Origin of the sequence: Allobaculum fili, from assembly GCF_020969955.1 — a bacterium.
GTDB classification, from domain to species: domain Bacteria; phylum Bacillota_I; class Bacilli_A; order Erysipelotrichales; family Erysipelotrichaceae; genus Allobaculum; species Allobaculum fili.
The window spans coordinates 1-57,671 of record NZ_JAHDSX010000009.1; the positions used below are offsets into that span (position 1 = coordinate 1).

At 52.2% G+C, this 57,671-nt stretch carries 48 protein-coding genes and 2 riboswitches (1 of these 50 running past the window's edge); of the genes, 28 read left to right on the forward strand and 20 right to left on the reverse strand.

What is annotated here, in order from left to right:
• Window positions 1–241 precede the first annotated feature (241 nt).
• From thiE to Afil_RS03455, 10 genes are all read right to left on the reverse strand, one after another.
• Window positions 242–898 carry a thiamine phosphate synthase gene (gene thiE / locus Afil_RS03410; RefSeq protein WP_230267117.1) on the reverse strand — a complete coding sequence of 219 codons (657 nt, stop codon included), beginning with the start codon at window positions 896–898 and terminating at the stop codon, window positions 242–244.
• A gap of 150 nt (window positions 899–1,048) precedes the next feature.
• The gene (gene thiM / locus Afil_RS03415) at window positions 1,049–1,861 is read right to left on the reverse strand and encodes a hydroxyethylthiazole kinase (protein WP_230267118.1); all 813 of its coding nucleotides are present in this window, start codon (window positions 1,859–1,861) and stop codon (window positions 1,049–1,051) included.
• Window positions 1,862–1,939: 78 nt separating this feature from the next.
• Window positions 1,940–2,043: riboswitch (TPP riboswitch) on the reverse strand.
• A 106-nt stretch (window positions 2,044–2,149) separates the two neighbouring features.
• Window positions 2,150–2,665, reverse strand: coding sequence for an energy coupling factor transporter S component ThiW (gene thiW, locus Afil_RS03420; protein ID WP_230267119.1), 516 nt, complete (start codon window positions 2,663–2,665; stop codon window positions 2,150–2,152).
• A 208-nt stretch (window positions 2,666–2,873) separates the two neighbouring features.
• A riboswitch (TPP riboswitch) is annotated at window positions 2,874–2,975 on the reverse strand.
• Between the two features lie 193 nt (window positions 2,976–3,168).
• Window positions 3,169–3,882 (reverse strand): zinc metallopeptidase, encoded by a 714-nt coding sequence (locus tag Afil_RS03425; protein ID WP_230267120.1) that lies wholly within the window; start codon window positions 3,880–3,882, stop codon window positions 3,169–3,171.
• Between the two features lie 196 nt (window positions 3,883–4,078).
• Entirely contained in the window at window positions 4,079–6,103 is a 2,025-nt protein-coding gene (gene feoB / locus Afil_RS03430) for a ferrous iron transport protein B (RefSeq protein ID WP_230267121.1), read from the reverse strand.
• Window positions 6,093–6,320, reverse strand: a complete 228-nt coding sequence (locus Afil_RS03435; RefSeq protein WP_230267122.1) for a FeoA family protein — start codon at window positions 6,318–6,320, stop codon at window positions 6,093–6,095. Before Afil_RS03435 ends, feoB begins: the two co-directional genes overlap by 11 nt.
• 184 nt (window positions 6,321–6,504) lie before the next feature.
• Window positions 6,505–7,941, reverse strand: a complete 1,437-nt coding sequence (locus tag Afil_RS03440) for a hypothetical protein (protein WP_230267123.1) — start codon at window positions 7,939–7,941, stop codon at window positions 6,505–6,507.
• 1,007 nt (window positions 7,942–8,948) lie between these two features.
• Complete coding sequence (gene nrdD, locus Afil_RS03445; RefSeq protein WP_230267124.1) at window positions 8,949–10,730, reverse strand: anaerobic ribonucleoside-triphosphate reductase; 1,782 nt, start codon at window positions 10,728–10,730, stop codon at window positions 8,949–8,951.
• Window positions 10,731–11,621: 891 nt separating this feature from the next.
• Complete coding sequence (locus tag Afil_RS03450) at window positions 11,622–11,996, reverse strand: ATP cone domain-containing protein (RefSeq protein ID WP_230267125.1); 375 nt, start codon at window positions 11,994–11,996, stop codon at window positions 11,622–11,624.
• Between the two features lie 540 nt (window positions 11,997–12,536).
• A complete protein-coding gene (locus Afil_RS03455) occupies window positions 12,537–13,139 on the reverse strand; it encodes a LexA family protein (protein ID WP_230267126.1) in 603 nt (200 codons plus the stop codon).
• A 132-nt stretch (window positions 13,140–13,271) separates the two neighbouring features.
• On the opposite strand from Afil_RS03455, the gene dinB reads away from it, so the two are divergent.
• Both dinB and Afil_RS03465 read left to right on the forward strand, forming a co-directional pair.
• Window positions 13,272–14,534: a DNA polymerase IV gene (gene dinB / locus Afil_RS03460; RefSeq protein ID WP_230267127.1), complete on the forward strand. Its 1,263-nt coding sequence runs from the start codon at window positions 13,272–13,274 to the stop codon at window positions 14,532–14,534.
• Window positions 14,531–14,842 (forward strand): hypothetical protein, encoded by a 312-nt coding sequence (locus Afil_RS03465; RefSeq protein WP_230267128.1) that lies wholly within the window; start codon window positions 14,531–14,533, stop codon window positions 14,840–14,842. Before dinB ends, Afil_RS03465 begins: the two co-directional genes overlap by 4 nt.
• A 248-nt stretch (window positions 14,843–15,090) precedes the next feature.
• On the opposite strand, the gene Afil_RS03470 is transcribed toward Afil_RS03465, so the two are convergent.
• Window positions 15,091–15,954: a hypothetical protein gene (locus Afil_RS03470; RefSeq protein WP_230267129.1), complete on the reverse strand. Its 864-nt coding sequence runs from the start codon at window positions 15,952–15,954 to the stop codon at window positions 15,091–15,093.
• A 491-nt stretch (window positions 15,955–16,445) separates the two neighbouring features.
• Between Afil_RS03470 and uraA the strand changes: the two genes are divergently transcribed.
• Both uraA and Afil_RS03480 read left to right on the forward strand, forming a co-directional pair.
• Window positions 16,446–17,777 (forward strand): uracil permease, encoded by a 1,332-nt coding sequence (gene uraA, locus Afil_RS03475; protein WP_230267130.1) that lies wholly within the window; start codon window positions 16,446–16,448, stop codon window positions 17,775–17,777.
• Window positions 17,778–17,903: 126 nt separating this feature from the next.
• Window positions 17,904–19,217 (forward strand): hypothetical protein, encoded by a 1,314-nt coding sequence (locus Afil_RS03480; RefSeq protein WP_230267131.1) that lies wholly within the window; start codon window positions 17,904–17,906, stop codon window positions 19,215–19,217.
• 61 nt (window positions 19,218–19,278) lie between these two features.
• Here the strand turns inward: Afil_RS03480 and pdxR are convergent, their stop codons facing one another.
• Entirely contained in the window at window positions 19,279–20,358 is a 1,080-nt protein-coding gene (gene pdxR / locus Afil_RS03485) for a MocR-like pyridoxine biosynthesis transcription factor PdxR (RefSeq protein WP_230267132.1), read from the reverse strand.
• A 282-nt stretch (window positions 20,359–20,640) separates the two neighbouring features.
• Between pdxR and Afil_RS03490 the strand changes: the two genes are divergently transcribed.
• A complete protein-coding gene (locus Afil_RS03490) occupies window positions 20,641–21,201 on the forward strand; it encodes an ECF transporter S component (protein ID WP_230267133.1) in 561 nt (186 codons plus the stop codon).
• A gap of 289 nt (window positions 21,202–21,490) precedes the next feature.
• Here the strand turns inward: Afil_RS03490 and Afil_RS03495 are convergent, their stop codons facing one another.
• Window positions 21,491–22,339 (reverse strand): hypothetical protein, encoded by an 849-nt coding sequence (locus Afil_RS03495; RefSeq protein ID WP_230267134.1) that lies wholly within the window; start codon window positions 22,337–22,339, stop codon window positions 21,491–21,493.
• A 12-nt stretch (window positions 22,340–22,351) separates the two neighbouring features.
• Complete coding sequence (locus Afil_RS03500; protein ID WP_230267135.1) at window positions 22,352–23,602, reverse strand: trypsin-like serine protease; 1,251 nt, start codon at window positions 23,600–23,602, stop codon at window positions 22,352–22,354.
• Window positions 23,603–24,202: 600 nt separating this feature from the next.
• Between Afil_RS03500 and ispD the strand changes: the two genes are divergently transcribed.
• Window positions 24,203–24,886: a 2-C-methyl-D-erythritol 4-phosphate cytidylyltransferase gene (ispD, locus tag Afil_RS03505; protein WP_230267136.1), complete on the forward strand. Its 684-nt coding sequence runs from the start codon at window positions 24,203–24,205 to the stop codon at window positions 24,884–24,886.
• Window positions 24,887–25,106: 220 nt separating this feature from the next.
• On the opposite strand, the gene Afil_RS03510 is transcribed toward ispD, so the two are convergent.
• The 3 genes from Afil_RS03510 to Afil_RS03520 are packed head-to-tail and all read right to left on the reverse strand — an operon-like array spanning window position 25,107 to window position 26,960.
• Window positions 25,107–25,727, reverse strand: coding sequence for an ABC-2 transporter permease (locus Afil_RS03510; protein ID WP_230267137.1), 621 nt, complete (start codon window positions 25,725–25,727; stop codon window positions 25,107–25,109).
• Window positions 25,728–25,731: 4 nt separating this feature from the next.
• Entirely contained in the window at window positions 25,732–26,583 is an 852-nt protein-coding gene (locus Afil_RS03515) for an ATP-binding cassette domain-containing protein (RefSeq protein ID WP_230267138.1), read from the reverse strand.
• Window positions 26,580–26,960 (reverse strand): GntR family transcriptional regulator, encoded by a 381-nt coding sequence (locus Afil_RS03520; protein WP_230267139.1) that lies wholly within the window; start codon window positions 26,958–26,960, stop codon window positions 26,580–26,582. The genes Afil_RS03515 and Afil_RS03520 overlap by 4 nt, the downstream gene beginning before the upstream one ends.
• A gap of 342 nt (window positions 26,961–27,302) precedes the next feature.
• On the opposite strand from Afil_RS03520, the gene Afil_RS03525 reads away from it, so the two are divergent.
• Together Afil_RS03525 and Afil_RS03530 are read left to right on the forward strand one after the other, a co-directional pair.
• A complete protein-coding gene (locus Afil_RS03525) occupies window positions 27,303–29,702 on the forward strand; it encodes an HAD-IC family P-type ATPase (RefSeq protein ID WP_230267140.1) in 2,400 nt (799 codons plus the stop codon).
• A gap of 302 nt (window positions 29,703–30,004) precedes the next feature.
• On the forward strand, window positions 30,005–30,532 hold the full coding sequence (locus Afil_RS03530) for an IS1634 family transposase (protein WP_230267141.1): 528 nt from the start codon (window positions 30,005–30,007) through the stop codon (window positions 30,530–30,532).
• A gap of 156 nt (window positions 30,533–30,688) precedes the next feature.
• On the opposite strand, the gene Afil_RS03535 is transcribed toward Afil_RS03530, so the two are convergent.
• Complete coding sequence (locus tag Afil_RS03535; RefSeq protein ID WP_230267142.1) at window positions 30,689–31,174, reverse strand: peptidylprolyl isomerase; 486 nt, start codon at window positions 31,172–31,174, stop codon at window positions 30,689–30,691.
• Between the two features lie 243 nt (window positions 31,175–31,417).
• Between Afil_RS03535 and Afil_RS03540 the strand changes: the two genes are divergently transcribed.
• The 3 genes from Afil_RS03540 to Afil_RS03550 all read left to right on the forward strand — a co-directional run bounded on the left by Afil_RS03540 (window position 31,418) and on the right by Afil_RS03550 (window position 35,797).
• Window positions 31,418–32,791 carry an LD-carboxypeptidase gene (locus Afil_RS03540; protein WP_230267143.1) on the forward strand — a complete coding sequence of 458 codons (1,374 nt, stop codon included), beginning with the start codon at window positions 31,418–31,420 and terminating at the stop codon, window positions 32,789–32,791.
• A gap of 166 nt (window positions 32,792–32,957) precedes the next feature.
• On the forward strand, window positions 32,958–33,815 hold the full coding sequence (locus Afil_RS03545; protein ID WP_230267144.1) for a hypothetical protein: 858 nt from the start codon (window positions 32,958–32,960) through the stop codon (window positions 33,813–33,815).
• Complete coding sequence (locus Afil_RS03550) at window positions 33,812–35,797, forward strand: ATP-dependent DNA helicase RecG (RefSeq protein WP_230267145.1); 1,986 nt, start codon at window positions 33,812–33,814, stop codon at window positions 35,795–35,797. Before Afil_RS03545 ends, Afil_RS03550 begins: the two co-directional genes overlap by 4 nt.
• Before the next feature lie 172 nt (window positions 35,798–35,969).
• On the opposite strand, the gene Afil_RS03555 is transcribed toward Afil_RS03550, so the two are convergent.
• Entirely contained in the window at window positions 35,970–36,377 is a 408-nt protein-coding gene (locus Afil_RS03555; protein WP_230267146.1) for an HIT family protein, read from the reverse strand.
• A 491-nt stretch (window positions 36,378–36,868) separates the two neighbouring features.
• Between Afil_RS03555 and murF the strand changes: the two genes are divergently transcribed.
• The 11 genes from murF to Afil_RS03615 all read left to right on the forward strand — a co-directional run bounded on the left by murF (window position 36,869) and on the right by Afil_RS03615 (window position 48,665).
• On the forward strand, window positions 36,869–39,274 hold the full coding sequence (murF, locus tag Afil_RS11340) for a UDP-N-acetylmuramoyl-tripeptide--D-alanyl-D-alanine ligase (RefSeq protein ID WP_369413419.1): 2,406 nt from the start codon (window positions 36,869–36,871) through the stop codon (window positions 39,272–39,274).
• Window positions 39,275–39,279: 5 nt separating this feature from the next.
• Window positions 39,280–40,590: an alanine racemase gene (gene alr / locus Afil_RS03570; protein ID WP_230267147.1), complete on the forward strand. Its 1,311-nt coding sequence runs from the start codon at window positions 39,280–39,282 to the stop codon at window positions 40,588–40,590.
• A 351-nt stretch (window positions 40,591–40,941) separates the two neighbouring features.
• Window positions 40,942–41,967 (forward strand): acyltransferase family protein, encoded by a 1,026-nt coding sequence (locus tag Afil_RS03575; protein WP_230267148.1) that lies wholly within the window; start codon window positions 40,942–40,944, stop codon window positions 41,965–41,967.
• 3 nt (window positions 41,968–41,970) lie between these two features.
• Window positions 41,971–43,668, forward strand: coding sequence for an NAD(P)/FAD-dependent oxidoreductase (locus Afil_RS03580; protein WP_230267149.1), 1,698 nt, complete (start codon window positions 41,971–41,973; stop codon window positions 43,666–43,668).
• 8 nt (window positions 43,669–43,676) lie between these two features.
• On the forward strand, window positions 43,677–44,210 hold the full coding sequence (locus tag Afil_RS03585; RefSeq protein ID WP_230267150.1) for a YqeG family HAD IIIA-type phosphatase: 534 nt from the start codon (window positions 43,677–43,679) through the stop codon (window positions 44,208–44,210).
• The gene (locus Afil_RS03590; RefSeq protein ID WP_230267151.1) at window positions 44,194–45,276 is read left to right on the forward strand and encodes a GTPase; all 1,083 of its coding nucleotides are present in this window, start codon (window positions 44,194–44,196) and stop codon (window positions 45,274–45,276) included. Before Afil_RS03585 ends, Afil_RS03590 begins: the two co-directional genes overlap by 17 nt.
• Entirely contained in the window at window positions 45,277–45,564 is a 288-nt protein-coding gene (locus Afil_RS03595; RefSeq protein WP_230267152.1) for a YhbY family RNA-binding protein, read from the forward strand.
• Window positions 45,564–46,613: a nicotinate (nicotinamide) nucleotide adenylyltransferase gene (nadD, locus tag Afil_RS03600; RefSeq protein ID WP_230267153.1), complete on the forward strand. Its 1,050-nt coding sequence runs from the start codon at window positions 45,564–45,566 to the stop codon at window positions 46,611–46,613. Before Afil_RS03595 ends, nadD begins: the two co-directional genes overlap by 1 nt.
• Window positions 46,600–46,935: a ribosome silencing factor gene (gene rsfS, locus Afil_RS03605; RefSeq protein WP_230267154.1), complete on the forward strand. Its 336-nt coding sequence runs from the start codon at window positions 46,600–46,602 to the stop codon at window positions 46,933–46,935. Before nadD ends, rsfS begins: the two co-directional genes overlap by 14 nt.
• A 221-nt stretch (window positions 46,936–47,156) precedes the next feature.
• Window positions 47,157–47,867 (forward strand): class I SAM-dependent DNA methyltransferase, encoded by a 711-nt coding sequence (locus Afil_RS03610; RefSeq protein ID WP_230267155.1) that lies wholly within the window; start codon window positions 47,157–47,159, stop codon window positions 47,865–47,867.
• 123 nt (window positions 47,868–47,990) lie between these two features.
• Entirely contained in the window at window positions 47,991–48,665 is a 675-nt protein-coding gene (locus Afil_RS03615) for a 5'-methylthioadenosine/adenosylhomocysteine nucleosidase (RefSeq protein WP_230267156.1), read from the forward strand.
• A 137-nt stretch (window positions 48,666–48,802) separates the two neighbouring features.
• Here the strand turns inward: Afil_RS03615 and Afil_RS03620 are convergent, their stop codons facing one another.
• A complete protein-coding gene (locus Afil_RS03620; RefSeq protein ID WP_230267157.1) occupies window positions 48,803–50,452 on the reverse strand; it encodes a helicase HerA-like domain-containing protein in 1,650 nt (549 codons plus the stop codon).
• Between the two features lie 208 nt (window positions 50,453–50,660).
• Here Afil_RS03620 and Afil_RS03625 point away from each other — a divergent pair, with 208 nt between their 5' ends.
• The 6 genes from Afil_RS03625 to Afil_RS03650 form a co-directional block, all read left to right on the forward strand.
• Complete coding sequence (locus Afil_RS03625; RefSeq protein WP_230267158.1) at window positions 50,661–51,209, forward strand: hypothetical protein; 549 nt, start codon at window positions 50,661–50,663, stop codon at window positions 51,207–51,209.
• Complete coding sequence (locus Afil_RS03630; protein ID WP_230267159.1) at window positions 51,178–51,738, forward strand: DnaD domain-containing protein; 561 nt, start codon at window positions 51,178–51,180, stop codon at window positions 51,736–51,738. The genes Afil_RS03625 and Afil_RS03630 overlap by 32 nt, the downstream gene beginning before the upstream one ends.
• Window positions 51,735–52,430, forward strand: coding sequence for an endonuclease III (nth, locus tag Afil_RS03635; RefSeq protein WP_230267160.1), 696 nt, complete (start codon window positions 51,735–51,737; stop codon window positions 52,428–52,430). Before Afil_RS03630 ends, nth begins: the two co-directional genes overlap by 4 nt.
• A gap of 301 nt (window positions 52,431–52,731) precedes the next feature.
• Window positions 52,732–55,386, forward strand: a complete 2,655-nt coding sequence (locus Afil_RS03640) for a SpaA isopeptide-forming pilin-related protein (RefSeq protein WP_230267161.1) — start codon at window positions 52,732–52,734, stop codon at window positions 55,384–55,386.
• Entirely contained in the window at window positions 55,383–57,221 is a 1,839-nt protein-coding gene (locus Afil_RS03645) for a SpaA isopeptide-forming pilin-related protein (protein ID WP_230267162.1), read from the forward strand. The genes Afil_RS03640 and Afil_RS03645 overlap by 4 nt, the downstream gene beginning before the upstream one ends.
• On the forward strand, window positions 57,218–57,671 hold the 5' portion of the coding sequence (locus Afil_RS03650) for a class C sortase (RefSeq protein WP_230267163.1). The gene runs 407 nt beyond the window's last position; 454 of the gene's 861 nt are visible here — the first part of the coding sequence; its start codon is at window positions 57,218–57,220; its stop codon lies beyond the right edge, outside the window. The genes Afil_RS03645 and Afil_RS03650 overlap by 4 nt, the downstream gene beginning before the upstream one ends.

A 57,671-nucleotide genomic window follows, 5' to 3' on the forward strand; every position in this document is an offset into this window, starting at 1 on the left:
CAGGATGATTTTTTCAACAGGTAGAAAATCATCCTTTTCGTCATGCCTGAGACGCAAAATATAAGAAATGACAACGCTCATGAACAGGGTATACGATTTTTATCCCTCCTTAACTTAATGACATTGGCTGCTTCGTACAGCTTTTCCTGCGAATCTTTGTTTTTTACTGTGAATCTTTGTTTTGTCTGGCCGGACTTTGCCTGGCCTTATTTGGCTTTGCTCGCTTTGTTCAGACGCTTGCTTAGGCGTTCACGCAGATCTCCTGGGCTTTCTTTAAAAACGAGGGGACCGATGTGTGATCGTCCAGATGCGCGAAGACGCCAGAAGAAGACGCAAAGCCGGCAATGCCGGTATCCTTCAGGACGTCCACGTTGTTTTTGGCAAGCCCCCCAATGGCTACTGCAGGAATCGAAATGGCTTTGGTAATTTCACGCAGCGCCTGCGGTGTTAAAGGCTTCGTATCCGTTTTGGTCTGGGTCGGATAAATCGCCCCGGCTCCGATGTAATCGGCTCCATCGCGTTCTGCCTGTCGGGCCAGTACAACCGAAGGCGCGGTCACACCGATGATGAAATCCTCTCCAGCAATGGAGCGGGCCGCTTTGCAGGACCCGTCTTTCTGGCCGAGATGCACGCCGTCGGCATGAATTTTTAAAGCCAGCTCCAGATCATCGTTGATGATCAGCGGAATGCCGGATTCCTGGCATACGGCCAGGACCTGACGCGCTTCTTCTTCAAGCGCTGCACCGTTCAGCCGTTTTTCGCGCAGCTGAATCATCGTTGCGCCCTGAGCAATGGCTTCGCGTACGAGATCTGCCATCGTTTTGGACGGATTGTCCTGTACAAAGCGAAGATCGGTCAGGGCATACAGCTTCAGCTGCTTCCATAGGTCTTTTTCCAATACTTTTCCTCTCTTTCTATGTTCTTTTCCGGGAATGTGACTTCCCATCTTTCAGGCAAGTTTCGCAGATTGAGATGGCTTCCAAAGCGAATCCGATGAGCGGATCGGACTTGGATCGGATGGGATGGGGATCGGTCTGCGGTCATCGTTTTACGAGAGACTCATCGCATCCAGAAAACGGATCAGAAAATGCCCGCTGCCTTCCGCAGTCTGCAGGTTTTGTTCGGCAATCTGGGCCCAGGCTTTAAACCAGCCTAAAGCACACGCCGCAGCCTGTTCGGGCTGGTCGGACCATACGCCAAGAGCGGCTGCTAAAAAGGCGGTTAACATGCACCCGGTTCCGGATCGAGCGGCCATCCACGCTGAACCGCCCCGGGCGGCATACATACGGCGATCGGGTGTGAAGAGCCGGTCTTCCTTACCGGTACAGATCAGCAGACACGAATGGGCACTGGCGCAGTCGAGCAGCGCTTCGAGAAAGCGTCTGGAATCCCCGATGGCCTGCACCTCTTTGCTCTGTACATCGATGCTTCCGCTGCCGCCCATATGGCAGAGGCTGGCCAGTTCGGAAAGATTGCCTTTGATCAGCCAGGGATGGATTTCTGTAAGAAGCTCGAGTGCTTTTGCCTGACGGAAGGGCGATACGCCGATGCCGGTCAGATCGAGAACGATTGGAATGTTTGCATCCTTTGCGGCTTTTCCGCTTTTTCGAAGGACGTTCCATTTGTTTTCGGAAGGCATTCCAATCGATAAGGAGAGCGCCTGGCTGCTTCTGGTAATCTCCGCACATTCCTGCAGATCTTCGCTTAAAATCGGCGAAGCGCCGACAGCACTCAGTCCATCGGCTACTTTGGCTGCGCTCACAGCAGGGGTGATGCAGTGAACCCGGGGATGCCGTTTTCGCAAAGCTTCCAGCAGACGGGGATCCGCTGTGCAGAAACGCGTTTCGTTTTGGAAATCCATAAAGTTTTCCCCTTTCTCTCTGCGGCCTTGTACCCGTTCACAAAAAAACAGGAAAATCCAAAGCGGATTTTCCTGCAAAAAGTCGATAGATCAGCTTCCTACGGCGGCATAATCCGCATCAGGTTCCAGGGTCGAAGCCAAACTTCCTCTCAGCTTTTTTCAAAGCTCCCCTGCTGTTTGATGGAACGGGTATTAATTCCTTTCTAAAACCTGTTTTCTAAGCCGTCAAGAAACGGTGACCGGTCGTTTTAATTTCCGTTCGAAAGCACGGAAGTACGCCGATTTTCGTCAGGCGTTTTCCTGCTTCAAAAGGGAAGGCATGACGGTTCTGGACATGGCTTCCAGAACAAACGCGGAAATGAGCGAGCCCGCGACCGTAGAAATGAGGAAGGGAATAATGTAGGCGTAAAAAGCCACTTCCCCGGCGGATACGCCCAGAAAGGCAATAGCCAGCGGATAGGCGCACAGACCGCCCAGAATGCCGGTACCAAAGACTTCCGCCAGAACGGTCAGCCACAGATTATGGCTGTACTTCCAGGCCAGTCCGCAAAACAGAGCGCCGATCATGCTTCCGGGAAACGCCATAATGCTTCCCAGACCGAGCATGTTGCGCAGAAGGCTGGCCACAAACGCGACGCCGGTTCCGTACCACGGTCCAAGAAGAACCGCGCAGATGATGTTGACCATATGCTGGACAGGCGCACAGCGGCTTCCGAAAATCGGGAAGGAAAACAGGCTTCCCACAACCGCAACTGCACATAGGAGCGCCGCAAAAGTAAGTTTTCGAATCGAATTGTTTTTCATTTCAAATCCTCTCTTTCTGAATACAAAACAGACGGTCGGAATCTTCGGATTCCCTCTCAGACCAGAATGATGGCCTCCCTCGCAGCAGTTCATGTCAGGCGCTCCCCTGTCCATGCCGGTTTCCCGGAGCAGATCACAACCTTTCTCATTTCCACCCATTTCAACAAAAAACAGGAAAACCCAGAACGGATTTTCCTGCAAAAAGTCAACGGTCGACTGGTCAGCTTCCTACGGCGGCATAATCCGCATCAGGTTCCAGGGTCGAAGCCGGACTTCCTCTCAGCTCTTTTGAGCTCCCCTGCTGTTTTGTTGAAATGGTACAAGCTTTTTCTAAAACACACAGCCGAGTCTGTCAATTCCTGAGGCAGACCAGAAGGCAATTCCTTCCGGCTTCGTCAGGAAAGCGTACAAAGAAGCCAGAAGAAAAACGATCCCCGAAGGAATCGCGAAAATCGAAATGGAGAACAAGAAATCCATTTCTGAAAGCAGAAACTGGAAAGCAATCAGCGATCGTCTCTGCGTCTGGCCATGCCGATATAGCGCATAACCTGAGCGAGAGAAACGAAAACGCTGGCGACATATGTGCTGGCTGCCGCAACCAGAACTTTTTTGGCTCCCTCATAATCGCTCTTTGTGAAAGCCGGATCGGTCTTGAGCGTGTTCAGCGCTCTCGAACTGGCGTTAAATTCGACCGGCAGGGTGACCAGACCAAAAAGCAGGGAAAGGGAGAACAGGATAATGCCCGCCCACATCAGACCGGTCACATCAAGAAGCAGACCGAGAATGAACAGAGGAATCGCCGCAGAAGAGCCGATGTTGACGATCGGAACGAGTGCGGAACGAATCCGGTTGGGCAGATAATGTCGGGCATCCTGAATGGCGTGTCCCGCTTCATGGCAGGCGACGCCGACCGCTGCAGCCGAATAATTGTCATACGTCGAATCCGAAAGGGAAAGGACTTTGGTGACCGGATTGTAGTTGTCGGTCAGATTGCCCGCAATGCGGACAATGCGGACATTGCTTAAACCGTTATGGTCGAGAACATAACGGGCCGCCTGAGCGCCGGACATGGTGGAGGGAACCCGGGAATATTTTCTGAATGTGGACTGCACCCATAATGAAGCCAGCAGCGCCAGCAGCATGGCGGCCAGAACCCACAGATAGCCCGGATCAATGCCGTACCATCCGCGGTAGCCGTAAGAATAAGGATAGAACATAGATGACTTCCTTTCCGGCTCCGGGCAAAGCCAGAGCCTTTATGACAACTCTACAACATCTAGGAATAAACAAGAACGGACGGACCTGAAAGAATGTCCGCCCGTTTAAGGCATTCAAAAGAAAACGGAAGCAAATGCCGGAAAAGCCAAAACCTCAGAGCCGGCAGAAACGATCTGCCGCTTTCCGCCGTATGGCCTAGTGAATGAACAGAGAGCCGATCTGATAGACCAGTGTGGTAACGACCCAGGCGACCGCGAACTGGAAGCCGGCGCTTTTGAGCATGAAAAGCGTGGACCTGGATTCCTTGCGGATCGTCGAAAGGGCAGCGACGCACGGAATATAGAGCAGGCAGAACAGCATCATGCAATAGGCGTTGAGCGGGCCAAAGCCGATGGAGAGCAGTTCCTGATGAAGCACCTGCATGCCGCCAAAACTGGTGACGTTGGCAATGCCAAACAGAACCGCAATGGAGCTGACGACAACTTCCTTGGCGGAAAGACCGGCGATCAGAGCGACCGCGATCTGCCAGAAGCCAAGGCCGCACGGAATCAGAATCCAGGACAGGCCGTGGCCGAGGATGGCCGCAAAAGAAGTCGCGATGTCATCGGTATAGCCGCTCATGGAGAAATGCATCAGCAGCCACAAAGCGATCGAAGCGATGAAGATCGTCGTGCCGGCTTTCGTCAGGAAGTCTTTGACTTTTTCCCAGACATAAATGAATACTGTATGGAAACTCGGCATTTTATATGCAGGCAGTTCGATCAGCAGCGGATACTCGTTTTGTTCGCCGTCCATCTTGTGAAGAATCCAGGCCAGAAGCAGGGCCATGCCGATGCCGATCAGATACAGCGAGTAGGCCGCCCACATGGCGTGATCCGGAAAGAACATGCCGGAAAACAAAATGTAAATCGGAAGCTTGGCGGAACAGCTCATGAACGGCGTCAGCAGCATGACCCGTTTACGATCCCGTTCACTTTCGAGCGCACGGCTGGCCATGATAGCCGGAACCGTACAGCCAAACCCAAGAACCATCGGGATAAAGGCACGGCCGGAAAGACCGATCTTTTCCATGATCTCGTTCATGACATAGGCGACGCGTGCCATATAGCCGGAGTCTTCCAGAAAGGCCATAGCCAGAAAAAGAATCGTGATATTGGGCAGGAAGGTCAGAATGCCGCCGACACCCGAAATGATGCCGTCGCAGATCAGATTGATAAGCCAGTCGGAGGCGTGAACGCCCGTTAACAGGCTTCCGATCCACTGGGTAAACAAATCAATGCCTTCCTGAAGATAACCGGAAAGATAATCGCCCAGTGTGAAGGTGAGCGCAAAGACAAGGGCCATCATCAGCAGGAACAGGACGACGCCCCAGAATGGACGCGTTACAAAATCGTCCACTTTCGAAGAAAACTGATCCGAGCGATCTTTGCCCAGAAGCACCTCGTTTTTGATTTCCGCGATGCGATCGTATTTTTGATTGACGATCGAATTGGCTTCCTGACCATCCACAATGGAGGAAAGATCCAGCGGATATTCCGCCTTGATCTGCGGATCATCCATCAGCAGGGAAATGGCGGTCCACCGTTTTCTGGGCGTATCTGCGGGAAGCAGGCTTTCGATCCTGGCGATCTTGCTTTCAATGTCATCCGAATAAATCATGACGTGATCCCGCTGGCGTTCGCAGTCGATTTCCAGCGGCATATGGTTTGGCGCATGATTGTCTTCGTTCTGGTGCAGTGCGGCATGCAGCAGCGTCTTTAAGCCGCGCTTTTTTCTGGCGATGACCGGAATCACCGGGATGCCCAACAGCTCCTGCAGGCGGTGCAGGTCCAGATCAATGCCGCGCTTTTCGACAATATCCATCATGTTTAAAGCGAGAACGAGCGGCTTATCCATTTCGAGCAGCTGCAAAGTCAGATACAGGGAACGCTCCAGTGAACTGGCATCCGCTACATCGACTACGACGCTGACTTCATCCGACAGAATGAACTGTCTCGATACCTGTTCTTCCATCGTGAAAGAATTCAGAGAATAGGTTCCGGGCAGATCGACCAGACGGATCTGCTTGCCATGAGATGAAATTGCGCCTTCCATGCGCTCAACCGTAACACCCGGCCAGTTGGCTACTTTCAGATTGGCGCCGGTATAGGCGTTGAACAAAGTCGTTTTTCCACAGTTAGGATTTCCAATGAATCCAATCGTTAAATCGTTATTGATCATAGCTCACCTGAATGTTCTCGGTGATCGTCGGACCCAGTGCAAAGCGGGTACCACGCAGGTCAATGATCATCGTTCCTTTTCCTTTACGCTGTAAAACCGTGATTCGGGTACCTGGAATCATTCCCAGCGCCTGAAGACGCAAAGCGGTTTTGGAGTCGAGATGAAATTCTTCAACGGTAACCGACTGGTCTGCATGAACGGAATTTAAAGTCTTCATAATTCACTTCCTTTTTTGACGTTCTCATTATAGCGTGAAAAAGTAAGTCGGGGATAACTGTGCCCCTTTCCAGAAAAAAGAAATGAATTCAAAGATACGGCAAAAAGAAAGAGAGCGCTTTGAATAAGCGCTCTCTTAGACTCTTTCGTTTAACGAGAAATTTTAAGAATCGAGATATTCAGGACTATTTTTTTTCAGGAGCTGGTGCCTTAGCGTAGATCAGGTCGCCTTCGTTATGTTCCCAGTTCCATCCGTTGTTAGCCAGGAAGTCTTTTTCCTTGTCAGCCAGAGTGTAGTGGTGACGGCCGGCACGTGTTTCGTTCGGGTTGTACAGACGATGGATTACGTGTTCGTTTTCAGCAGCAGTAGCCCACTTTTCGCCTTCGTTCTTCCAACCGCTCTTTTCGAGGAATTCGATTTCTTTCGGGTTCTTAGTGTAGTGGTGTTCGCCGGAGTTCTCGTCGTACATACGTGTCATCTTGGTTGCGCCAGGGAGATCGCCCTTCGGAGCAATCCAGGCTTCGCCTTCAGCGTTCCATCCGTTTGCAGACAGGAAGTCGTATTCTTTCTTGTTGGCTGTGAACAGGTGTTCACCGTTGTTCGGGTTGTAAGCACGGTACATAACCTGATCGAGGTCAGCATAAGCGTCTTTCAGATCCTTAACGGCTTTGTCTACTTCATCCTGAGTAGCGTCTTCTTTGTCGAGGACAGCCTTAGCTGCTTTGTAAGCTTCGGTGAATGCGCCATAAGTTTCAGGGTTCAGCGAATCGTCGCCTTCTGGTGTAGTTTCAGCGAGATCTTTGTTGGCTTTCACTGCGTTTTCAAGTTCAGTCTTATCAACTTCGTCGCCTTCGTCATCTTTAACCAGAGCAGCTTTTGCGTTGTTGATTGCAGCGGTAGCAGCATCAACTTCTGCCTGTGTAGCATCTGCTTTGTCAACAATAGCCTGACCAGCAGTTACTGCATCCGTGTAAGCTTTCCAGCTGTCTGCGGTGTAGTCAGTTGCTTCGCCTTCTGGTTTAGCGGCAATGGCAGCTTTCAGAGCGTCTTTGTTAACGGTAACTGGAGTTTCGTCTTTCTTTTCCAGACCAGCTACTGCAGTTTCGAGAGCTGTTTTAGCTGCATCGATTTCATCCTGCAGAGCATCTTCATCAGCATTTACATCTTCAGCGTTTTTCAGAGCATCAGCGTATGCAGCCCAGCCAGCTTTATAGTCTTCTTCTTTGGTAACTTCGGCTTTTGCATCAGTGATGGCTTTGTCCAGAGCCGTGCGATCACCTACGAAGTCGAGATAATGAACAGCATCAACCAGATCGGACCATGCAGCGTTGATTTCAGTAGTAGTCGCATCAGCTTTACCAGCTACTTCTTCAGCTTTAGCAAGTTTCGTATCAAGGTTGTCTTTTACTGTTTTTACAACATTGGCATAAGAAGCAGCTTCTTTAGCTGCCTTAGCATATTTGATAGCATCATTCAGCAGAGCTTTGGTATCCACTCTTGTTTCGCCGCTTGTCTGAGCACCAGAATCGGTTTCACCAGCTGCAAGAGCAGTGATTGGAGTCATGGCCATAGAAATGGAGGCAGCAACAACAAGGAATTTGCCTAAACTTCTGTGTTTCATTTCTTATTTTCTCCTTTGCATAGTGCAGAACCATCGGGAAGTCAGCCTTTTGGATCCTGCAGAGTTTCGCCGTCTGACTCACGCCAGACAGAGAATTGCGCATACAATTTAACACCACGAGAAAATCATTCCAGATAGTCGGTCTTCCAGACAGAGAGTGATGCATCCAGAAGCGCGGGCAAGCGCCAGAGGAACCTGAAGAACAGAAAGCGGAAGAATGAGTCTGAAGAATTCTTTCGGGCAGAGAAGACATCAGCCAGATCCACGCCAGTCATCGCATCAGGCAGTTCCTGAAATCTGCATTCGGGCAGAACAGATCAGAGGAAGAGAACACCAGTTCCTGAATAAAAGAGAGGACTAAAAAGAATGCGGTGTTGAACCGACGTTAAAACTGTAAATCCTGCAGTTCTTTTTTTCTTTGCATTAAATGAGCGTCATCTTGAAATAACTGGCCTTTGTGGAAAGCGCTTAACCGGCGCCTCAAAATAAAAGGCCATTCGAACGCATCATGAAACCACGATATTCAACATGGCAGCTATGTAAAGAAAGCAGGCATACATCGGAAATGCCTGCTCCCATTCTATACGGGTTTTGAAGCAAGTGAAATACATTCTTAAAAAGAAATGAATGTTTTTGCGGTTTTTTTCTCTTTACAAAGGAGGAAAATGTATGTCTTTACATAATGTTTTCCCTTTAGGGACAGTTCAAGTGTGATTTTTGACTCTCAGGAAAGAATGCGGGAAAAGAAAATGAAAATTTCTTTTTCGAGGAAGCGAAACTTTCGCGTAAAGCGGAAGTCCGAAGTGTCGGCCATCGAAAATCGCGTACTGAAGAAAACGGTAAATTCGAACGAATCTCGCAAGGAAAAACCAAAGAAAAATGCCTGCAGGATACGGCCCTGCAGGCATGAAATTCAGAAGATTTTTAAGGTTTCCCTTCCATCCCGTATCTTTTCAACTGGAGCTGATCTGCTCTGATCGATCGGATTGGGATTTCCGGTATGGCGATTAAAGATGGGTTACGCGTTCCTTGATTTCCTGGGTACGGCCCTGGTTCCAGAACTGGGTGCCGATGTATCCGCAGGTACGACGGGCAACGTTCATCTTGGACTGATCGGTATTGCCGCAGTTCGGGCACTTCCAGATCAGCTTGTGGCTTTCGTCCTCAACGATTTCGATTTCGCCGGAATAGCCGCATTCCTGGCAGTAGTCGGATTTGGTGTTGAGCTCGGCATACATGATGTTGTCATAAATATGCTGGATGAGCGCCATAACCGCCTGCAGGTTGTTCTGCATGTTCGGTACTTCGACGTAGGAGATGGCTCCGCCTGGAGACAGTTTCTGGAACTGCGCCTCGAAGGTCAGCTTGTCGAAGGCATCGATCGGTTCGGTAACGTGAACGTGATAGGAGTTGGTGATGTAGCTCTTGTCGGTTACGTGCGGGATGATGCCGAAACGGTCCTGCAGCTTCTTGGCGAAGCGGTAGGTCGTCGATTCCATCGGGGTGCCGTACAGAGAGAAGTCGATGTTGGTTTCAGCTCTCCATTTCGCGCAGGCAGCATTGAGGTATTCCATGATGCGCTTGCCGAATTTTGTGCCGACTGGATCGGTGTGGGAAACGCCGGTCATGTACCATACGGCTTCGGAAAGTCCGGCATAGCCAAGGGAGATCGTGGAGTAGCCGCCGAAGAGCAGCTTATTGATGGTCTCGCCTTTTTTCAGACGGGCCAGCGCGCCGTTCTGCCAGAGGATCGGAGCCACGTCGCTTGGCGTATCGAGCAGACGGTTGTGACGGATCATCAGGGCGCGGAAGCAGAGATCGAGACGTTCGTCAAAGATGCGCCAGAATTCTTCGTAGTCGCCTTTGGAAGAGCAGGCAACGTCAACGAGGTTGATGGTGACAACGCCCTGGTTGAAACGGCCGTAGTACTGCGGTTTGCCTTCTTCGTTTACATACGGTGTAAGGAAGGAACGGCATCCCATAGCCGGGTAGCAGTGGCCTTCGCCGTTTACGTCGATTTTGAGCTTGAGCATCATCTTTTCGGAGATGTAGTCCGGTACCATGCGTTTCGCGGTGCATTTAGCGGCGAGCTGCGTCAGGTAGTAGTACTTGCTGTCCGGATGGATGTTGTCTTCTTCGAGAACGTAGATCAGTTTCGGGAAAGCCGGAGTGATGTAGTGGCCGGTTTCGTTTTTAACACCGAGAATTCTCTGCTTGAGAACCGCTTCGATGATGGAAGCCAGGTCCGCTTTGGTCTGCGGATCTTCCACTTCATTGAGGTACATGAAGACGGTGATGAACGGAGCCTGACCATTTGTAGTCATCAGGGTGATGACCTGATACTGGATGGTCTGTACGCCCTTTTCGATTTCCTTCTGGACGCGCATTTCTGCGATTTCGTTTACGGTTTCGTCATCCGAAGGCAGGTTCATGGCGTTCAGTTCGTCGCGTACTTCCGCACGGGCTTTCGCACGGGAAACGGCTACGAACGGAGCCAGGTGAGAGAGGGTGATCGACTGACCGCCGTACTGGGAGCTGGCCACCTGCGCGATGATCTGTGTTGCAATGTTGCACGCGGTGGAGAAGCTGTGCGGTTTTTCGATCATGGTTTCGGAAATAACGGTTCCGTTCTGAAGCATGTCCTCCAGGTTGACCAGGCAGCAGTTGTGCATGTGCTGGGCAAAGTAGTCGGAATCATGGAAATGAATCAGTCCATTGTCGTGGGCTTCCATGATGTCGTGGGGGAGCAGGAAGCGGCGAGTGATATCCTTGGATACTTCACCGGCCATATAGTCACGCTGAACAGAGTTTACTAATGGGTTTTATAGCGATAGGTAAGGCTTTGATGCGATCTCTGCCTTTTCCCCCGCTTCACACCGTGCATGCGGCTTTCACCGCACACGGCGCTCCATCGATGCGTTCCGTTTTCCTTCGGTTTCGGCTTTTCTCTCTGGAAAAACCGCCGCCCGGAAAGCGAGTCTGAATAAAATGTTTTGAAATCCGGCTTGAAAAGTCGGAAGAAGGTGCATCGACTTGAGGTCATCGCTCGCTCTTCCATTACAGAAGAGGTCATCGCTGCGGCCTCGGCTTTTGGGCAGCAGTTTGGCGGCTTATTGTTCTTCGCCCGCCTCCCGGAGGCTGCTGCTTTTCTGTGTTCCCCGTTTTCTATCCGTGCATACAGACTTAGGTTTTTGCTATGGACCTGCCGGCTCGATCAGACCCGCCGCCTCCATTGAGGCTTCGTCTGATACGGACGTTCATACAAACAATTCTTACTTGTCCGCACCGGCGCGCGTATCGCGCCTGCGCATTTCTGCGCCGGAAAACTGTAGATCCGTACATTCGCAAATTCGTCAGCACCGTCTGGTGCATTCTGACCATATCTGTTTTATGGACTTCCGGCCTATGGGCTGCGCTCCGCGAGGCGGAGGTTTCGCTCTGCAAAAAGCAGGCTGCGGCAGCTGTCGGCCGACTTTACCGGGCTTCATACCCCGGATTTCAAACCTGGCGGCGCAGGATCTGTTCACTTCCTGGCCTTTTGAAATCCGGCGCATGCCGGAGACTTAAAGAGAATTTCTGCGGGCTGTTGGGGCCGGCAGAAATTCTTCAAAAACGGAGTTCATCACAATGTTCGAAATGTATCTGTTCGAACGTCTTTTTGTGATGTCTGATCTTTTCAATCAGAAACGCATCGCACTGTTTGAATTTTCCTGTTTTACTTCTTCGTTATTTCTCTCCAGCAGAGACATGATCTGCTGGTCGGTCGAGTTGGTTTTGCGTACGAGAGCACGCTCGTAGCGGTAAGTGATGTAGTTCTTGGCAACGGCGTAGAAACCATGGCTCATCAGAGCGGCTTCAACCATGTCCTGGATTTCCTCCACGCCGGCAGCGCGGTGGAGATTCTCACACTTTTCAGCAACCAGAGCGCTGACCTCAAGAATTTCTTCTTCGGTCATCTGTCCGTGAGTCGTTGCTTTGTTGGCTTTGCGGATGGCGTTTTCGATTTTCGAAACGTTGAAGATGACTTCTTCGCCGCTTCTCTTAATTACTTTCATTGGCTGTGTTTTCTCCTTTCTGAAAATTTGAAATAAATTCAATGAACGCTTCCTCTGGGGAAGACGTTTTATACAACTGGTGTTTCTAAAAAAGTTCAAAAGCCTCACGATTCGGCCGGAGTGCCGATCTCGCGGGGTTCACGGACAAGTATAAGCACGAAAAATCGCAAGAGAAAGCGGCAAGTCTTCATTTTCTTAAAAAGATAAACGATCCCACAATTTGGAATGACACGCCAAAATTGCCTTAAAATTCACAAAAATGGCGTTCTGCTGGCGCAAAACGCCGGCTTTTTGCCGTTTTCGGGCTTCGCTATACCTTTGGTGAATAAGCGAAAGATAAAGGGGCAAAAGCAGTAATGCGGCAAGCTTAATGGCATATTAAAAATATAGCTAAATCAAGCCCCTATAATATATGGTAAAAAGCCAGCGAAATATGGGAAAAAAGAACGGCTGAGCGCAGGGCTTCCGAAAACGGAAACCATCGCTCAGCCGTGTCTGTCTAAGAATTGAATAACCTGAAATTTACCCGATTTGACGCCTCTAAAGCTCAGTTCTGGAGTAAAGAGCCTGTCCGACAATTCGAACGGGAATATCCATGACTTCCTGCATGGAATAGACACGGGGTTCAACTTCGTCGTTGGCGGGCTGGAGAATCCAGTAGTTGTTTTTCTTGATCAGCTTCTTAACCGTTACTTCCTCCTCTCCGATCAGAAAAACGCCGATTGCCCCCGACGGAAGGTCAACGCATTTGCGGATGTAAAGAAGGTCGCCCTCATGAATGTGAGCGCCTTTCATGGAATCGCCGCGAACCCGCAGAAAATAGTCGCCGCGATTGTAATCCTCTTCTGAAACTTTGACGTAATCGACAATATTTTCATCGGCCAGAAGCCCGTAGCCGGCTTTGACCTCGCCAAGAATCGGGCGCGTATACGCATAGCGGGCTACGCTTGTCATCTCGTCAAAATCAATGTGAAGCATCTCGCTCAGCTTCTCGAGCGCTTCGGGCGTAATTTTCCGGATCTTTCCGCTGCACCAGCGGGAAACGGTGGAGCGGGTTACGCCGCAGTAGTCGGCAATATAGTCATTTGTTACATTGTTCTGGTTTTTAAATTCAGTAAGGATCTGTGGAATATTCGGTTTCATGTCTATAGTATAGCATTGTTCGCGCAAGATAGGCGCAAAGGTGAAATATATTTCTAAGTTTCATGGTGCGTAAAAGCGCAAAAAGTGCGTAAGCAAGTTGAAAAGATGCCTGTTTATTTCTATACTGAGCCTATGAAACGAGTCATTGTTCACAGCGATATAAATCACTGCTATGCCCAGATTGAAGAAATGCTTCGCCCTCAACTGCGCAACGTACCGATGGCTGTGGGAGGCAGCGAGGAAAAACGAAACGGGATCATCCTGGCCAAAAACGATCTGGCCAAGGCCAAAGGCATCAGGACGGGGGAATCTCTGCGGGAAGCCAGACGGAAGTGTCCGGATCTGCTGATTATTCATCCAGACTATGACGCATATATTTACTATACGGAGAAGATTAAAGATATTTACCGTAGATATACGGACCGGGTGGAGTCCTTCGGTCTGGACGAGGCCTGGATCGATCTGACGCATTCGCAGCGTCTTTTTGGAGACGGCATCGATCTGGCACGACGGATTCAGGATGAGGTCTTTGAGACGTACGGCATTACCGTCAGCATGGGCGTTTCCTTCAACAAGATTTTCGCCAAACTGGCCAGCGACCTGCTCAAGCACAAGGGGTTTGTGGTCGTTACGGAAGACGATTTTAAGGAATTCATATGGCCGCTTCCGGCGGAAGATCTGCTCATGGTCGGATCGCGCACACGCAAAAAGCTGAACGAGATGCGCATCTTTACCATCGGCGATCTGGCCAAGGCGTCTCCCGAGCGGCTCACTCGCCGATTTGGCGTAATGGGCGGTCTGCTCTGGAACTATGCCAACGGGTTCGATCAGAGCGAAGTGCATCTGAACGGCTACAAGCGGCCGGTCAAGTCGGTCGGCAATTCCAAGACGGTGGTTCATGACATTACATCCATAGCGCAGCTGCAGGAAGTGTTCCGGGTTCTGAGCGAATCCATCGCGGCCAGACTGCGCAACGATCACATGAAATGCAATCGCATCAGCATTTCTCTTCGTTCCACGGAACTGAAAACGAAAGGCTGTCAGAAAAAGCTCGTACGCCTGACGGATCTGGCCAGCGACATTCTCGAGGCGGCCATGCAGCTGACGGCGTCTTTGAAACTGGAAGAAATCTGTCTGCGGTCGGTCGGCATTTCGGTAAGCGGTCTGTGTCAGGATGCCGGGTTTGATCAGGGCGACCTGTTCATGGATCTGGAACAGATCGACCGTCAGCGCAAAATGGAACAGGTTCTTTACGACATTCGGGTTCGCTACGGCTACGATGCCTGCCGCATGGCTTCGAGTCAGGTCGATGCGAAGCTGACGGACTTTGATCCGCTCGGTCTCCTTCATAATGTGCATCCCATTGCCCCGCTGGACGGGCCGATTGAAGTATGAAGTACTACAAATACTACGTCGATGTGGTGACGCTGATTCTTCAGGACGGCGCATTGCGGCCGCTGTTTGTCTGCTGGGACGGTCATCGCTATAAAGTCGACAAAGTGCTGTCGGTCAGGGAAATGTATTCCAAAGCCGGCGGATGCGGCATCTGCTATCTCTGCAAAATGCAGGGACAGATGCGCAAGCTGTACTGGGAAAGAAACCGATGGTTTCTCGAATCGGAAATTTTTGTGCCGGGCCATCAGGAGGCGCCGCTCACGGCAGACAAAGCGTCCGGTTCCGGTCGTACCGGTTCCGGCCGATAGCGATGCAGCCCGACGGCATAGCGCGCTGGGATCGATCTGGAAAGACTTTCGAAGAGCGAAAGAAGAACCAGAACGCTTTCGAAGAGAAGACTGGAAAGAACAAAGAACGAAAAAACGAGAATTTCGGAAAAGAACGGCGACAACGAGACGAGATGGAAAAAGACGGCAGACCGCCTGGATCACCTGGATCAGGCAAGAACTGCCGTCTTTTTGCATTTTTCTTGGGGGATGGATTTCGGACTGCGGGATCAGTCTGGACTGTCTTTTCCATCGCTGTCTGCTTCGGGGTGGACAGAAGGGGAAACCAGAATTTCGCGCGAAGCCGAAGGCGTGAGCTCTTCGGAAAGAATAAACGTTCTTGATGGATCGATTACCGGTTCGAGTTCGTCGAACGGCGCTTCTTCTGGAACGGCGATATCCTGCGGTTCCGTTTCAAAGCCGGACGGTCGCAGAAACGCGGCCATTTCCTGTTCGTCCCAGGTGCGGGCGGCGCGAAAGACATCGCGCACGATCTGCATTCTGGGCGAAGGGACGCCTTCTTCATAAATTAAAAGTGCGTCCGCAAGCAGGTGACTGTTGAGAAGAACGTGAAAAACAAACGGATCCTGCGTGGGCTGCAGTTTTCCTCTGGCGCCCAGAACGATCGGGCGCTCAATCATGGAAAGGGAGGGAGCCAGTCCATCTGGGTCGTTCAGGAGTTTTTCCAGCCGGTCGATCCAGACGGCTTTCAGACAGTTTTCGCCTTTGAGAATGCTCAGCGCGTGAAAGGCCATCTGATACTGACGGATGAGAAGCGCTTTGCACTGTCGGGGGCTCAGTCCCCGGCTTCGAAAATCCGAAGCGTGCCGGCGTGCGAACGATTCGGTTAACGGATGCGCCGCCAGCCGTGCGGCCTGACGGACGCTTTTCGCACTCCAGCGGGCGTCGCTGGCTTCGAGCTTTTTCATGAACGCGGCTTCGGAAAGCGCGCAGCGCCGGCAGATCGTTTCACGCAGCGTGTCGAGTTCCTTCTGATCCAGATGGGAGGAGGCCGCAAAGCGATAGAAGCGTGCGGGATGGCGAAGCGGACCTTCGGTGCTGGAAAGCCGCCTTGCGATGTCTTCTTTGCGCATGAGTCCTCCTTTCCATGAATCGTCTGACGCAGACTATCGATATTTGAATGGAATCGTATGCGGGCAGATCTCTGAAAAAACTATAATCGACAGGCAAAGTTCTGCTCCATATTTTTGCCGCAAATTTCCGGAGAAAACCGAAAGCAGCTCGCGCTTTCCGGAAAGCCGTCTGGCCGGTTCGAACGGGGCGGCCCGGGAAAAATAAATCGATTTCGAGGTTAAGCGCTTGCCCGATTCGGATACAAAAAAGGGACGATAATTATTGCTTTGAAAAGCGATAATATTTTTGGATTACCGGCCAAAATGGTATAAAGTATCGAAGAAACGATAAGAACCCGCCTGTTCAGCCCTTCGTTTGCGAAGGGTGGAAAGCCGAAATGATGAACCCGTCCGAGAATTTGCAGATCTCTGTGAATCTTTGAGCGACTCATACGGCGCAGGCGGTTTTTATTGGGATATGATTCTGATAAAAGAGGAGGAGCTTTGTAACCATGGCTAAGAAAATTATCCAGGTTGAAGAGAAGGTTCCAGGCAGACTGCTTTTCCCGCTTTCCCTCCAGCATCTGTTTGCGATGTTTGGAGCGACTGTACTGGTTCCGTTTATCTTCAACATCAACCCGGCCATCGTTCTGTTCATGAATGGCGTGGGTACCCTGATGTACATTGCGATCACCAAGGGAAAAGCGCCGGCTTACCTTGGCAGTTCGTTCGCGTTTTTAGGACCGGCACAGATCATCATCGCCAAGTGGGGCTATTCCTACGCCCTTGGCGGATTTGTTGCGGTCGGCTTTCTCGGATGCATCATCGCGTTCATTATCAAGAAGTTTGGAACGAAATGGATTGATATTGTACTTCCCCCGGCGGCGATGGGTCCAGTTGTTGCTCTGATCGGTCTTGAACTGGCCGGCAGTGCAGCCAGCACCGCGGGTCTGGTCGGCGATGCCGTCAGCGCCCATAACATTATTATTTTCCTGGTAACCCTCGGCGTGGCCATCATCGGCAACGTCTGCTTCCGTAAATTTTTCTCGATTATCCCGATTCTGATTGCGGTTGTCTGCGGCTATCTCACAGCAGTATGCCTGGGCGATGTGGATTTCTCTCCGGTTATGCAGGCCAGCCTGTTCCAGATGCCGAATTTTCAGTTCCCGAAATTTGAATGGGGCGCGATTCTGACGATGCTGCCCGTACTGCTCGTTATCACTTCCGAGCACGTTGGTCATCAGATCGTCACCAGCCAGATTGTCGGCCGCGACCTGATCAAGGATCCGGGTCTCGATCGTACGATTTTCGCGGATAACTTCTCGACCATGATTTCCGGTCTCGTTGGGTCGGTTCCAACAACGACCTACGGCGAAAACATCGGCGTTATGGCGCTGACCGGCGTCTACTCCGTCTACGTTATTGGCGGTGCCGCGGTTCTCTCCATTCTCTGCGCCTTTATCGGTCCGCTCTGCGCACTGATTCAGTCCATTCCTTCCGCAGTGATCGGCGGCATTTCCTTCCTGCTTTACGGTATGATCGGCGTTTCCGGTCTGCGTATTCTCATCGATGAGAAAGTGGATTACTCCAACACCGTAAACATGATTCTGACCGCTGTTGTCTTCGTAGTCGGCCTGTCCGGCGTAACAATCACGCTTGGCGATGTCAGCCTGTCCGGCATGGTTCTGGCTGCAATGACCGGCATTCTGCTGTCGCTTCTGTTCTTCATCTTCGACAAGTGCCACCTGCTCAACGAAAGCTCCCGCGAGCCGCAGGATGAAATGAAGGTTCTTGACGAAGTCATCGCAGAAGAAGACGCGCACAAAGCCGAAGCTGCAAAATAGTCCGCCTCATTTCAATTGAATAGAAAACGGCCCAAAGCCGTAAAAAGAACGCCCCGCATGGATTTGCGGGGTTTTCTTCTGGGCAAATGGATGAAAAGAAATCACTACGGATGGAAAAATAAAGCCATGAATACTCGAGAGATTACCAATCTGACGATTGAAGAAAAATTTGAAGTGACCATTTCGCTGATTTTTCTTGGCGTTGGTCTGTTCTGTCTGTTCTTTCCGCAGATCAGCGCGGATTCCATCATGATCAGCGCCGCCATTCTGACGAGTGCATCTGCCGTTCTGCTTCTGTATCAGGCGATTCGCTACCATCGCACGATGGATCTGCTCAAGGCGCTGGCCGCCGGCATTCTGGCCGGGGTGTTCTGGAGCTGGAGGGCAGAAGGCGTGCGGATCGTCTGTCTCGTCTTTGCGATTTACATATTCGCGATCAGCGTGATCGTCGCGCTTGAAGGCGTCTTGGATCTGCGCGAAAAGTCGAAAACCGGATGGAGCTTTATTCTGTTCGGTCTCGGTGACTTTCTGATCTGCCTGTTCGCGCTGCTGCTGTATACGCGCGATCCGTCTTTAGTGCAGCGTCTGAGCGGCGTCTATCTGGTCTGGCAGGCGATTCAGATGTTTGTCGAACTGTACGTCTTTCATCATCACAAAGGTTCGCGTGCCTGGTCCTTTCGCCGCTGGAGTTCGCTGCCGGTTTATCTGGTCGCCGTCGGTCCAAGCCTTGTTCTGCGCTATGCGCGAAAAAAGAATCTGAGTAAAAAGGCGTTCACTTCGGTAGCCAATAAAAACGACGACCCCGTCAACCTGCGCGTCTTTATCCATTCCGGTCTGAAAGGCGACAAGCAGTTTGGTCATATGACCTTTTCCTACAAAGGCGTCATGTTTTCGTATGGCAACTACGATCAGGAAGACGAAAAGCTGTTTCGTACGTTTGGTCCGGGCATTCTGTTTACCGCACCGGCGGATATTTACGTCAACAACAGCTGCGTCTATGAAAATTCGATTCTGTTTGAATACGGTCTGCACTTAACCTCAGAACAGGAGGAGCATCTCGTTTCGCTTTTAAAGGACGTCTTCAAGCCGGCCTATCGCTGGTACAGTCCGCTCTTTCAGGGGCCGGTGACAAAAGAGCGCTTCAAGACGTACGAATCCGATTATGCCAGCCGCCTGGAATGGAGAACCGGCGCGAAGTTTTACAAGTTTCGCACCGGCATCTGGAAAACCTACTGGGTTTTAGGCCGCAACTGTTCGCTGTTTGCCTCCGATCTGCTGCATCAGATCGACTCGTCCATCGTCATTCCGCGCGGCATCAACACCCCGGGCGAATATTTTGAATACTTTGAAGAAGCCATTCAGGACCCCGACAGCAACGTCATCTGCCAGTCCTGGCATTCCGCTTCCGATCCCGACACGCTTTATCCGACAGCCCTGTAAAGACAGGGCTGTTTTTTAATCGGCAATTCGGCGATGGGGGCATCCTTGAGGGCGTGGACGCTTATTTTCCGGCTTTTGGACCTTTCTCTTTCTGCTTTCGTCTTCGGCGGGCGATCAGCCGCTCAAAGCTGCCGCTTTCAATGAATTCCGCCAGCGTGTACTGATCGAGCATTGTTACCGTGCAGGCCAGCCCCTGCGCCGCTTTTCGATAGCGTTCCTGCAAATGGGCGGGAAGAACCATATAGGCCAGACGCAAAGAGGACGACAGCGATTTGGAAAAGGTGTTGATGTAGATGACTTTTTCCTGCGCATCCTGCGCATACAGCGTCTGCAGCGCCGGTCCGTTCTGGAAAAATTCAGAGTTGAAGTCATCTTCAATCAGATAGCCGCTCTTTTCGGCAATCCAGCTGAGGTAGCGCTTGCGCCTCGATGCACTGGCGACGATGCCGTCGGGATAGCTCGAAAAGGGCGATACCTGCAAAAACTGGGCAGAGGAGTTTTGCAGGGCGTCGGGCTGAATGCCGTTTTCATCCAGCGGCAGAGGATGGAGCGTTGCGGACATGGAGGCGTAAATATTTCGCATGGCGGGATAGCCGGGCGCTTCAAAGGCCACGTGAAATTCGCCTGCGAACATACGGGCCAGCAGAACGTACAGATCCTGCGCGCCCGAGGCGATGACGATCTGATCGGGATGCACCTGCAGATGGCGGCTGTTGTGCAGATAGAGCGCGATGACGTTGCGCAGTCTGGCACTGCCCCAGGCGGGAGATGTCTGCATCAGATAGTCCTGATCGCGGCTCATGACCAGGCGCATCGTTTTAAACCAGAGCGAGGAAGGAAAATCCGGATCGCTCTTTTTTTCATCCGGCGCCAGCAGATGCATCTGAAAGTTTTCCGGGCGGTTTCGACGGTTCCCTTCCGAAACGAAGACGCCTTTGCGCTCCCGGGTTTCCACGTAGCCTTCCTGTTCGAGCAGATCGAGTGCCTGTTCGACGGTAGAAAGGGAGACGTCCAGATCCATTGCCATCGTCCGTTTGGACGGAAGACGGGTGTGTTCGGGGAAATGGCCGGACTCAATATCCTGGCGAAGATGGAAGTACAGGCTCTGAGCGAGCGGTTTTTTGAGGGGGTAGCTAATCATCTGGTCTGCTCCTTTATTCTTTTTCTGAACCTTTTGATCAGTTCAGATCTGAGTATACTAAACGCATGACCGGCCAATCCATGAGAATATGCATACAGAAGCAATCGTCGACGCATGGATCCTGTACGGCATGTAAAAAAGATCCCTTTGTCTGTTTTGCAGCACAACCGTGCCGCAAAACAGACAAAGGGATCCGTTCGATCGCTTTAACGCAGATCTATGATCCATCCCAAAGGACTGTGCAAAATGCAGACAGTCCCCATAAGAAAGAAGGTCTTTTCCATGCATCTTTCCACCCCCGCAAAATCCAGTACGGCCCGTCCGTTTTCCGTTCTCTGGCTGACTACCTGTGCCATGTTCATGGCGCTGACCATTATGCTCTCAAGCTTTGGTGTTCCCGTTCCGGGCGGCAAGCTGTACCTTTGCGACATCGCGATTACGACCGCGGCCATCCTGCTTGACCCCCTTGGGGCCATGCTGGTGGGAGGCATCGGTTCCTTTTTAGGCGATGCCATCTTCTATCCCGCTCCGATGTTTGTTTCACTGGTCGTTCACGGCCTGCAGGCGTTCGTGATCAGCTGGTGCGCCCACAACCTGTTTAAGAACAAACCGTTTTACGGCGCTTTAGTCGGCGTGATTCTGGGCTGCATCATTCTGGTCGGCGGCTATACGCTGGGCAAAATCTACGTGTATTCCAACTTTGAAACGGCCATGCTGAAAATGCCGTATGAAATTGCGCAGGGCGTTCTCGGCGCAAGCTGCGGTCTGCTGCTGACGTACGGCATGGGCCTGCGCAAAATCTTCATGCATATGGCCTCCCGCTCACACGCTTCCCGGATCTGATCGAAAGAGGGGACAGCGTGTACATTGGCGATGTGTATTCGCTATATAAAACGGAATATAAAACGGAAAATTGTCCGTTTTGAAATACTGTTATTCCCGGAGCCTCCTTGAGGCTCTTTTTTTCACCCAGAACGAGCAGGCAGCGCAAAAAAAGAGCTCGCTTTTCAGGAACTCTTTTCTGTAATGCATTATAAAGCCGCGGCTTTCTGCTTTCTAAAGGATCAATGGATCTGTTTTGTCCCTTAGAAAGAAAAGGGGACGAAGCCATCGGATTTGAGGAGTTTTTTTCTTAAAGGGGAATTTCTTCCATGCTGTACCAGGCGATGTCTTCCTGCTTCCAGCCGAAACGGTTCAGAGCCTCGTATTCATCGTGGCTGGTCGTAAAATGATGTGCACCGCTTTTTGCATTCGGGTTGTAGACGCGATAAAGCGGTGTAGACGATCCGGCAGCGGAATAGAAAGCGATGCCTTCATCGTTCCAGCCCAGTTTGACCAGCCGTTCTTTTTCCTGAACATCCGTTGTGTAGTGATGATCTCCGGCATTTGGATTATACAGTCTGTAGATCGCGTACGGACTTTCTTCCGGGGCAAGCCAGTGTGAGGTTTCTTCTTTCCAGCCGATTTTTCCAAGATAGTCTTTTTCCTTTTCGTCGCTGGTAAAGAAATGTTCGCCGCTGTTTGGATTATACAGACGGAAAACGGTATCGGTCGGGGCCGTAACATAGACGTACTGCTTTACATCAAGCGCAATATCCCGAACGACCAGTTTCTTGCCTGGAAAAGCCGCTTCCAGTTTTTTCATATCTTCTTCCGTATATTTCACATCGACATACACGTTGGTCGACCCTGGAGCGACCGCCTGCCAGTTGCCGGCCCCATCCATGGTAAAAACTTCGGGGTGATCGGGGATGACTTGCAGGCAACCTTCTACTTCTACGCCTTCAACCGGCTCAAGGGAAAACTCGATTTTCCCGTTTTCTTTCCAGTTTACAGTTTCGATGGATTCCAGATCGATGCTTTCCAACTGAGGAGTGATATCGATCTCTTCTTGTTCCCCTGCTGCCAGAACGGGTGTACCGCTTGCTCCAGCAGCAAGAAGCAGGGCTAAAGTACCTTGAAACAAAACGTTCTTCTTCATGTTGATTCCTTTCTAATTTCCATAGAAGACAATACCGTCATTCTGCCATCCGGTGGAGACAAGATAATCTTTTTCTTCTTCAGAAATAGTATATAAATGAGAACCTGTAGTCGCATTAGGATTGTATAAGCGATAGACTGGATAACCAGTTAAATCTGTTCCCCAAGCAATTCCTTCATAAAGCCAGCCTGAGTTTTCCAGGAAGGTACGCTCATTTTCGTTCATCGTGAACAGATGATCTCCGGCATTAGGATTATAAAGCTGATATACGTTATAGCCGGCATCATTTCCAAACCATGCACAGTTTTCATATATCCAGCCAGCACTCATAAGCGAATATACTTCTTTTCCTTTGGCTGTATAGTAATGCTCTCCACTATTGGGGTTATATAGACGGAATACAGACTGAGTACGCATATTCCAAGATGAAATTGTTGAATATTTTTCATCATTGATACGAACTCCAAAATTTCCTGTATCTGATCCATATCCATGTACGCCTACAACCTGGTTTGACTGATTATAGATCGGGCTTCCGCTTTGGCCGCCCGTTGAATCAAGATCATAGTAAATGAAATCCTGTGTAAGAGATTTAATGCTTCCTGAGATTGTCCACATATTATGGGAACGAGTGACCGTTTTTACATCAGAAGGATATTCTGAGATGGAAATCTGGGTACTTGTCGAGAGGCTTTTACTTAGTGAAAGAGTACCGGTCTTATACCCAATAGGCTTTTCCAGTTTGATAATTCCAATATCATCCGATGTTTCCTCGTTTGATGTCCAATTGTTTGGGACAATGAGTCTAGATGCAACAGCGGATCCATAAGGGGTTTTTAGTTCTGTTTGACCAGGATAGACAGTTACTTCTTTTGCCCAGCCTCTTTCCAAATCGTAAAGACAATGAGCACTCGTCAGGACGGTATCTTCATCGATTAAGCAGCCAGAGCCCCTATAGTTTTTTTCTTCGCCCCCTTCTTCAAAAACCATGTTCAAAAATACAATGGATTTGAACGGGGCTACTTCTGTGTTTTCTACGAGAACACGATCGTCATTGCCAATAATGTTCTCTGCGTTTTCCAAAGTGCCTTGTGTTTTGGAAAGAGTTGTACCTTCGGATACGGGACCAGAACCATGCTCAGTATTATGGATATCCCAGGCTTTTGAATCATTTGAAGCTTCTTCTTGAGCGGCATAAGCGTTGATGGGCATAGCCAGTATTAATGCAGCACACATCAGGGAAGAAGCAAATTTCTTTCTCATATAATAATTTTCAGTACCTAACAAAGGAGACTAGTTCACTAGGGTTACCTGTGTCTCGAAAATAGTTCTCTCTATGCCAGCATGAAATCGTTCAATTCATTGGCTAATATCACGACAGGGTGACTATATAGAAAGAAAGACTGAGCTTATTTAATGATTTTATTTTCTACCTTGTTATCCCTCCTGTTCTTTTTTGTAACAAAAGGGATTTGTCCATTTGATCCAGTAATAGGAATCGACACTTCAGTTGCTGATTGTCGATTTCTGGGGGTTTTACGGCATATACACAAAATGAATGGATGCTAATACATTCGAGGAGAGGTATAGCCTTTGATTAGAATAAGCTGCCAGTTTCTTTGCTAATAGAATCCTTTCTTGGTTATAGTTTATGGCTGATGTATCCGCCTATCAAGATTAGAATTTAATTTTTAGACAGTTTAATATTTTTATACATTCATTTTGAAATTTTTAAAAGAAAACTACACCCCGTAAGGTGGACACGAAAGTGTGCCAGCCTATTTCTTTTACAGGCTATAACTACCAGTATTGATAGTTTTCCTTTTGCATCTGCTCCATACTCTCTGCGTATACTGAGACTGTATGAACTATTCAGCCATCGTTTTAGCCGCCGGCAAGGGCAGCCGCAGCGGCCTTTCCTATAACAAAGTTCTCTATTCGTATCAGAACGAGCCCATTCTTATGCGCAGTCTGCGTCTTTTTCAGTCGGATCCCGATTGCCGGCAGATTGTTGTCGTATGCGCCCAGAGCGAGAAAGAAGAATTTGAGACACGCTTTAAATCGACAGGGTGTGAATTCGCGATCGGCGGAAAAGAGCGGCAGGATTCCGTTCTGGCCGGTCTGAAGAAGGTTCGTGAACCGTATGTGATGATCCATGACGGCGCCAGACCGTTTTGCACGCGAGCCCTGCTTGAACGGATTAAAACCGCGCTTCGCTATGCCCAGGGCGTCATTCCGGGGGTGGCTGTGACGGATACGATCAAGCAGGTGGATGAAAACGGCATGGTCATCGCAACGCCCGTCCGCTCCACGCTGCGCGCGGTGCAGACCCCGCAGGCCTTTGCGACCGAACAGATTCAAACGGCGCTGGAAATCGTGCGCGAAAAGCACTGGCAGGTCACCGACGATGCGCAGGCGATGGAACTGGCTTTGCAGATTCCCTCATATGGCGTGGAAGGCGATCCGGAAAACTTTAAAGTGACTTCCCGCCAGGATCTCGAACGGCTCGAAGAGCGTGAGAAATTTCGAATGGATGAAGCCGGCTGAAGCGCAGATCTGCAGAAATACCGAAATGCAGAAACGGGCTAGATCAGCCCAAGCTTCACGGTCTGGCGCGCTATCGCTTCGTTCAGCCGGTACGCATTTATAACAGAAACACAAAAAGAACCGTTTTTCAGACGGCCAGAGCCTGGATTTGAGGCTAAGGCGGTCAAAGGAAAAACGGTTCTTTTGTTTTTGAACAGCTAAAAAAGAGAACTGGGCGATCCTAAAATTCTTCTCTGGAAAGAAGCCGTCCGGAAAGCCAGAAGGACAGACACAGAAGGCCAATACAGAGAAGGGTGGCGATTACGCCCAGAACCAGGGCGTGTGACAGGATTTTCTGAACAGCCTGGGGATGTTCCGTCAGATAATCCATGAGCCAGATGGAAGCCAGCGCAAGAAGAGCGACGGCGATCATCAGCGCCTGAGAAGCGGCCTGTTTAAACCGGATATAAAAAGGAATCAGAATCGCGGCAAGCAGAAGGCAGATGACGGAGGCAAGCCAGACGAGAAGAAGCAGTTCGTTCATCGACAGATCCCGCTGAAGACAGGCAATGCCAAAGCACACCGCCATGGTCATGGCCCAGCAGGCCAGCACAAACAGATACTTCTCGATCAGATAGTCCTTGCGGGAAAAGGGAAGCGTAAAGAGAAAGCGGGCGGATTTGCCGGAGACGCCTTCCAGTACGCGGCGCGTGGAGAGGATGGTCAGAAACAGCGGGAAGTAAAGAATCAGAAAAGAGGACTGGCCCGAAAACAGAAAGCATACGATCAGAAACGCCATCATGAGCAGAAACCGCTTCTGCGATTTGAACCAGATCCAGTCGGATGTCCATAAGCCTTTCATAAAATTATTCCTTTCTTCCATCGGCCGCGATCAGCAGCAAATCGTCAATGCTACCTTTGGCCGCGGGATACTGCGGATAGTTGTCCTGATAAAACTGTCGATCGCTCACAAGCACGCGAACGGTATTTCCAAATGGGGCATGGGCGAAGACTGCGCTCTTGTCGAGGGCTTCATACTGCGCTTGATCCAGAGTGAGTATGCCCCATTCTTCCTGAAGCTCGTCGACGTTTTCGTGCAGGCACAGGCGGCCGTCGTGAATCATCCACAGATCGTCGCAGAGCGTTTCGAGATCGGAAGCAATATGCGAGCTGATCAGAATGGAGCGGCCGTCTTCCATCATGTACTCCTGCAGCAGGCCAAAAATTTCCTGTCGGGCTGCGATATCGAGGCCTGCAGTCGGCTCATCGAGAAGCAGAAAGCGGGGATGGTGGCTGAGGGCGGCGATGACTTTGCTCATGGCGCGCATGCCGTTGGAAAACGCGGAAAGCGGCTTGTGTTCGGGCAGACGCATTTTCGAGATCAGTGCCTTCCAGTACGGCCAATCAAACGTGGGATAGTACGCGGCCAGAATGCGGGCAATGTCGCTCAGACAGAGCGTTTCGGGAAAGCCGCTGTCCGCAAGCACGACGCCGATCTGCTGCTTTACGGAAACCGGAAGCGTTCCGGTGTTTGGATCGAGCAGGGAGATTGTTCCCTGTTCGGGCTTTTTCAGACCGAGAAGCAGGCGGAAGAGAGTCGTTTTGCCGGACCCGTTCAGGCCGACCAGAGCGGTCATGGATCCTTCTTTTAAATAGAAATCGTCGATCTGCAGCGTGAACGACGGAAAACGGCAGAGCGCATTTTGAATCTGAATCATGAGAGGTCTCCTTCCAGAAGCAGATGAACGATTTCGAGAATCTGTTCTTTGGAAAAATTCATTCGCAAAGCTTTTTGAATGGCGGCTTCAAAGGCGTCTTCTACCTGCTTCTGCATTTCTTCCTGGATCACGTTTCCCGAGATTTTCTCGACGAACGTGCCTTTGCCCTGAACCGTTTTGACAAAGCCTTCCGTTTCGAGAAGGTCGTACGCCTTTTTCACGGTCAGCGCGGAGATGTGGTATTCGCGGGCGATGGCCCGAATGGAAGGAAGCAGTTCGAGCGGTGCTAATTTCTGCTCCTTGATCTGCAGACGGATCTGATCGGCGATCTGTTCGTAGATCGGCGTCATGGAAGAGGGAAGTATTTGCAAAAGCATAAGCCGTGTCCTTTCCGGAATCCCTGTCCGGTCTGGATTCCTTGCGTAAACAGTATAGAACAGTTAAACAGTTGAAGTAAACACAATATAACAGCACAAACACATTTTCGAGTACAAACACATTTTCGAGACGTTCGAGTCGGCGCTCTCGGCCCTCAGCTCCTTTCTGCGTTTTGGGAGAAAGGGGCTTGTCCTTTCTGCTGGAGGCAAAAGCAGAATCAGACATCTTCTTTGCTACATATTCCGGAATCTTGCAGGGCGGTAAGAGAAGTACCCCAGACATTAAGGAAATGTTCAGACGTCGTTTTTGATCGGTTTCGATTCCTTTTCTACAATACGGGTATGACGCCACTCAAATACGATTCGCCAACTTCCCTTACTCAAGGTCTGTCTGCCGCGCAGGCATCTAAGGCCAAACCGAACACGATGGAAAACCGCCATCAGGAAAGTACGGGCGAACTGATGCTTTCTCAGTTTTTTACCTTTTTTAATATCGTCAACTACATTCTCGCGGGCCTGATTATTCTGACGGGCAGCTATCGCAACCTGCTGTTCATGGTTGTGGTGATTTCCAATACGCTGATCGGTCTGATTCAGAAAATCCGCTCGCGCCGCACGCTCAATAAGCTCGCGCTCATTCATCAACAGACGTATTCCGTTTTGCGCGATGGGAAATGGGAGCCGCTTCCGGTGGATCAGATCGTGCAGAACGATATCCTCCGTCTTTCGAGCGGCGCGCAGATTCCGTGCGACTGCCGCATTCGCGAAGGGTTCTGCCAGGTGAACGAATCGCTGCTCACCGGCGAATCCGACGCGCTCGATCGAAGCGCCGGTCAGGATTTGTACGGCGGCTGCTTCCTGGTCAGCGGCAGCGTGCTTGTGCAGGCTATCGCGGTCGGCGACGATCAGTACATGGCCTCGATTTTGCACGATGCGCGCAAGGATAAGGAAAGAGTGTCCCAGCTGCAGGAAATGCTGGATATGCTGATCAAGTTCTGCACGCTCATGCTCGTTCCTGCCGGCGTTCTTCTCTTTCTCAAACTGTTTTTCTACACCCGGCTGCCGCTCAATTCGGCCATTCTGAATACGTGCGCGTCGGTCATCGGCATGATCCCGGAAGGGCTGATGATTTTAACGTCGACCGCTCTGGCGGCGGCTTCGGTCAAGATGGCCAGACAGGCCGTGCTCATTCACGATCTGTATTCGGTCGAAAGTCTGGCGCGCGTCGATACGCTCTGCCTCGATAAAACCGGAACGATTACCAGCGGCAACATGCACGTGCAGGCGTTTCTTCCTCAGGGAGAGGAAACGCAGGAACAGCTGAAACAGGATCTGGCGGATCTGTTTGGATCGCTTGGCGATGACAATGTGACGGCCAAGGCGCTGCGGACGGCTTTGCAGGACTGGCATTCCCGCCAGAAAGCGGCCCGGACGTTTCCGTTTTCGTCCACAGCCAAATGTTCCGGCGCTGTCTTTGGCGATCAGACGTACCTGATTGGCGCCTACACCTTTCTGTTTGCTCATCCCGATCCGGCCGTGCTCGATCAGATCGAAGACTATGCCGCCAGAGGGCTGCGCGTTCTCGCCTTTGCCAAAGGACCCGAACTGTCTGCTCTAAAAAAAGGGGACTATACCCTTTGCGGTCTGATTTTAATCGAAGACGAACTTCGCCCGGATGCCCCGCAGATTCTCGATTACTTCCGTACGCAGGATGTGTCGATTAAAGTCATTTCCGGCGACATGGCGCAGACCGTGCAGGCGATTGCCGGCCGGGCTGGCGTAAAGGGAAAGACGATCGACATGCAAAACGTCTCAGACGATCAGATTGAAGACGTGGTCTCTGCTTATTCGATTTTCGGCCGCGTCAGTCCGGTGCAGAAAAAATTGATGGTCGAAGCCTTGCAGAAGCAGGGGCATACCGTCGGCATGACGGGCGATGGCGTCAATGACGTCATGGCGCTCAAGCAGGCGGACTGTTCCATCGCCATGGGCAGCGGCGCGCAGGCCGCGCTGGCGGTTTCTTCCTTTGTGCTGCTCAACAACCAGTTTTCGGTTTTGCCGCGCATCGTGCTCGAAGGCCGTCGCGTCGTCAATAACATTCAGCGCACGGCGTCGCTGTTTCTGGTCAAGACGATTTTCTCCTTTATTCTGTGCGTGCTGACGGTGCTGTGGATGCGTTCCTATCCGTTCATCCCGATTCAGCTGACGCTCGTTTCCTCTTTAGGCACAGGCATTCCGGCGTTCATTCTTACTTTTGAAAACGATACGAAACGCATACAGGGCAACTTCCTGGTCAGCGTGCTTTCGCGCGCCACGCCCGGCGCGCTGAGCGTCTGCCTGTCGATTGCGACGGCCTACATTTTATATGTCACGCAATGGATTCCTATGGATCAGGCGGCGTACCAGACGATCTGCACCATTCTCGCTTCGGTCAACGCGATCGGCGTTCTTTACTGGATCTGCCGTCCGCTTTCGCTCGTGCGTCTGCTGGTGATTACGCTGTGTGCAGCCGGCTATGCTGGGGTCATGGTTTTCGTGCCGTCTCTGTTTTCGCTGGCCGCACTGAATCCGATGCAGCTGATTGCGGCCGGCGCCATCGCCCTTGGCGAGCTGTTTGTGCTTTCGCTTTTGCAGAAAGCCGACTGGAACCATCTGTACGCCCGGTTTCTGCCTTCCTTTCTGAAGGAAGAAAAGCAGATTCTGGCCCGGGAATACGCGTGTGAAGAAGACAGGGATTGCTAAACAGAAAACGCACTGAAAACAGGCCAATTATGAATTGCCATTGTAACAAAAGCCTCTCTTCTTCCCTCTATAAGACAGAATTTGTATAAGGTTGACGTTAAGGAAGGCTGGTTTCTTTTTTTTCTATCACAACAAATGATTTGAAATCGGGAGAAAAACAATCCGCCTGATTCAGTTTCACTGAGTAATGGATCTGGAAATATTTATCCCAGAAATTAACTGGATCACCAGAAATGTAAAAATAGAGACGTCCATAATGGTAATTAACAGCACCAAAACTGTTAACTTGTATTTCACCATTTATGTACATCTCTATTTCACTACGAACAGTGGCCAATGGCGTAATTATCGAAATCGATACTGAAAAAATCGAAAAAGAAGAGAAATACGACGGATATTATTGCGTTGCTACTGCCCTGGAGTGGGAAGAATCCGAAATTCTCAAGGTATGTTCGCAGCGCTGGAAAATTGAAGACTGCTTTCGAATTATGAAGACGTATTTCGATGCACGCCCTGTGTATCTTCAAAAAGACGAGAGAGTTAAAGTCCGCTTCCTGATCTGTTACATGGCATTAATGGTTTTTCGAATTCTAGAGAAGAAGCTGGATAATAAATTTACCTGTTGCGAAATCATATCTTCATTACGATCATTCAACTATTACGACCTGTCTGGCCAAGGATACAGTTATGCGTATGAGCCAACAGAACTCACTCGAAGCCTGGCTGAATTAATCTCATTAGACCTGAACAAAACTTTCCCCACCACCAGACAAATGAAGAAAGTTATACGAGAAAGCAAAAACAAAAAGTGCAGCTACAAAGCGGCATAAAACTGAAAGGCGGTATCGACTTTAGATAAAGTAGATACCGCCTTTTTATCCAAAAGAACTGGCAAAGACCGGACTGTATCCAATAGGGAAAGGCTACGTGAATTAAAATATTCGCTACCGCCTCTATTTATATGTATTGTCGTTCCTATGTGTCAGCTAGTCAGTGACGCGGATGGACTGAATGACCTGATCTTCGACGGGTTTGTCGAGGAAATCGGTGCGGGTCATGGCGACTTTGTTTACGCCTTCCATGCCTTCGGTTACTTTACCGAACGCCGCATACTGTCCATCGAGATGCGGAGCATCGGCGTGCATGATGAAGAACTGGCTGCCGGCCGAGTCTGGACTGGCGGCACGGGCCATGGAGAGAACGCCGCGGGTGTGCTTGATGTCGTTTTGCGGGAAACCGTTGGCTTTGAATTCGCCGTGAATGGAATAGCCGGGGCCGCCGGTTCCGTTGCCTTTCGGGTCGCCGCCCTGAATCATGAAGCCCGGAATGACGCGGTGGAAAATCAGGCCGTCATAAAAGCCTTCGTTGGCGAGCTTTTCGAAGTTTTCGACGGTTTTCGGCGCTTTGTCCGGATAGAGCTCGCCCTTGATGATGTCGCCATTTTTCATGGTGATGGTAAAGTGTTTTGCCATAAGTACCTCCCAAGCCTTCGGCTGTGTCGGTTTTATTTTATACGGAAAATCGTTCAGGAGAAGAACGAGCCGCTTTTCCTTTTAAAAGAAAAAGAAAGTCCTGTCCTGCTTAAAAGAAAAAGAAAGTCCTGTCCTGCGCGGAGTACCGGTCAAATGGATGAGACTGAGATGCGTTTTGGCAGGCTTTGACGGATCGTTTACAATATTAGGATAAAAGCCGCGCGCTGCGGCAAGGAGGCCCTTATGACTGAAAATCGAGTACTGCTTTGCGCCCTGAGCGATCCCATAAATAATCCCCAGTTTTCGCAAAGCTTTGTGCGGGCGCTGCAGGACGCTGGCATCGAAGCCGAACTGGCCCGTTCGGCCATGGAGCCTCTTTCGGCGCAGGAAAAAGCGGAAGAGTTTAATCAGGCGCTGCGCTCCATGCGCTATTCCTGGATTTTTGATCTTTCCGGCGGCAATCTCGCCAATACCGTACTGCCCTGGCTGGATTACGACGCCTATCGTAAATCGGATGCCTACTATGCCGCATTTTCGGACGGTACCTGCATCGTCAACGCCCTGTCGACGTGCGCGCATAAAAAAGCGCTGCTCTTTGGGCTGTGGCAGCAGGAAAACATGAAGCAGGCGGTGGACATTATTGAAAGCGGCCGGGCCAGCTTTGATCTGATGGAGCTCAGTCAGGATTATTTCCCGCGCCACGCGCGCATTTACGGAGGCAACATGCGCTGCCTGCTCAAGCTGGCGGGAACCGGAAGAATGCCCGCTCTGGAAGATTCCTATCTGCTTCTCGAATCGTCTTCCGCGGATTTGTACAGCTTCGAATCGATGTGTGCGCAGATGGCGCAGACCGGACTGTTCACCGATTTGCGCGGCGTCATTTTCGGCCGCTTTAACCGTCTGGAAAAACAGTTTGAAAATACGGAAGACGCCTGGAAGGCAATGGGTGAAATTCTTCAGGCGTACTGCGATCAGCCGCTTTCCTTTTTTGGAGCGCCGAGTTTAGGCCATCTGCCCAACGGGCAAGGCATCTGGATCAGCGCCGGCTGGAAAGAAGAGCCGGCCAGAGCAGAAGAGGCTTCTCTCGAAGAACGCTCTGAAGACGAGACGACGGAGGCAGAAACCGCATCTGAAGGCATGATGGAGCAAGCTGAGCCGGCAGGCGAAGACACGCCGGCAGAAAAACAGCCGCAGACAAGTGAGAGCGCCCAGCCGATTGAAACCGTTTCTTCGATCGAAGAGATCGAGACCGTTGAAGAACTTCCCAAAGAACGTATGGATTCGGAAGAAGAAAGTTCGGAAGAAGAAAGTTCGGAAGAAGAAAGTATGGAAAAGACACAGACGCGTCTTGAGCAGCAGGCGAAAGAAAGCGCGGATCGTCTTTCCCCGGATCGCCCGCGCAAATCCGGCCGCTTTGGCACGTTCCTGCGCAGTTTCTTTGCCGCTCGCCCTGTACAAGAAGAGCCCGAAGAAATCGAACCGGAAAAAGGGGAATGGGAAGAGATCAGCGCCGAACAGGCCAGCGAACGCGTGACATCTGACCAGGATGCGGAGCCGCTACAGGCAGAGGAAGCTGAACCTGCAGAGCCGGAAAACACAGATTCGAAGATCGACTGAAATTCGGACGAAATTGAAAATATAGCGACTGGCGAAAACGTCCTGCGATTCAAATCCCGTAAAACCCAGGGAGCGCATTCCCGTTTTCCAAAACGGCATGGCCAGATCTGCAGCCAGAGATTTGGTCGTCTTGCAGGGGGTACCGAAAGAGACAGGAGGAGTATTTATGAAACATTCTTTTCCAAATTCACAATTTAAATCGTCCGGGAAAAAAGGACTGCCTTCTGTTTCTTTTCGTACGCTGATCGGCCCAATTGTGGCGCTGTCCGCCCTCTCGCTTATTTATGGGCTGGCCTATACCCAGCTTTTTCTGGGTACGCTTGCACTTTCCGGGATGATGGCGACGCTGCTGCGAATTCTTCTGCTTACGGGATATGGCATCGGTCTGTATGGCGTATGCGTCTGGATCTGGGGGAAAAAAGAAGGCGCATATTCCGGGCGAAGTCTTGGCCGGGCCGGACTCGGTTCGCTTTTTGTGGCGTGGCTCGTTTCGTTTGTTCTGGAACCGCTCAGCTATGCCGCTTCGCCGATCGTGGAAGGCTTCGGCAACGTCCTGGGCATTCTGGCCATCTTCTTTGTGCTGCCTGGCTTGATCGTCTTTTTTCAGGCGGTGTATACGGGAGCAAAAAGCTGGAGCGATCTGTTTTCGACGATGGCAACGCTGTTTCAGAAGGCGCCTGCGAAACGGATCAGCGTCTGGCTGGCCCTGTTTCTGCTTCTGTGGCTTGCCGATCTGTTTTTAGGCGGACCGCTCTGCACCGTATCGACCGGGGCGTTCGCCCGTCTGTTTGCGACGCTCGTTTCGCTTGGCGAGCCGGGCTGCTCGCTCCTGCTTCTTCTCTTTGCCCAGAACGGATCTCTGCCCCCGGCTTTATGGATCGGCTATGGTGTGCAGTTTGTCGCGGTGGTGATTTTGTCGGCGTACGTTCTGGCGTGGCAGGGAAAACTGAGCGAGTCAGACACTGGAGCGGATAGTTCGAAAAACGGGAAACCGCGGTGTTCGCGCAAAGGGGATCGCAAATGAGTACGGGTCTGGAGCTGCTCCGGCTCAGTCCGACGCAGAAAAGCTTTCTGGAGCGAAAGAAGATCGGCAGTCTGGAAGAACTTTTACAGACGTATCCGATTCGCTATATCCCGATTCTGCCCATCGAACAGTGGCAGGAAGGAGAAGAAGTTCTGTTTTGCGGCGAGATTTTGCGCAGTGAAAATCCGCATATGACCGGCATGAAAAAGGGCGTTGTCCGCTTTTTCGTTTCGGCCTGGGGACAGCAAATCGATGTCTCCGTTTTTTTTCAGGGCTACTATCCCCAGTTTCCGCCCGGCAAGACGATTACCGTCTGCGGCACGTGGACCAGAGAGCATAAAGTGCGGGCGACGTGGACCAGCTTTCAAAGTCTGGAAGAGGGCCTGCAGCTGTATCCTGTCTATTCGCTTCCCGTAAAAACGCGGCGCGATACGATGATCCGGCTGATGAAAAAGGCTTTGCCGTATGCGGATCAGATTGACGACCGCATCCCGCAGCGTCTGCGCGAAAAGTACCGTCTGCCGTCCTTAAAACTGGCGCTGGCCATGGTGCACCGGCCAAAAGATGAAGCCGAGCTGGCGCAGGGCGTACGGGCTTTGAAGTACGAAGAGTTTCTGTGCTTTCACGCGGCCAGACTGGCCCAGGCTGAACGGCCGAAAAAAACGGGCCGCATTTTTGATCATTCGCTCATACAGGAAAAAATCGACGCCCTGCCCTTTGTTCTCAGCAAAGATCAGAGCACCGTTCTAAACGAAATTCTTTCGGATCTGGGACGGGACCGGGTCATGTACCGTCTGGTGCAGGGCGATGTCGGCTGCGGAAAAACCGTGGTTGCCGCGCTCAGCCTGTACGCATGTGCGCTTTCCGGCAAGCAGGCGGCGCTGCTGGCGCCGACGGAACTGCTTGCCCGCCAGCATCTGTCCACCCTGCAGTCGATGGGCATTGAAGCCGGACTGTACTGCGGCTCTCTGAAAGTCCGGGAAAAGAAAAAGATTCTCAAGGATCTGAAAGACGGGAAAATTTCCGTCGTGGTCGGCACGCACGCGCTCTTTCAGGAAGGGGTCGAATTTGAATCCCTGGGTCTTGTCATTGCGGATGAGCAGCATCGCTTCGGCGTCCGGCAGCGCCGGGCTCTTATCGAAAAAGGCGTCGAAGCCGACGTGCTTCTGTTAAGCGCGACGCCGATTCCGCGTACCGCGGCCCACTTTTTGTACGGCGATATCGATCTTTCGACAATTAAGACCAAGCCGCCCGGCCGCAAGCCGGTGCTCACACGCGCCTTTTACAGTTCATCCATGAAACCGGTACTTGGCCGTATTCTGGAAGGCATCGAAAAGGAAGGCCGGCAGGTTTACGTGGTGACGCCGGCTGTCGAAGACTGCGAAGAAATGGATCTGCACAGCGCAGAGTCGATTTACGAAGGCATGTCTTCGGTTCTGAAAGACCGCTGCACGATCGGTCTGCTTCATGGAAAGATGAAAGCCGAACAGAAAGAAGGCGTCATGGCTGCCTTTGCGGCTGGCGAAATTCAGATTCTTGTCTCCACGACAGTTATTGAAGTCGGCATCGACGTGTCCAACGCGACGATGATGGTCATTTACGATGCGCATCGCTTCGGCCTTTCCACTTTGCATCAGCTGCGCGGCCGCTGCGCGAGAGGCACGCTGCAGGGGGAATGTTATCTGCTGAGTTCGTCCAAAACGCCGCAGGCCAGAGAACGGCTTTCCGCTCTGGAGCGCATCGATGACGGGTTCGAACTGGCCAGACTCGATCTGCAGCTGCGCGGTCCGGGCGACTTGTTAGGAACCCGCCAGTCGGGACTGCCGGCGTTCATTCTGGGCGATGCCAGCACGGATCTGAAAATGATGGAAATCTGCGCGCGCGACGCGCAGGAAATTCTTGATCATCCTGAAGATATGCAAAATCACAACATGCTTCGCGCGATCGAAAAAGCCAACGCGAAAAGCGCCTATCTCGACTGATCCAGACAAGACCGCTTCAAGCCAGACAAAAAGGTGCCGTGATCCAGCGCCTTTCCTGCAAGGCAGGAAAGCCGGATCGCGGCACCTTTTCTGATTTTTCAATAAAGCGAGACTTCAAAATAAGTGAAGTCAAAATAAAGTCTGTAAGCGAAGTCTGGACTGCAGGCGAACCTTAAAAGGAAAGCTTTTCGACGAGTGCTTCAAAATCCGGCTTTTCCAGTTCGCCCTGCGAAATGGACAGAACGTCCTTTTCGGGGCTGCCGGCATAGCGCGGAACGACATGCACGTGGAAATGGTCGATCGTCTGACCGGCGGCTTCGCGGCAGTTGGCGAAAATGTTGACGCCGTCGGCACCGAGAACTTCGATCTGACGGTTGCCGACCTGACGGGCAACGGAAAAGACTTTGGCGAGCAGCGCATCGTCGGCTTCGAGAAGCGAGGGCACATGCGTTTTGGGGATGACGAGGGCGTGGCCGAGAGCAGCCGGATTGATGTCAAGAATCACGCGGACATCTTCATCCTCATATAAAGTAGAAGAGGGGATCTCTCCTTGAGAAATGGAACAGAACAGGCAATCCATAAACGAGACAAAGCTCCTTTCCTGACCGCGAAAACGTGCGGCATATCACTGAACAAGTGAAAAGCCAGGCTAAGGGGAGGCCTGACTCTTCATAAGGGGACTAACTGTATGAATATCGCGGATATTCGATACATAACGACAAAGCCGTGGGCAGCTCTGCCGTTCAAATTGTAGCACATTGGCCCACTGTTCAAACCAGAAATGTATGATTCCCCCATCACAAACGGTTCAGAAACCGTGTTTTGCCCGCCGCGGTGGGGGCCAAAGCCCTCGGGAAATCCGTTTCCCACACAGCAAATCCCATAAAATATGAATGTAGTACAGAAAGGAAACCGTTTCGTGAAAAATGAGGATCCTGCCTGGAGAACGGGCTCATCCCGGGAGTATGGGATGCAGTTCCTGTACGATGGGTAAGCGGTTTTTCGTGTGTACGGCTGTATTTTTGCCGGATGGCGGAACGGTTGCTATAATTTCAGACGAGGATTTTTACCATGATCAATATGACATTTTCCCAGGCTGCCTCGCTTTGCGGCGGCCGTTTATTCCATACAGACGGGACAGCTTCCTTCACCGGCGCCGCATCGGATTCGCGTGCCGTAAAGGAAGGCATGCTTTTTGTGCCGCTGATCGGCGCCCGCAGCGACGGCCACGCGTTTGCCAAAGACGTGAAAAAGGCCGGCGCAGCCGGAATGCTGTGGAAAAAAGGCCATCCTGGAAAGCCCGAAGATCTGCCGCTCATTGAGGTGGATGATGTCGTCGAAGCCTTTGGAAAAATTGCCCGCGGCTGGCTGATGGAAGTCGATCCGATGGTGGTCGGCGTAACCGGAAGCAACGGAAAAACTTCGACCAAGGATTTCTGCGCCTCCCTTTTTGGAACGACGAAGAAAACATGGAAAACGCAGGGCAACCGCAATACGGAAATCGGTCTGCCGCTGACGATCTGTGAAATGCCGATCGATACGGAAGTGCTGATTCTGGAAATGGGCATGGAAAACAAAGGCGAAATCGCCTATTTGTGCACCATCGCGCCGCTCGATATCGCAATTATCGCGTCCATTGGTTCGGCCCATATGGAAAATCTGGGCTCCATTGAAAACATCGCCGCGGCCAAATGCGAAATCCTGAGTTCGCTCAAACCGTTTGGTACGCTGGTCTATAACGCCGCTTCGCCTGAACTCGTTAAAGTCCTCGCTGATCAGCCGCTCGATCCGACCTGGCAGCTGGTCGCCTTTGGAGAGGGCACAGACTTTGCGCCTGAAAATCTGCAGATGACCCGGCACGGCTTTTCCTTTACGCTGCCAAGCCTTGGCAGCGATACCTATGTCGTTCGCTGTGCCAATCCGGTTCAGGCGGACAACGCGACAGCCGCCCTTCTGGCGGCAAGAGCCGGCGAGATTCGAAAGGATCTCTGGTCCAAGGCTATTGAAGAAACTGAGCTGACGCCTATGCGCGGACAGATTCGTCCGTTCGGACAGGCTTCGCTCTTTGACGATACGTATAAATCCAACCCGGAATCCGCAAGAGCCGCGCTCGATGCGCTGATGCAGATTCCCGCCAAAGTCCACGTCGCCGTACTGAGCGACATGCTCGATCTGGGCAGTACGGAGCAGGAACTCCACCGCCAGATCGGCGAATACGCAAGCCAGCTGGGCGTGGACCGGCTTTACACCTGGGGTCCGCTTTCCAAAGCCGTACACGACGGCTTTGACGGATACAAGGTTCATTTTGAAAACAAGATCGACATGATCCGGGCCGTTCGCAAACTGGATCAGCTTGATGCGGCCATTCTGGTCAAAGGCAGCCGAAGCATGCACATGGAAGATGTAATTCAGGGCTGTCTGGAAGGAGAAAACATGAAAAAGATTCGTCTTGGCATTCTTTTTGGAGGACAGAGCAGTGAGTACTCCGTTTCTCTTCATTCCGCGGCTTCCTTTTTGCGCTCTCTGAATACAGAACGTTATGAAACGACGCTGATCGGCATTTCCCGCGACGGAAAGTTTTATCGCTACCTGGGCGACGCGTCCGCCATCGAACACGATGAATGGATGGCGCAGGCCCGTCCAATCGCCTGGGTAAACAAAGGCATTTATGACTTTGAGACGAAGGAGACGATCGATCTCGATGTCTGCTTCCCGGTTCTCCACGGCAAAAATGGAGAAGACGGCGCCATCGCCGGCATGCTGCAGATGTTTGATCTGCCCTGCGTCGGCTGCGACATTCTGGGCGCTGCCATCTGCATGGACAAGGAAGTCATGCACCGCCTGTGCGATCAGGCCGGCATTCCGGCTGCAGAATACATCTGCATTAACGAACGCGATCCGCTGCCTTCCTTTGACGAAGTGCGTGCACAGATCGAACTGCCGTGGATCATTAAGCCGTGCAACGCCGGCAGCTCCTATGGCGTAGCGTTCGTGGAAAACGAAGACCAGTACGAAAAGGCAGTAAAAGACGCCTTCAAATACGACGGCCGCGGCAAGATTCTCGTGGAAAAAGCCATTCAGGGCTTTGAAATCGGCTGCGCGGTCATGGGCGATCAGACGCTGTTCGCCGGCGAGATCGATGAAATCGAAATGAAGAGCAAAGTCTTCGATTTCGAAGGCAAGTACGCTATGAAAGATTCCGCCATTTACTGCCCGGCCCGCATTTCGCACGAAAAAGCCGAACAGGCCAGAGAGCTTGCGAAAAAAGTGTTCCGTACCCTGTGCTGCCGCGATATGGCGCGCGTGGATATGTTTATTGAAGACACGGGCCGCATTCTGCTCAATGAAGTCAACACCATTCCTGGATTCACCGATACCAGCCGCTATCCGACCATGATGGCCAAAGCCGGACGTCCTTTCACTCAGCTGATCGATGAACTTGTCGATCTGGCGATGGTAAAGAAGCGCGAGGCATAAGGGGCATGAACGAATTCAACCAGACTCTGAATCCAAACGCGGAAACTGCCGCTGCCGATGTACAAGGAAATCCGGAAAACGAAACGCCGGCGTTTGAAGATGCGCGCGCGATCGCCTATGTGAACCATTTTGACTCGCAGGCGTATACAGACATGATCGCGCCGCTGCGCACCTGGGCGGAAATCCGTCTCGATCAGATTGGTCATAACATGGAAGAAGTCCGCCGTCTGTGCGGCAAGACCGACATCATCGGCATTCTCAAAGCCGACGCCTATGGCCATGGCGCCGTTGCCTGCGGTAAGGCGCTCCAGCGAGCGGGCGTGGAGTTTTTCGCCGTCGCCTGCATTGACGAAGCCATTGAACTGCGCAAAGCCGGCATCAGCGATCCAATCCTGATTCTTGGCTATACGCCCAATTCCCGCTTTGACGAACTGATCGAATACGATCTGATTCAGTCCGCGCTCTCCAAGGATTTCGCGCACGCGCTTTCCGACTACGGACAGGCGTACGGCACGAAAATGCGCGTACACGTCAAAGCCGATACGGGCATGAACCGCACCGGCCTGCTTTACGAAGCCAATGCCCGGCACTTTAACGACTTCGTAGAAGTCTTTGAACTACCCGGTCTGCAGATTGAAGGCATTTTCTCGCATTTTCCCGTCAGCGATGATCTCGCCTTCGACAGCCGCGAGTTTACCCGTTCGCAGATGAAGCTGTTTGACGAACTGATTTTCCGCCTGCAGGAAAAAGGGTACGATACCGGCGCCAGGCACATTCAGAACTCCTATGGCATTCTCAACTACATGGATGCCGGCTACGACTACTGCCGCCCGGGTCTGCTGTACATGGGCATAACCAGCGATGACGAAGTGCCGATCGCTTCGCAGCCGGACTTTGTTCCGATTCTTTCGCTGAAGACGAAAGTGTCCATGGTCAAGACGATCCCGGATCAGGCGACCGTTTCCTACGGCCGTCACTACACGGCGCACGGGCCGCGTCAGATCGCGTCGCTGGCCATCGGCTACGCGGACGGTCTGTCGAGAGCCTGTTCGAACAAGGGCCTGATGGTGTCCATTCGCGGGCATCTCGTTCCGATTGTCGGCAACATCTGCATGGACCAGTGCATGGTCGATATCACCGGATTTGACGACATCGAAGCCGGCGATACAGCGGTACTGATCGGCCAGGACGGGGATAACGTGCTCAAGGTCGATGAAATCAGCCGCAAGGCCGGAACGATCAACAACGAAACGCTTTCCATTCTGACCCGCCGCGTCAATCGCATCTACTTCGACGAAGACGGAAACCTCGCGTAAAAAGTTAAAAAGAATGGAATGGAATCCAGAAGACGGGATGGACCAGAACAAATGGAATCCAGCCTGAAGCGCAGATGGATTCCAGACTGCACGAAAGAATACTGTATTGAATCCAGACAACAGACCGCCGCTGCGGAAAACGATTCGGTTTCCCGCTTGCGGCGGCTTTTGTGCTTTGATTCGCTTTTCTGCTAAACTGTAAACGGTTTTGGCTTCTTTTTTGCCAGACTGAAAACTCTACGTGAAAAACGCGTCGCTTTTCGGACGCGATTACATCCCAATACACACCTATACAGCCGCAGCCTGCCGATTTGACGCCAGGACTTCCGGCTTTGAAAGGAGAGGTCTGTCTTGAAATCAAAATGCGAATATCCGGCGATTGATATCGCAAAATATATTGGCGCTCTGCTGGTGGTCGCTATTCATACGTTCCCGTTTGCGGACATCTCAGAGTCTTTCAACCTGTTTTTTATCGCCACGATCTGCCGCCTGGCAGTCCCGATGTTTTTTGTCTGCAGCAGCTTTTTTCTCTTTCAGAAAATCGATCGTACCCCCGGTCATGAAGGGCAGAACCGTCAGGCGCTGATGCATACGCTCAAGCGTCTGGGCATTCTCTATCTCATCTGGACGGTCATTTATTTGCCGTATACGATCTGGAACTACGCGTCCGTCGGCTTTTCCTTCTCGGCCCTGCTTGGCTGGATCCGAGACTTCTTTTTAAACGGTTCCTATTATCATCTGTGGTTTTTGCCGGCGCTGATGCTTGGACTGGCCATTGTGTACTGGCTCTACACGCGCAAGGGCATGCGGGATACGCTCATGATCTGTCTGGCGCTCTATCTGTTTGGCTGGCTGGTCAACTGCTTTGGCCCCATGTGGGAAGGCCTGCCGGTTGTCTCGGTCATTTATGGATTTATCCTGAAGCTTCTCGGTACGGTACGCGATGGTATCTTCTTTGCGCCGATCTTTGTCCTGATCGGACTGGGCGCTTCGAAGCTGCGCCGCATGCGGCTGCAGGCGAGTGCGACAGGCTTTGCGATCTCGTTTGTATGCCTGATACTGGAAGTAACCCTCTATGCCTGGATGGGCGTTCTGACAGATAAAAGCTGCATGTACCTGACGCTGGTACCGGCGATGTATTTTCTGATGCAGATGCTCATCGGCTATCGCCTTCCGTCCAAGCCGGTGTATAAGACGATGCGCAAGGAAGCGACCGGCATTTACGTCAGCCACATTCTGTTTGCCCGCATTCTTCTGCTGCTGATGCCCAATGTGCATCTGGCGGTTTACCTGGGCACGCTGGCCTGCTCGCAGGGTCTGGCGACGCTGATCGTAAGAGGACAGAAAAAGGCAGAGTGGCTGAAATGGCTGGTTTAAATTATGATTAGAATTCATCAGGTAAAATGTGAGGATCCAAAAGAAATTGAATCCCGGCTTCTGAAAAAACTGAATATGCCAAAAAAGGATCTTTTGAGCTGGTCCGTACATCGCAAAAGCGTGGACGCCAGAGGACAGAGGGTCCTTTTTTCCTTTGTGATCGATGCCGAAGTGCGGCACGAAAAGAAATACCTCAAAAACCGCGATGTGACGATCGCACCCGACGAAACGTTCCGTTTTGAAGCGACGGGTACTGAGCCGCTGGCCGGACGGCCGGTCGTTGCGGGCTTTGGGCCGGCGGGTCTCTTCGCAGCGCTGCTTCTGGCGCAGTACGGGTACAAGCCGATTATTATTGAACGCGGCGCGCCGATTGAAGAGCGGCAGAAGGATGTCGAACGCTTCTGGAAAGAAGGCGTTCTCGATCCGGAAAGCAACGTGCAGTTTGGCATGGGCGGCGCCGGCGCCTTTTCCGACGGCAAGCTGACGACCCGCTCCAAGGATCTGCGCACGCGAAAAATCTTTGACGAACTCGTCCGCTTGGGCGCAAACAAAAATATCCTGTACGAGCAGCATCCTCATGTCGGTACCGACGGCTTTGTTTCGATTTTAAAAAACGCCCGGGCGGAAATTGAATCGCTGGGCGGAACGTTCCTGTTCCATACCCGGCTGGCCGGCCTTGGCCTGGAAACATCGGGGCCGGATGGTCACGATAACCTGCAGTCCATTACCCTGAAGGGATCCGGTATTGAAAACGCCCGCGCAATTTTAAAGGAGAAGGGTCTGGAGAATCTGATTGTGTCTTCGGATTTGAACGACTCGAACGAAAAAGAGGACTTCCTGCAGATTCGCTGCATGGCGCTGATTGCGGCGATCGGCCATTCGGCTGGCGATACGCTGCGGATGCTGGCGAAAAGCCATGTGCAGATGGAAAACAAGCCGTTTGCGATCGGCGTGCGCATCGAACACGATCAGAAATTTATTGATCAGGCCATGCTGAAAGATCACGCGACGGATCCGCTGCTCATTCCGGCCCGCTATCAGGTAACCGCCAAAACTTCGACGGGAAAAGGCGTCTACAGCTTCTGCATGTGTCCGGGCGGCTACGTAATTGCGGCATCGAGCACGCCGGAAACGGTTGTTGTCAACGGAATGAGCTATCATGATCGAGGCGGCAAAAATGCCAACGCGGCTCTTCTTGTACAAGTCGATGAAACCGACACCGGATCGGATCTGTTCGCCGGTCTCGACTATCAGGAACAGCTCGAAAAGGCGGCCTGGAAACTGTCGAACAGCTACCGGGCGCCGGTTCAGCTCGCTTCCGATTTTGTACAGGGAAACGTCTCGGACCATTTTGAAGGCGTGCTGCCCACGTATCCCTTAGGGACCGTGTTTACGGATTTTCAGACGCTGCTTCCGGCACCGATCGCTTCCTCTTTAAAAGAAGCGCTGCTGTCCTTTGAAGAAAAAATTCCGGGATTTCTGGACGGTGCACTGTTAACGGGTGTGGAAACCCGTTCAAGCAGTGCCATTCGCGTATTCCGGGATAAGGAAAGCCTGCTTTCAAGCGTATACGGTCTGTATCCCTGCGGGGAAGGCGCCGGCTATTCCGGCGGCATTATGACCTCCGCGCTCGATGGTCTGCGCTGTGCCATGGCCCTGATGGAGCGTTTTGACAATTCTTCAAAATCCCCTATACAATGAGAAAAACCATGACTTTGCTGCTGCCCGAACGATCCATTCGACGCTATCTGGATCTGGATATCCGCCAGCTGAAAAAAGACGGAATCCGGATTTTGTTCGTCGACATCGACAATACAATTTCCGCATACGGCGATACGAAAATTTCCAACGAAGCCGCGGCATTTCTGCGCCGCGTGCGCCACTCTGGCATTGAACCCGTGCTGCTGACCAACAACACGAAAAAGCACGTCGAAGACGTGCTGGGCGGCCGGCCCGCGGGCGAACTGCTGACGTTCTGCCTGAAACCGCTGCCCCATAAAGTGCATCGCTTTTTAAAAAAGCGGAGCGTCAGGGCCAGTCAGGCCGCCATTGTCGGCGATCAGCTGTATACCGATATGCTTTGCGGGCGAATTTCGGGCATGCATACCATTTTATGCGGCAGACTGTCCGAGACGGAACGCAAGGATACTTCGATCATGCGGGCCCTCGAAAATGCTGCCTACACGTATTACGAAAAGAAACACAAAATAGATCGGAGGGACGGATATGTCCGAATACTGTAAAGGGTGCGGCGTAAAGCTCCAGAATGAAGACCCCAAAGCCTTAGGCTATACGCCATCCCTGGACGCCGATTACTGCCAGCGCTGCTACCGCCTTCGCCACTACGGCGATGTGACGATTAACATGCAGCAGGGCATCGCGGCGGAAGAGACCCTGAAAAAAGTCAATGAACTCGACGGCATCGTATTCTGGACCGTCGATCTGTTCAATCTCGAAAGCAATCTGATCAGCCGCCTCAACCAGCGGATTCCCGGCAAGCCCGTGGTCATGGTTCTGACCAAGCGGGACGTGCTGCCCGTTACGCTGAGCGACGAAAAGATTAAAAGCTACGTTTCGCGCCGCCTGAAAGAAGAAAACATTCAGGTGGAAGACATTCTGATTGCCGGCTACATGACCAAAGGCTCAGAAAAAAGCGAAGAAATTCTCGAAACGATTTCCCAGACGGCCGACCGCCTGGGCGAAAAGAAAAACGTTATCTTCATGGGACTCGCCAACTCCGGCAAGTCCACTCTGGTCAACCGCCTGCTCCACAGCAGGGAACTGACCATTTCCCGCAACCCGGGAACCACCCTCGACGTGATTTCCCGTCCCTGGCGCGATCGAATTCTGTACGATACGCCGGGTCTGGAAAATCCAAAGTCGTATCTGGCGTGGCTGCCGGCGGACATGCTCAAAAGCGTGATCCCCGTCAAGCCGATCAAGCCCTACATCTGCCAGATTTTTGAAGATCAGTCCTTTGCAGCCGGCGGACTGGCGCGCATGGACGTGGTCTGCTCGAAAAAGGCCAGCATTGTCGGCTACTTCTCCCCGGGCGTGCCTATTCACCGCGGCAAGAAAAGCGATGCCGACCGTCTGTGGAACGAGCATCTGATGGAGATGCTTTCGCCGGCCATCGATCACTCGATGGAAACGATGCAGGCATGGCATGCGCCAAAGCTCAAACCCGGTCAGAAAATGGATGTAGTCATCCAGGGACTGGGATGGTTCTGCGTATCGGGGGACATTTCCTCGATCACGGTTTACGCCCACAAGGGCATTCAGATTACATTTCGAAAGGCGATGATTTAAATGTTAAGCGCACAGAACAAAAAGAAACTCAGAACGCTGGCGATGAATCTCCCCAGCATGATCCAGATTGGAAAAGGAAACCTTTCAGAAGCGCTCTTTGAAAGCCTTTCTAACGATCTGGAAGCCCACGAACTCGTCAAGGTGACGATGCAGAAGACGGCCGCGATTTCGGTCCGCGAGGCGGCGATTGAATGCGCCAGCCAGACCGGAAGCGATATCGTACAGATTATCGGCCGCACCTTTACGCTTTACCGCAGAAATCCGGATAAGAAGACGGGGATTCTCTGATGAAAAAAGTTGCTCTGTTAGGCGGATCGTTTGATCCCGTACACAATGGCCATATTGCCATGGCCAATGCAGCATTAGAGCAGCTTGGCGCGGATGAAGTCTGGTTCGTTCCCGCGCGGATTTCCCCTTTAAAAGACCGGGTACTCACCGATCCGGTCCATCGACTCAACATGCTTCGGCTGGCCTGCCAGCAGAACGAACACTTTCGCATCAGCGACGTGGAGTTCAAGCGCAACGGCACCAGCTATACGATCGATACGATCCGAACGCTGAAAAAGCAGTTTGACGATATTGAATTTTACTGGCTGATCGGCGCCGATCAGGCCGCTCAGTTTGAAGAATGGAAAGACTGGCAGCAGCTGCTTAAGGAAGCGCACTTTGTGGTCGCCGACCGCCAGCAGCAGCTCGACTTGCTGAAAAAGGACTACGGAATGATCCGTCTGTCCATGGAACCGGTCGACGTATCTTCTTCGCAGATTCGTACGGGATTTCGTCTGAATCTCATGCCCGAGAGCGTACGTCAGTACTGCCTCGATCACGAACTGTATCTGCCGGCCTGGATCCAGCCGCAGATGGATCCGGCGCGCTTTGCCCATTCCTGCAGCGTCGCCAGACTTTGCCGGGAGCTTGCCAGAGCCCATCATCTCGATGAGCACAAGGCGTGGCTGATCGGACTCTTTCATGACATCGCCAAGGATCTTCCTAAGGAAGAACAGGCCAAATGGGTCAAGGCAGCGTTTCCGCCCTCCGCCCTGCAGGAACACCACGCCATCTGGCACGGCTATGCCGGCAGTGAAATTGTGTGGCGCATTTACGGCCTGTACGATCCGGTGATTCGCAACGCAATTTCCAATCATGTCAAAGGCACGAGCTATGATCCTTACGCGATGATCGTGTTTGTCAGCGACAAGCTCGATCCGCTGCGCGGCTACGATTCCAGCGCCCTCTATCATGCCTGCCTGCATGATCTGTATAATGGTTTCCTGCTGGTCAAAGCAGAAAACAAAGCCTATCTCGAAAAGGAGAGACAAAAAAATGGACGTACTTGATCTTGTACTCAAGGCAATCAGCGAGAAAAAAGGAACCGATATCGAAGTGTACGATACCCGCACCATGACACCGTTCATGGATACGATGGTCATCGCTTCGGCCGGCAACCTCAAACAGAATCTTGCCATTGCTCAGAATATTAAGGACCGGCTGTTCGAAGCCGGCTGGAAAGGCGAAGTCCGCATGGAAGGCGGCCAGGAATCCAAATGGATTCTGGTGGACCTCAAGGATATCGTCATCCACCTCTTTACCGGCGAGGAAAGAAAGCTGTATTCGCTTGATCGCCTGTATGAGGAATGCCCTGTTACCCGTTACGAATAACGACACCTGGCCGCCTTGCCTGCAGGGCGGCTTTTGTAAAGACACATTTACCATGAAGCAAAGTTCGATCCGGCTTTGCAGACAGGGGGAGGCGCTGATGCGTTTGAAGCATTCGATGCGTTTGATGGGTACGATGGATTTGACGCATTCGATGCGCTCAATGCCTGTCCTGACTCCCTGTTTCCTGCAGAATCGGATCTTAAACAGAAGGCGGTACGACTATGGCAATTTATGAAACACTTGGCCGATACTATGACGCCCTCGTCAAGGACGATCAGGCGGCCGACCAGTGGGTGGACTGGATCGAATCGTTCCATCCCGGCAAAACGGTTCTGGAACTGGCCTGCGGCAGCGGGGAAATTACCGAGCGACTGGCCAAGCAGCACGATGTGACGGCGCTCGATCTTTCCCAGAACATGATCGATGCCGCAAAAGCCAAACCCGGCAGCGAAAATATCACCTTTTTACAGGGCGATATGCGCGATCTGTCCGGCCTGTCCAGGTTTGATATGATCGGCTGCTTTTGCGATTCGTTCAACTATCTTGAAGACAAGGACGAAGTGCGCGCGTTTTTAAAAGAAGTGCGGGCGCATCTGAACGAGGGCGGTCTGTTTCTTTTTGACAGCCATTCGCTCTGCCGTCTCGATGAGTTTGCCGAAGAATACGAAGAAGCCGGCGAATTTGATGACGGCGTGCAGGTACAGTGGGTGATCACGGCGCAGGACGATAAAATTTATCAGGACTTCGCCTTCTACTTTGACGATCGCACTGTCGAAGAACATCACATGCAGACGGTCTTCTCCGACACGGATTTAAAAGAGATGCTCGAAGAAGACTTTGAAATTCTCCAGTTTTCCGGCGACTTTAACGAAGCCCCGCTCGAGGACTGCGAAAAGTATTTCATCGCCTGCAAAGCCAGACCGGCTAAGTAACACCAGTCAGATTCGACGTATACGATAAAGCCATGCGTCTCGCAATTTTTATGGAAGAGGCCGCCGGCTTTATCCCCGAGGCAGAAGCGCTATAAAGTCTTCTGCGAAGCAAGGAGGAAAAACATGCTTGGATTTATCGCAGCCATGCCCCAGGAGCAGAAGGCGATTACCGATCAGATGACGGATGTGGAAGTCCGCACAATTGCGGAAGCTGCCTTTTACAAAGGCCATCTGGCCGATGAAGAAATCGTTGTCGCGCTTTCCGGCGTCGGAAAAGTCGCCGCGGCTATTGCTTCGACGCTGCTTTGCGAAAACTATCATCCCGATGCTCTGCTTTCGATCGGCGTAGCGGGCGGCCTGAAAGAAGGCCAGCACGTCGGCGAACTCGTTTTCTCGGATTATGCCATTCAGGCCGATTACGATACGTCGGCAATCGATGGAAAAGACGGAATCGGCAAAGTGTTCACCGCATCCAGAGACCTGCTCGAACGCGCCGAAGCCGCCGCAAAAGAAGCGGGACTGACGTATACCACAGGCTCTGTGGCGACGCAGGATCTGTTCATGGCGTATGAAGATGACTTCAAAAAGCTGTTTTCCCGCTTTCCGCAGAGTGCGTGCAGCGAAATGGAAGGCGGCGCGATCGCGCAGGTCGCCAGCCAGTTTGGTCTGCCGTTTCTGATCATCCGCACGCTCAGCGACATTGTCGGTCACAACGACAACCCGGTAGAGTTCAGCTCGTTTGTGGAATCGTCCTCGCAGGCTGCGGGACGCTTTGTCAAAATGTTCTGCACCCGATAAGCAGACGGAAATGCAATAGAAATACAGAAGAAAAGCATCGGATCTTTCTCGATCGCCGGCCGATCGAAGAAATCCGGTGCTTTTGTGTTTCCTGCGTTCAAACGATATAAGCGGCCCTCAGAAGGCTTCCTGCCTTCTTACTTGAAAAAGGAAGAGAAGAGATCGCCGACCAGACTGCCCGCAAAGTTGCCGGCGGCCCGTTTGGCGGTGGAATTGTCGGAGCCAAGAATGCCGCGGCTGATGGATTTGCCTACGCTTCTCCCGATGCTTCGTGCAGAAGAACGGGCGGCTTTTTTCACCGACTTTTCCAGAGAAGAAGATGAATTGCGCGAAGAAGAGGAACGATTCTGTCCGCGCCGGGTCTGGCTGCGGGCAGGACGGTCGTCTTCGTAATTTTCATACTCGTCTTCGTCAGCGCGACGGGTATTCGTGCGATTGGATTTCGAACGGGAGGAGGAAGAAGCACGAGTATCTGCTTCTTTTTGGTCTGCTTCTTTCTGCCGCTTCTGCTCTTCAAGCGCTTCATAGGCGCTGTAGGCACCAAAGGCTTTAGCGTAGTGGTCGTACATCGGATCCCGGCTTTCCACAAGCTGGATTTGCGAGGGTGTGAGAGCCTGGAAAGAAGAGTGGGGCGGAAGAACGGTTACTTTTTCGACCGGCATCGGGGCACCGTCTTCATCGAGGAAGGAGACGAGCGCTTCGCCGGTTTTGAGCGCGGACAGTTCGCTTAGCGTATCGAGACGGGGATTGGGCCGAAAACCGGCTGCCGCCGATTTGAGCTTTTTCTGATCCGCCGGCGTATAGGCGTGGAGAGCGTGCTGAATGCGGTTCTGCAGCTGGGAAAGAATGTCTTCATCGAGATCCGACGGATTCTGGGTGATGAAAAAGAGACTGACGCCTTTGGAGCGGATCAGACGAACAACCTGCGCAATCTTGTCGCGCAGCGCTTTTGGCGTATCTTCAAATAACATGTGCGCTTCATCAAAGAAGAAGACCAGCTTCGGCTTGTCGACTTCGCCGACTTCGGGAAGCGTTTCGTACAGCTCAGAAAGCATCCATAACAGAAACGTCGAGTAAAGAAAAGGATTTTGTCCAAGGCGGGACGCTTCCAGAATGTTGATCGTGCCCTGACTGCCGTTGAGCGTCAGCCAGTCGGTGATGTTCAGATCCGGCTGGTTGAAAAAGAGATCGCCGCCCTGATTTTCCAGTTCCAGCAAAGCCCGTACGATCGCCCCGGCTGAAGCCGAAGAAATGGTGCCGTACTGCGCCTGCAGTTCCTTGCGCTCGTCCATGATCAGAGAAGCCATCGCGCGGAGATCTTTCAGATCGATCAGCTGCCAGCCGCGATCGTCCGCGATTTTGAAAATGATGTTGAGTACGCCGGTTTGGGCGGGCGTAAGCGAAAGCAGACGGGAGAGCAGAAGCGGTCCCAGATCGGAAATCTTGGTGCGCAGCGGAATGCCGTTTTCGCCAAAGACGTCCCAGAAGCGGACGGGATAGCCGCAAAACGCGAACGATTCTGGATCGATGCCGCAGCTTTTCAGACGCGCGTCGATTTTTTCATTTCGCTCTCCCGGCATGGCCAGGGAACTGACGTCGCCTTTCATGTCGACGAGAAAAACAGGGACGCCCAGATCGGAAAAGCTTTCCGCGAGCACTTTAAGGGTAACGGTCTTGCCCGTTCCCGTTGCGCCGGCGATCAGGCCGTGCCGGCAGGCTTTGGAAGGAAGGAGTCCATAGAGACCGTCGGCGTTTGCGCCGACGGGAAGAATTTGCGATGTCGTCATACTGATGTGGCCCTCCAGACGGGGCCGTCTCCTTTCAAAGGACAGTGCCTTTTTTCTTCATTATACGAAAGCCAGGAACGATCCCCGAAAGCGCAGCGCACCTTTTTGCGCCAGGCGCGCATACCGTTTTGGAGGGCGATCGGAAAGGAAGAATAGAGGTCAGGGGATCCGTTATCCAATTGATACAGAAGTCGATATAATGGAAGCCATGAGTAAGCAAAGAGGATCGGCGAGGGCGGCAGCTTCGTCGAAACAGAAGAAACCGTCCGTCAAGAAGAAAGGACCGGCGGCGCAGAAAAAAGGCACGTACGGCTGGCCAATGACGGCCGCTCTTTTTGCGGTGCTCTTTTTGATGATCATCTGCCTGTGGGCGCTGTTTATCAGCGGACCGTCCCGCCTTTACGATGAGCAGATCGCCCAGGTGCAGGCGCGAATTGAAGAACAGGTGCCTCATGTCGAGGGCCTGACGGAAAACAAATTCGCTTTTGTCACCTGGCAGGGCTATACCGATCAGAAGCTGTACTGGTTTGACGCTCAGGGCGGCATCATTACGGAGCGGGATCTGTCCACGCTCAATTACGAAGCGGCGCGCGAAAAAGCGCGCAGCTCTTACGACATGGATCCGGAAACGGTCACGCTCGCGTACGGCTATTCGGCACCGGTGTATCAGCTGCAGTCCGGCGAACAGATCCTCATGCTCGATTACGACACCCTGGACTGGGTATATGAAAGGAACCTGGTACATGCTCAACCGTGAAGACTGGTACGCCCCCTGGTTTAACCGTACCGCCTGGATTTTTGAAAATATTGATGCCCTTTCGCTCGAACCCAATGAAATTCTGACGCTGCTGGCGATCAACTACCTGCAGGAAACGAATCAGCCGGTCATCGCCGAACAGCTGGCTCTGAAAACTGGACTCGATCCGGAAGCGATTGACGAAGCGATGTCTTCGCTGTCCGACAAGGGGTGCATGACGATCGATACCCGAAACAAGCAGCTGACGATCATGCTCGACTGCCTGCTCGATCAGGCGCCGGCTGCCGGTCATCCGCTTGAAAAGACGCTGCTGTCCAGCGTGCAGGCGGAATTTGGCCGGACGCTTTCCGCCTCCGAACTCGAACGGCTCAGTCAGCTTTGCGACACGTACGAACAGTCGACAATTTTGCATGCGCTCGATGAGGCGGCTGTCTACAATAAGCGCTCGATTGCGTACATGGAAGCGCTGCTGGTCAACTGGAAAGCCAAGGGCTTAAGCGCCCAGGATATTGAAGAGGGAAGACGATGAAACCGGAAGAAATTCTGGATCAGATTGAAATTCTGTTCCCAAATGCCAAATGCGAACTGCTGCACGAAACGCCGTTTCAGCTGCTGGTCGCCGTCGTGCTGTCGGCCCAGACAACGGATGCGGGAGTAAACCGCGTCACGCCGACGCTCTTTTCCCGCTGGCCCGATTCGGCTTCGCTGGCCAAGGCGGATGTGCAGGAGGTCGCCGACACCATTCGCAGCATTGGTCTTTATCCGACCAAATCCAAAAACATCGTGGAACTCGCCCAGAAGATCGAAGAAGAGTTTCACGGCGAAGTGCCGTCCACGTTCAAGGAACTGCAGTCGCTGCCTGGCGTCGGCCGCAAGACGGCTAACGTAGTCCGTTCCGTCGCTTTCGACATTCCATCGATGGCCGTCGATACCCATGTGGAGCGGGTTTCCAAGCGTCTGGGTCTGGCCAAGTTTGACGATGATCCGCTTAAGGTCGAAGAAAAGCTGCGCCGCAAGCTGCCGCGCGAGCGCTGGAATCAGGCCCATCACGACCTCATCTTTTTCGGCCGCTATTTTTGTACGGCCCGATTCCCCAAATGCGAAAAGTGCCCGTTTGCCTCGTTTTGTAAACGGGAAAAGTTTGATCTTTACAAGGCACAGAAAATTGATCCCGACTTTGTGGCCAAGGGTGTCCGGCCAAAACGCAAAGCGTCCAAATAATTTCCAGACACACTATTGAATCCATTGACGGCTTCTTCAACAATCTTTCCGACGGTTTGAAGAAGCCGCTTTTTTTCTGCCTGCCCGTCTTTCAGGCGGGCGGTTTTCACCGGGAGAAAAGCGTGACGGAATGCGGAAAATAACATGATTTACACTCTATTCCACATCATTATGGAATATTTTTAATCTTTACTCCCACTCTGGCGTGTGATTATCCTTTCTTCAGATCGATCGCGGACTGCAGACGCGAAAACGGCCGGTCCAAACGGCCGGATCCAGACAAGAAGAAAGGAAAAACGAAATGTTTCAAGCGTTATTCAAGTCGTCCCGGGCTTTTTTATGCGCTTTGAGTCTGTGCTGCGGCCTCTCGAGTGCCGCCGTGCAGAAGACCGATCCGCCGGACATTCCTGCGCTGACGATGCAGACGAATGAAGGCGGCAGCCTGAGGGCTGTATTGGAAAGTGAACCGATCGAATGTCCTCCCGGCCAGAAAACAGAGACCGATCTGAAAGGCGCAAAGACTCTCGAAATCGAAGCCGAAAGCCAGCCGGGCTATGTCATCGAACGACTCGAAATCAATGATGTCCCACAAAGGGATGCGATGCAGAAAGCGTCCTGGAAGAAAATCGTCCCTGTCGAAACGCCGATGGTTATCCGGGCGCGTTTTGAAAAAGAAGAAATCGGCAGAGCCAGAGCGGATCAGGCAGACGTAGAGGCTTCACAGATCTCCGATCGCTCAAGCGGGGATGCCTCCTCCAGCTCTTCTCTCGCATCGTCTTCGGAAAACGAGAGCGATCGCGAAACGGAGCAGAAGGAATCCGATCCGTCCAAAGACGGGGCAAACCCAGAAGAAAACGAAGCCAGTCCTTCTGCTTCACCGGCAGAAAGACGCGCCGCAAAGCCAAAAGCGTCCGGTCTGGTCGTCGAAGGCTATCGCGCCCTGTCCGTTCGGGTAGGCACTGCCACCGAAAACAACGGACTCTGGCTGCTCTCGAATGGAAAATGGGCGTTTTGCGGCAACTGGCAAAACGGCATGCCCTTGCGGGGCGATTCGGCGAGTGCTCCTGTAGAAGTCGATAACCCCGCTTTGCGCAAAGTTCTGTATTACGCGTATAACGGTCCGGCGAACATTCTGATCGCCAAAGGCTATTCCGAAGAAGCGCAGATCGTCATCACCGATGATCTGGTTTCGGAAGCTCTCGGCAACGGATCGTTTTCGCACAATATCGCTCTGGAGGGCAGCTGGATTCCCGTCGTTTCAAAACTCTGGGAAGAAATTCAGGCCAAACCCGATCCGACCTTTTACAAAGCCTATATGGTCACCGTCGCTGGACAGTATCTCAACTGGAACGGCCATTGGATGCCCAAGCAGCCGCTGCTGTATGGAGAGGGCGAGCCGCCCAAAGAACCGACGCACTGCTGGTTGTGGATGGAAAAAGGCACCACGATGCCCCAGATTACGGTGTCCAACTCCAAGCGCTATTCGTTTGAGGGGGCGGAATTTGGCGTCTACCAGGGCCTGACGCCCGATGAATCCAAACGGGTGGGAACGCTGATCAGTCAGGCCAATGGCGAAACGAATACGCTCGATCTGGAAGAAGGCTGGTACTGCATCAAGGAACTCAAAGCGCCGCCAAACTATCAGCTCTCCTCCGAAATCCGGACGGTGCATCTCGAAAACGGCAAGACCGTCAAGGAATCGGGAAATGACACGTACTTCCAGGACACGCCGGACTACTTTGTCCCCGGTCTGATTTTGAAAAAGCAGCACAGCCGGACTCAGTCTTCCACACCGTCGAAAAGTCTGGCCGGGGCGCAGTTTCAAATCGAGTATTACCGGGACGTCAATGTGAAAGTCAAACCCGGAAAGAAGCCCGTGCCGGCGTATTCGTGGATTTATCAGACCGACAGCCAGGGGCGTCTCAAAATGGACGATTCGCATTTTGTCAGCGGCGATGAGATTTTCAAAACCGCCGATGGAACGCACGTGCTGCCCGTTGGCTGCGTACTGATCCGCGAAATCAAAGCGCCCGACGGCTACTTTCTCAATCCGGAAGAAAAGGGTATCGTCCTCGATGACACCGCCATCGACCCGTTTGAAAATCCGCTTATTTTCGAAGAGACGCCCATCGACACCATTCTGTTCAAATACGACCGGCAGACCAATGCGCCTTTAGCCGGCGTCGAATTCCGTCTTGGAAAACCGGATGGAACCGAAGAAATTTTAAAAACGGACGAAAACGGCGAAATCGCCTTTTCCTATGCGACCGATGGAACGTACACGATTCAGGAAGTGCAGCCGCTGCAGGGGTATCAGGCAGCCGCCAATGTGCTGACAGTCATCGTTGAAGGCGAACGCGTTCAGATCCAGGGTCTGGAGGATGGGCAGCGCCATGAAAACGGCCGCCTGTCCATTCCAAACGATTCAGGCGGCGCAAAACTGAAAATTCAAAAAGTCGACGAAAACAATGAGCCGCTGCAGGGCGCCGAATTTACTTTGTACGGCGAAGATCGCCAGAGTGTCCTTCAGAAAAAAGAGAGCGGCGAAAACGGCGAAATTCATTTTGAAATCGAAGCGGACGGTCTGTATTACATCGCCGAAACGAAAGCGCCTGAAGGCTATCGGATGAAAACGGACGAAACGGGAAATCCGCTGCTTCATGCGATTCGATTTGCGCGCGATTCGCAGGGCAATTTGCAGATTACAGTCGATTACAAAGGCGAATCCGCCTGGCCAGAAGGCTGGAGTCTGCAGAAGGACGAAAACGGCCTTCCCGTTCTGAAATGGACAGTTTCCAATGCGAAACAGCTCCTTCTGCCCCAGAGCGGAAGTCAGGAGGCGCTGCTTTTTAGCGGCATGGCCGTTACGTTGTGTACTGTCGGGCTGCTTATGCGGACGCCCGCATTTAAGCAAAGAGAGAAGAAGAAAAACGGAAAGAGGGGAACAAACGGATGAGTCACAAAAGACGATGGCCGCAGGCGCTGGCTTTAAGCGCCGTCCTGGGACTGAGCGGCATGACGGCTATGTATACGCCGCTTCTGGTCCATCCAGTTCTGGCGGCGCAGACGTGCACCATTACGCTGCACCCGGGAAATACCGGATCGCTGGCGGGACGCAAGTTTGAACTGTATCGCCTGATGGATGCTCAGGAAGCCGAAGATGGAAGTTCCATTCACTACACGATCAACCCGTTATGCAAGCCGGCGCTCGTTCGAACGATCTGCGATCGAAAAGGCATTGCGCTCCAGGACATGACGGACCAGCAGATCCTGGACGAAGTCGAAACGTATCGCACGATTGTCGGCCAGCCGGAAGGCGTTCAGTCCGATTTCCGGCAGTTTGTTGAAAGTCTGCGTCCCAATCTGATGCAGTATGCCAATCCGGAAAAGCGGGTAACGATTACGCAGGCGGACGTATCCGCGGCGGACGGATCGTATGTGTTCAAAAATCTTAAGCCGGGCTGGTATCTGCTCAATGAAGCCGACATCCCCTCAAGCGCGCAGACTCATCAGGCCGCTTCGCTTTGCGTGGTGGATACGTGGACGAAAAACATGGACGTGCAGCTGAAAGGAAGCGTGCCGCAGCTGATCAAGAAAATTGAAGAAGACGATCAGAATGTCGGCTGGAACGATATCGGCGATTACCAGGGCGGGCAGAACATTCCGTATCGCATCGATGTCGCCGTGCCGTCGATGGAGGAATACGATACGTACTTCATGAAAATCCACGATGTGATGGACGCCGGTCTGACTCTGCATCCGGATTCCATTCGCTGCAGCTTTGTGGAAGGCAGCCAGATCAAAACCATTCCCGCCGGTCAGTATCGGGTCGAAACCGGAACGGAAGGCGAAACGTTTGCGGTTTGTTTTGACGACGTGAAGGGGCTGGTAAATTCCATTCTGCCCAAATTCGATGCTGCAGGAAATCACGTGTACGGCCAGACGCTGCGCATCGAATTTGAAGGCGAATTCAATGAAAACGCCTTTACCAGCGGCGAAGGCATGACCGCGCAGGAAAACGATGCGCGTCTGGAGTATTCCAGTGATCCGCGTGCGGACGGGCAGGGAAAGCACAACTTCACCCCATGGGATACCGTTGTCAGCTATTCCTATGCGCTGAAGGCGACAAAGATCAATGACGCCGACAAGCCGCTTAAGGATGCAGCCTTCCGCCTGTATGAAGACGAAGCGTGCACCCGGGAAATTCTGCTTCGACCAGCGAAAGACGGCTATTTTGTTATGAACGAAAACGCAATTGCGCAAAATCCGGATCTGAAAAAGCAGGCGGTCGAAATGGTCACCGGCGCCGACGGGATTTTCCGCATTTACGGACTGGATCAGGGCAGCGTCTATTTGAAGGAAACGCGCGCGCCGCAAGGCTATCGCGGACTGTCGAAACCCGTTCAGCTCGATGTGCTTCCGACGTTTACCAATCAGCGCGATGAATACACAGCCGGCGATAAGGATCTCGATCGCAAAACCCTGAATACGCTCGAAGCCAGAGCGGTCATTACCAACCATGTGCTCGGCCAGGACGAACGCGTGGAAAAAGTACTCGAAACGTCAATCCATCCTTTGGCCCTCTATATGGATGTGGTCAACCGGACGTCTCTCGTTCTGCCTCTGAGCGGATCGAGTACAGCGCTGGTTTCTTTCGGCGCGAGCGGCCTGCTCGTTATCGGCGGACTGAGTCTGGGTCTGGCCAGCCGCCGCAAATCCAAAGCGGAAGACGAAATGGAAAACGCTGAATCTGGAAAACAAAAAAATCGAAAGAAAGGTCCGAAGCAATGAAAAAGCGCGGCCAGAGAGCGGGTCGTAAAAAGAACATCCGAAAGACGCTTTCCCTCCTTCTGATCGTTCTGGGTCTTGGCTTCAGCATGCTGCCGGCGCTTTCTTTTTCCTGGACGAAGGCGGCGCAGGAAGACAGTGTGCGCTCCATGCTCCAGACACCGCAGAAGAGCGATGTTCAAAAACTCGAGGCGATCGATCAGAACGCCAGGCGCTACAATCAGGCACTTGCGCAGGATCTGGACGGGGCTTTTCCTTCCCGGGAGCAGGACGGCTATGAAGAACAGCTCGACTGGAACGGCAATTCGATCATGGGTTCGATTTCCATTCCCAAAATCGGGGTCCATCTGCCGATTTATCCCAGAGCCAGTGCGCAGAGCATGGCCAGCGGAGCCGGACATGTGGAATGGTCTTCGCTGCCCTGCGGCGGGAAAGGCAGTCATTGCCTGCTTT

Excerpts from the sequence above, each read along its gene's own strand:
- nadD (WP_230267153.1), top strand. The coding sequence starts at position 45,564 with ATGAAAAAAGTTGCTCTGTTAGGCGGATCGTTTGATCCCGTACACAAT.
- Afil_RS03510 (WP_230267137.1), bottom strand. The coding sequence starts at position 25,727 with ATGAAAGGCTTATGGACATCCGACTGGATCTGGTTCAAATCGCAGAAG.
- Afil_RS03590 (WP_230267151.1), top strand. The coding sequence starts at position 44,194 with ATGTCCGAATACTGTAAAGGGTGCGGCGTAAAGCTCCAGAATGAAGAC.
- Afil_RS03435 (WP_230267122.1), bottom strand. The coding sequence starts at position 6,320 with ATGAAGACTTTAAATTCCGTTCATGCAGACCAGTCGGTTACCGTTGAA.
- Afil_RS03535 (WP_230267142.1), bottom strand. The coding sequence starts at position 31,174 with ATGGCAAAACACTTTACCATCACCATGAAAAATGGCGACATCATCAAG.
- nth (WP_230267160.1), top strand. The coding sequence starts at position 51,735 with ATGAAACCGGAAGAAATTCTGGATCAGATTGAAATTCTGTTCCCAAAT.
- Afil_RS03530 (WP_230267141.1), top strand. The coding sequence starts at position 30,005 with ATGTACATCTCTATTTCACTACGAACAGTGGCCAATGGCGTAATTATC.
- Afil_RS03640 (WP_230267161.1), top strand. The coding sequence starts at position 52,732 with ATGTTTCAAGCGTTATTCAAGTCGTCCCGGGCTTTTTTATGCGCTTTG.
- Afil_RS03495 (WP_230267134.1), bottom strand. The coding sequence starts at position 22,339 with ATGAAGAAGAACGTTTTGTTTCAAGGTACTTTAGCCCTGCTTCTTGCT.
- nrdD (WP_230267124.1), bottom strand. The coding sequence starts at position 10,730 with ATGGCCGGTGAAGTATCCAAGGATATCACTCGCCGCTTCCTGCTCCCC.
- thiW (WP_230267119.1), bottom strand. The coding sequence starts at position 2,665 with ATGAAAAACAATTCGATTCGAAAACTTACTTTTGCGGCGCTCCTATGT.
- Afil_RS03525 (WP_230267140.1), top strand. The coding sequence starts at position 27,303 with ATGACGCCACTCAAATACGATTCGCCAACTTCCCTTACTCAAGGTCTG.
- Afil_RS03470 (WP_230267129.1), bottom strand. The coding sequence starts at position 15,954 with ATGCGCAAAGAAGACATCGCAAGGCGGCTTTCCAGCACCGAAGGTCCG.
- Afil_RS03620 (WP_230267157.1), bottom strand. The coding sequence starts at position 50,452 with ATGACGACATCGCAAATTCTTCCCGTCGGCGCAAACGCCGACGGTCTC.
- feoB (WP_230267121.1), bottom strand. The coding sequence starts at position 6,103 with ATGATCAATAACGATTTAACGATTGGATTCATTGGAAATCCTAACTGT.
- Afil_RS03555 (WP_230267146.1), bottom strand. The coding sequence starts at position 36,377 with ATGGATTGCCTGTTCTGTTCCATTTCTCAAGGAGAGATCCCCTCTTCT.
- alr (WP_230267147.1), top strand. The coding sequence starts at position 39,280 with ATGAACGAATTCAACCAGACTCTGAATCCAAACGCGGAAACTGCCGCT.
- Afil_RS03645 (WP_230267162.1), top strand. The coding sequence starts at position 55,383 with ATGAGTCACAAAAGACGATGGCCGCAGGCGCTGGCTTTAAGCGCCGTC.
- Afil_RS03500 (WP_230267135.1), bottom strand. The coding sequence starts at position 23,602 with ATGAGAAAGAAATTTGCTTCTTCCCTGATGTGTGCTGCATTAATACTG.
- Afil_RS03595 (WP_230267152.1), top strand. The coding sequence starts at position 45,277 with ATGTTAAGCGCACAGAACAAAAAGAAACTCAGAACGCTGGCGATGAAT.
- Afil_RS03480 (WP_230267131.1), top strand. The coding sequence starts at position 17,904 with ATGAATACTCGAGAGATTACCAATCTGACGATTGAAGAAAAATTTGAA.
- Afil_RS03540 (WP_230267143.1), top strand. The coding sequence starts at position 31,418 with ATGACTGAAAATCGAGTACTGCTTTGCGCCCTGAGCGATCCCATAAAT.
- Afil_RS03545 (WP_230267144.1), top strand. The coding sequence starts at position 32,958 with ATGAAACATTCTTTTCCAAATTCACAATTTAAATCGTCCGGGAAAAAA.
- Afil_RS03425 (WP_230267120.1), bottom strand. The coding sequence starts at position 3,882 with ATGTTCTATCCTTATTCTTACGGCTACCGCGGATGGTACGGCATTGAT.
- uraA (WP_230267130.1), top strand. The coding sequence starts at position 16,446 with ATGGCTAAGAAAATTATCCAGGTTGAAGAGAAGGTTCCAGGCAGACTG.
- Afil_RS03580 (WP_230267149.1), top strand. The coding sequence starts at position 41,971 with ATGATTAGAATTCATCAGGTAAAATGTGAGGATCCAAAAGAAATTGAA.
- pdxR (WP_230267132.1), bottom strand. The coding sequence starts at position 20,358 with ATGATTAGCTACCCCCTCAAAAAACCGCTCGCTCAGAGCCTGTACTTC.
- Afil_RS03515 (WP_230267138.1), bottom strand. The coding sequence starts at position 26,583 with ATGATTCAGATTCAAAATGCGCTCTGCCGTTTTCCGTCGTTCACGCTG.
- Afil_RS03490 (WP_230267133.1), top strand. The coding sequence starts at position 20,641 with ATGCATCTTTCCACCCCCGCAAAATCCAGTACGGCCCGTCCGTTTTCC.
- thiM (WP_230267118.1), bottom strand. The coding sequence starts at position 1,861 with ATGGATTTCCAAAACGAAACGCGTTTCTGCACAGCGGATCCCCGTCTG.
- Afil_RS03550 (WP_230267145.1), top strand. The coding sequence starts at position 33,812 with ATGAGTACGGGTCTGGAGCTGCTCCGGCTCAGTCCGACGCAGAAAAGC.
- murF (WP_369413419.1), top strand. The coding sequence starts at position 36,869 with ATGATCAATATGACATTTTCCCAGGCTGCCTCGCTTTGCGGCGGCCGT.
- Afil_RS03450 (WP_230267125.1), bottom strand. The coding sequence starts at position 11,996 with ATGAAAGTAATTAAGAGAAGCGGCGAAGAAGTCATCTTCAACGTTTCG.
- ispD (WP_230267136.1), top strand. The coding sequence starts at position 24,203 with ATGAACTATTCAGCCATCGTTTTAGCCGCCGGCAAGGGCAGCCGCAGC.
- Afil_RS03610 (WP_230267155.1), top strand. The coding sequence starts at position 47,157 with ATGGCAATTTATGAAACACTTGGCCGATACTATGACGCCCTCGTCAAG.
- Afil_RS03615 (WP_230267156.1), top strand. The coding sequence starts at position 47,991 with ATGCTTGGATTTATCGCAGCCATGCCCCAGGAGCAGAAGGCGATTACC.
- rsfS (WP_230267154.1), top strand. The coding sequence starts at position 46,600 with ATGGACGTACTTGATCTTGTACTCAAGGCAATCAGCGAGAAAAAAGGA.
- dinB (WP_230267127.1), top strand. The coding sequence starts at position 13,272 with ATGAAACGAGTCATTGTTCACAGCGATATAAATCACTGCTATGCCCAG.
- Afil_RS03465 (WP_230267128.1), top strand. The coding sequence starts at position 14,531 with ATGAAGTACTACAAATACTACGTCGATGTGGTGACGCTGATTCTTCAG.
- Afil_RS03630 (WP_230267159.1), top strand. The coding sequence starts at position 51,178 with ATGAAAGGAACCTGGTACATGCTCAACCGTGAAGACTGGTACGCCCCC.
- Afil_RS03585 (WP_230267150.1), top strand. The coding sequence starts at position 43,677 with ATGACTTTGCTGCTGCCCGAACGATCCATTCGACGCTATCTGGATCTG.
- Afil_RS03455 (WP_230267126.1), bottom strand. The coding sequence starts at position 13,139 with ATGAAACCGAATATTCCACAGATCCTTACTGAATTTAAAAACCAGAAC.
- Afil_RS03440 (WP_230267123.1), bottom strand. The coding sequence starts at position 7,941 with ATGAAACACAGAAGTTTAGGCAAATTCCTTGTTGTTGCTGCCTCCATT.
- Afil_RS03520 (WP_230267139.1), bottom strand. The coding sequence starts at position 26,960 with ATGCTTTTGCAAATACTTCCCTCTTCCATGACGCCGATCTACGAACAG.
- Afil_RS03625 (WP_230267158.1), top strand. The coding sequence starts at position 50,661 with ATGAGTAAGCAAAGAGGATCGGCGAGGGCGGCAGCTTCGTCGAAACAG.